A 56,870-nucleotide genomic window follows, 5' to 3' on the forward strand; every position below is an offset into this window, starting at 1 on the left:
AGCGGTCGAGTCTCTGCAGCGAGTGCTGAACCAGGATAAAGAGCTGGTTAGCGAAACCTTGCCTATGCTGCATGAATGTTATCAACATTTGGACAATCAGCAGGACTGGGCGGAGTTTCTCAAGCGCTGCGTGGAGGAAAATACGGGCGCCACCGCCGAGCTGATGCTGGCGGAGATCATTGAACAGCACGAAGGGCGCGACGTCGTTCAGGTGTATATCAATCGTCAATTACAACGCCATCCGACCATGCGCGTGTTTTACCGCCTGATGGATTACCACCTGGCGGACGCCGAAGATGGGCGTGCAAAAGAGAGTCTGCTGCTGTTGCGGGACATGGTGGGGGAGCAAATCCGTACCAAGCCGCGCTATCGTTGCCACAAATGCGGTTTTACCGCGCATTCACTGTATTGGCATTGTCCGTCATGCCGGGCCTGGGCATCGGTTAAACCGATTCGAGGGCTGGATGGGCAATAAAAAATGGGGCGATTATCGCCCCGTTTTTTGTAGTATACGGAATTACTTTTTCTTGCCGGCTTTCACGCCGCCTTTCAGCAACTGACGCAGTTTTTTCAATTCTTTCTGATTCAGAGGCTGTTCGATTTCCTCTTCAATCCCCTGATTATCAATTTCGCCGTGGTGCAGTTCATCCGCTTTTTTAGCGGCTTTTTCCGCTTTAACCGGCGCGTCGAAGCTGCTTTCAAGGCGTTGACATACTTCAGCGCTCAGAGAGAGTTGATTCTCAGCGGCGATAGCACGAATTTTCTCTTTGAGTTCCAGAGGGATTTTGATGGTTAGTGTTGATATCTCGCTCATTTTGAAGCCTTTCTGCGGGAAGATACCTTCAAGCTAAGCCAGTAATGAGTAAGAGTCTAGGGTGTAATAAAAATTTAATATTTATGTAACATTGTGGCGCGGGAATAATGAACGAAACGGCGGGGAAATAGGCAAAGCCCGGCGTACCGGGCCTCTGACGAAGAAACTTATTTGTAGATGACAGCGGTACCGCTCAGCAGGTTGTTACCACCGGCGGAGATAATGCGGTAGCTGCTGGCACCCTGGGCTTCTGCTTTGGCTGCCAGTTTGGCTTCCAGGCCGCTTAGCGTTGTCGCGTGGCCTGCGGAGACTACACCGGCAGGAGCCAGGTCATTGGCCTGTTGCAAATTGACCGGTTCAGCGGCGAAGGTCGCAAAAGAGGTCAGGGCGATGGCGGTAGCGGCTGCAAAATATTTGATGGTTTTCATTGGTGACTCCAGTCAGTTTGTTTAGGTTGGAAGCAGTTCGCCTCCGATGTATTGAATAATAAAGCATCCGCGCGGATTTAAAATGTGATAATGCTGAGCATCTTATTCAAAATATCTGATTGATAATTTACGCATCTTTACGGCGCTTTACGCAGCCTGAGCTATCGGTTTTGGGGCTTTATTGACGCTTGATGACGAACGATGGAGTAACATTACTTAACGGCAGGGTGCGCTGTGGCTGGGATTTCTGCCGGCCGGCATGTAGAATGCGGCGGTCAGTTTGGTGGGTTGTTACCTGGTCATGTCCATTTTAAAGAAGGTAGAAGAAATGAAGTCTGAAAATAATATCAATAACAATGACTTAAAATCATCTCCGATCATCGTTGCGCTGGATTATGCAGATATTGGCGCCGCGTTGGCATTTGCCGATCGCATTAATCCGCAGGACTGTCGATTAAAAGTGGGCAAAGAAATGTTCACCCTGTTTGGGCCGCAGCTGGTGCGAGATTTGCACGAGCGTGGCTTCGACGTATTCCTGGATTTAAAATTCCACGATATCCCCAATACCACGGCACATGCGGTCGCGGCAGCGGCCGAACTGGGCGTATGGATGGTCAACGTCCACGCCAGCGGCGGCGCACGCATGATGACCGCAGCGAAAGAGGCGTTGCTGCCTTATGGCACAGAGGCGCCGTTGTTGATCGCCGTTACCGTGCTCACCAGCATGGAGGCGGAGGATCTGCAGGCCATCGGCATTAATATTTCTCCGGCCGAGCAGGCTGAACGGCTGGCACGTCTGACTCGTGATTGCGGGCTGGACGGTGTGGTCTGCTCAGCGCATGAAGCCGAACGCCTGAAAGCAGCCTGCGGGCGCCAGTTCCAGTTGGTCACGCCGGGCATTCGCCCGGCGGGCAGCGCCGCCGGCGATCAACGCCGCATCATGACGCCGGTACAGGCGCAGGCCGCCGGGGTCGATTATATGGTGATTGGGCGTCCGATCACCCAATCCGCCGATCCTGCTGCCACGCTGAGCGCTATTCGCGCCTCACTGGCTTGAGGGGGCTTAAAATGAATGACGACAATAGCCGGCTGGTTTACTCCACCGACAGCGGGCGCATCAAGCAGGAAGAGGTCAAACCGCAGCGAGCCAAAGGTGACGGCATAGTGCGCATCCAGCGCCAGACCAGCGGGCGCAAGGGGAAAGGCGTTTGCCTGATCACCGGCATTGATCTGGACGATACCGCACTTGAAAAGCTGGCGGCAGAGCTGAAGAAGAAATGCGGGTGCGGTGGTTCGGTCAAAGACGCGGTGATCGAAATCCAGGGTGATAAACGCGAGCTCCTCAAGCAGTTGCTGGAAGCCAAAGGGATGAAGGTCAAGCTGGCGGGCGGTTAACGGCTGCAGGCGGAGTGCCATGCCGCGATGCAATGCTGCGGCATGGCTTAGGTCGTGCTGTCGGGCCGGAGCCCATCGATGGCGAAAATGCCATGGATTAAAGGTAATACAGACCTGAAATAATCTTTATTATGCTTAATGCGTCAAAGCGAAAACGCTTTTGCCAGCCTGTCGGCAGAGGTATCTACAGCGGCCCTGCAGGTTATTTTCCTACCTGATGACCAATGATGCCCCCAACGGCGGCCCCACCAAGCGTACCCAATGCGCTACCATCGGTCAGTACTGCACCGCCTACGGCCCCTGCGCCGGCACCAATAGCGGTGTTACGGTCACGTTTGGACATGTTGGAGCAAGCACTGAGTGAAAACGCCAGAGTCAGTGCCAGAGCGGCGGTGGCGAAACGTTTATTGATAATCATCATAATGACTTCTCCTTAGCATTGGCTATATGGAAGTGCCCTTTAAGTATAGGCGTGAACCATAAATTCGGCCTGCTATCGGCTCCCATACAGTATCGAAATAAAAAATGGCATTATTTGTTAAAGGCAGAACATTAAAAAGTTGAAAGCGGTCTCTCTGCCCAAATTCACTATAAGCTACCGTTGATCAATGAACAGGTAAATAGTCCTAAATTCCTGATGCCTCTCTTTCTTTCCGATAAGCGAAACACCGTTTAACCCCGCAGAACTCCGTATCCAGCAGAAGCCTACGCGGTCTTTAGCGATTTATGCCATACCGCCCCGTCGCCGGCCTGCCGACAATATTCGCAGACAGGCTTAACCGGGAAAGACAAATGCTTAACGATCTTAAACAGCAGGTATTGGACGCTAATCTGGCCTTGCCGCGCCATCATCTGGTGACCTTCACCTGGGGCAACGTCAGCGCCATCGATCGCCAGACAGGGCTGATGGTGATCAAACCTTCCGGGGTGGAGTATGCGCTAATGACCTGTGACGATATGGTGGTGGTGGAACTGGAAAGCGGCAACGTGGTGGAGGGCAATAAAAAACCTTCTTCAGACAGCGATACCCACCGGGCATTGTATCTCGAGTTCGAGGCGGTCGGCGGCATTGTGCACACCCATTCGCGGCACGCCACGATCTGGGCGCAGGCCGGCCAGGATATTCCCGCCTGGGGCACCACTCATGCCGATTATTTCTACGGTGACATTCCCTGTACGCGAACCATGCGGGATGAGGAAATTGCCGGGCGTTATGAATGGGAGACCGGCAGGGTGATCGTCGAAACCTTCCACGAAAGGCGATTGGATCCGGCCAGCATGCCGGCGGTGTTGGTGCATTCGCACGGTCCCTTTACCTGGGGCAAAGACGCGGATAACGCGGTGCACAATGCCGTCGTACTGGAGGAAATTGCCTATATGGGAATTTTTTCACGCCAACTGACGCCTGGGCTTGAGAACATGCAGCAAACGTTGCTGGATAAACACTACCTGCGCAAGCACGGCAAAAACGCCTATTACGGGCAGTGAGCAACAGGCGGGCAACCGAAGGGGGCCCGCAACCGTACCGGGTGCCGTTTAATCGCTGACCCTATCCAGTCGTATTCCCTGGCGTTTCAACTGATGCTGATACGCCAGTTCCAGGCGCGAATCGGTGATCACCCGATCAATCTTTCCTTGCTGCGCCAACGGATTGGGTTGGATCTGACCAAACTTGGACGAATCTGTCAGCACGATATTCTCCATACCCTTCGCCAACACGGCGTTGACCACGTCGGCGCGCATCATATCGCGGCCGGTGAAGCCGGTTTCCGCATGGTAACCGTCAATGCCGATAAACGCCTTGCTGAAATGAACCTGCTGGATGCACATACGCGTCAGCGGCCCGACTACGGTCTCACTCTTTTTTTGATACATGCCACCCAGCACTATCACCTCACAATCGCTCTCTTTCAGCAGATTGGCGATATAGTGGCTGACGGTGATCAGCGTGATGCTTTTGCGCTCGGCGAGATAGCGCGCCAACAGCGCATTGGTACTGCCATTTTCTATAAAGATGGTTTCGCCGTCGTTAACCTGCGAAGCGGCAAACCGCGCCAGCTTCTGCTTGAGCGCAAAATTGGACATCATGCGCGCATCGACGTCATCGCTTTCCAGCGCCAGCGCGGAACCGTGCACCCGTTTCAGATAGCTGCGCTTTTCCAGCAGGTTCAAATCCTGACGGATAGTCACCTCTGAAACCCCGGTGGTGCGCGACAGATCGCTGACGCTGATCCTTCGACGTTCGTTCACCAACTGCAGAATTGTTTGTTGTCTTGAATTCATATCGACCTGATGCGCGGCTACCAATGTGCGGCCGCTAAAATTTATTGTTTAAAGAGTATGTTCTGTTCGCGCCATAATATCATCCTGACGTCAGAGGATGATGAGGTAAAGAAAGCGGATTATCCAGCGTCGCGAAGTGAAGATCCTGATCCTCTGCCATTCAATGGCTCTACTTTTACCATTAACGTTGTTTTGAATGAAAATTGATTTGATTGCGATCAAAAATCATGAATTCTTTTGTCCTACTATGATGAGAGTTTGAATTCGCCCACAGAAGATTCAGGAGTCCGTAATGGAGCTTTATCTCGATACCGCAGATGTGAATGCTGTAAAACGCCTGGCGCGCATTCTGCCGCTGCATGGCGTCACCACCAATCCGAGCATTGTTGCCAAAGAGGGGAAACCCATTTGGGAGGTACTGCCGGCGCTGCGTGATGCACTGGGCGGTACCGGCAAGCTGTTTGCCCAGGTAATGGCCAACGACGCAGAGCGTATGGTGGCGGAGGCGGCGCTGCTTCATCAGCGAGTGCCCGGCCTGGTAGTCAAGATCCCGGCGACCGCCGAGGGGCTGGCGGCGATTAAAAAACTGAAATCGATGTCGATACCCACCCTGGGTACGGCGGTTTATGGCGCCGGTCAGGGGCTATTGGCAGCGTTGGCCGGCGCGGAGTATGTCGCCCCTTATGTTAACCGGCTGGACGCACAGGGCGGAGACGGTATCGAAATGGTGCACGAACTGCAGCAATTGCTGACGCTGCATGCGCCGGGCACCCGGGTGCTGGCCGCCAGCTTCAAAACGCCACGGCAGGCACTGGAGTGTCTGTTGGCGGGCTGTCAGGCCATTACCTTGCCGGTCGATGTGGCCGAACAGTTCCTTGTTGCTCCGGCGGTGCAGGCGGCGGTCGAAAAATTCGAGCAGGATTGGCAGAGTGCATTCGGCACCAACTTGCTTAACTAATCCCTTTTTCAGCGACGAGAGGCGGCTATGGCCGCCTTTTTTGTGCGCATGATTTTATTTTGAAACAACAAACCTTAAAAATAGAAACAGTGTTTTAATTTTATGCGATCGATCACTTTTATTCCCTCGGTGAACAGTTAGCTTGAATGACCCAATCATCACGAAGCTTGTCCGTTGGAACGGCGGCTGTCGGCGGTGCATTGCTTTGACAATTCAACAGTAAGGTGGAATGAGTGATGCAGATTAAGCGTGCGATAGACAAGATCCCTGGCGGCATGATGTTGGTGCCGCTGTTCATTGGCGCGGTGTGTCATACCTTTGCGCCAGGCGCCGGGAAATATTTCGGTTCCTTCACCAACGGGCTCATCAGCGGCACGGTGCCGATTCTGGCGGTATGGTTTTTCTGTATGGGAGCCTCAATCAAGCTGAGTGCCACCGGTACGGTATTGCGTAAATCCGGCACGCTGGTGGTGACCAAGGTCGCGGTGGCTTGGCTGGTGGCGGCGGTAGCATCGCGGGTAATGCCCGAAAACGGTGTCGAAGTCGGTTTTTTCGCCGGTCTGTCGACGCTGGCGCTGGTGGCGGCGATGGACATGACCAACGGCGGCCTGTATGCCTCGGTGATGCAACAATACGGCAGTAAGGAAGAGGCGGGCGCTTTTGTGCTGATGTCGCTGGAATCCGGGCCGTTGATGACCATGATTATCCTCGGTACTGCCGGAATAGCCTCGTTCGAACCTCACGTGTTTGTCGGTGCGGTGCTGCCATTCCTGGTCGGGTTTGCGCTGGGTAACCTCGATCCCGAACTGCGCGAATTTTTCGGCAAGGCGGTACAGACGTTAATCCCGTTCTTTGCCTTTGCGCTTGGCAACACCATCGATCTTACAGTGATAGCGCAAACCGGGCTGTTGGGCATCCTGCTGGGCGTAGCGGTAATAGTGATTACCGGGATCCCGCTGATTGTCGCCGATAAGGTGATTGGCGGGGGTGATGGTACGGCGGGCGTGGCCGCGTCCAGTTCTGCCGGGGCTGCGGTGGCGACGCCGGTACTGATTGCTGAAATGGTGCCTCAGTTCAAGGCGGTAGCCCCGGCGGCGACGGCTTTGGTGGCGACGTCGGTGATTGTCACCTCGATTCTGGTGCCGATCGTAACGGCGGTCTGGTCGAAGCGCGCCAAGGCCAGAGCCGCCATGCGAGAACAAATGGCGGTGGTGAAATAAGCAAAAAAGGGCGCCGCAGCGCCCTTGCGAGAGTGTTCTTAACCTTTAAATCTTGCCAGTCTCTTCACGAAGGGTGACTGGCGACTCATTCGCCGTAGGCTGGCTGGCGTTCAGCGCACGGCGGATCACAAAGAATGCGGAAACCAGCATGGTCACCGCCACCAGCATAAAGAACGCGCAAAGCGCGGCGTTAATCTGATTGCTGAACACTATGGTTTCCATATCTTTCAGCGTCTTGGCCGGGGCAATCAGGGTACCTTGCTCAATGCCGGCGGAGAATTTCTTCGCCTGCGCCAGGAAGCCGATACTGGGTTTCTCGTGGAAGATTTTTTGCCAGCCGGCGGTCATCGAGGTAATGAACAACCACACGGTGGGCAGAATGGTCACCCAGGCGTAGCGCTGTTTTTTCATTTTAAACAGCACAACGGTGCCGAGGATCAACGCCATTGAGGCCAGCATCTGGTTGCCGATACCAAACAGCGGCCACAGGGTGTTGATGCCGCCAAGCGGATCGACCACGCCCTGATAAACGAAGAAACCCCAACCGGCTACGGCCACCGTCGTACCGGCCAGATTACCGAACCATGAACGGTTATTGGCCAGCCGGGGGACTGCCACGCCAACCAGATCCTGCACCATAAAGCGGCAGGCGCGGGTGCCGGCATCGACGGCGGTCAGAATGAACAGCGCCTCGAACAGAATGGCGAAGTGATACCAGAATGCCATCATCGCGCGGCTGTTAAACACCTCGGTGATGATGTGCGCCATCCCCACAGCGAAGGTCGGGGCGCCACCGGCGCGCGACAGGATCGAATGCTCGCCCACGTCTTTGGCGATCATCGTCAGGGTTTCCGGCGTGATGATAAAGCCCCAGCCGTTGATGACCTGCGAGGCGTTTTCCACCGTGGTGCCAATCAGCGCCGCCGGAGAGTTCATGGCGAAATAAACGCCGGGATCGATCACCGAAGCGCAAATCAGCGCCATGATGGCCACGAAAGATTCCATCAGCATGGCGCCATAACCGATAAAACGAATATGGCTTTCGCGCTCCACCAGTTTCGGCGTGGTTCCGCTGGACACCAGCGCATGGAAGCCGGAAATCGAACCGCAGGCGATGGTGATAAACAGGAACGGGAACAGTGAACCGGCGAATACCGGGCCGCTGCCATCGATAAAGCGCGACACCGCAGGCATTTTCATTTCCGGCATGGCAAAGACAATGCCTATCGCCAGCCCGATAATGACGCCAATCTTCATAAAGGTGGAAAGATAATCACGCGGTGCCAACAGCAACCATACCGGCAGCACCGACGCGACGAAGCCGTAGATCACCAGCACCCAGGTCAGGGTGGTGCCATGCAGCGTAAAGAAGGGGCCCCAGTACGGGTGTTGCGCCACGTTGCCGCCATAAATGATCGCCAGCAGCATCAGTACGAAGCCGACCACCGAGATTTCGGCGATTTTCCCCGGCCGGATAAAGCGCATGTATATCCCCATAAACAGCGCGATAGGAATGGTGGCGGCGATGGTGAACAGGCCCCATGGGCTGTCGGCCAGCGCTTTTACCACCACCAAAGCCAAGGCCGACAGAATGATGATCATCACGCCCAGTGCGCCAAGCATGGTGATCACCCCGGCGAAGGCACCCAGCTCCTGTTTGGCCATTTCACCCAGCGAACGGCCGTCGCGGCGGGTAGAAATGAACAAGATCAGGAAATCCTGCACCGCTCCGGCCAGCATGACGCCGACCAGGATCCAGATGGTGCCTGGCAAAAAGCCCATCTGCGCGGCCAGAATCGGCCCGACCAGCGGCCCCGCGCCGGCGATGGCGGCAAAGTGGTGACCGAACAGCACCCACTTGTTGGTGGGGACATAGTCCAGACCGTCGTTGCGACGTTCTGCCGGTGTCATGCGGCGATCGTCAAGCTCAAACACTTTTTTGGCGATGAACAGGCTATAGAAACGGTAAGCGATGCTGTAACAGGCAACGGCAGCCACCACCAGCCAGACCGCGTTAACATGCTCCCCGCGGCTGAGCGCCAGCATGGCGAAGGCAAATGCGCCGACTAACGCCACCACCAGCCAGATGATCCCGGACTTGACGTTTTTCATGATCAACAACTCCTTGGTGTGCAGAGATAAAAAAGAGATGTTCTTATAGAGAATGAATACAGATTAAAAATAGGAGTTTTACGCGCGAAAAGTAGCAGGTCGGATGAGAAATGTGATGCTGGTTGAGTAATAGCGTAAAAACAATGTGATGTCGCCGTTACGGCCGCCTGAGAGGGCAGTAAAAAGGCTCTCGCCCGGTTCCTGCCAACTGAGTGGCGGGTAAGGGGGGGTTATCGTCGATATGGGCAACCGGCGAAAAAAAACACCGGAGGTTTCCCTGCCGGTGTTGATATGACGTTGGGCTAATCTCGCAGGATTATGCCGCCGGTCTCGCGATCACGCTGCGGGTTTCCATACGCACTTCGGCGATGTTGACCTCCAGGGTATCGCTCTGGCGATAGACGACTTCGCCTTTCACCTGGACCGTGCCGGTATCCTGGCTGCAGACCATTTCATCACGCACCGCGTGAATAAACGGCGCAGGGATAAAGGCGATGGCACCGTTGTCCAGCAGACGCACGCGCAGGCCACCGCGGGTCACGTCGATGATTTCCGCATTGAAGCGCTCATCGGTGCCGGCTTTGTCTTTCAGGTAACGTGCATACAGCCAGTCACCGACGTCACGCTCCGCCATGCGGTTAAGACGACGACGTTCGGCCAACTGCACCGTCACGTCGTCCTGCGGTTTTTCGGCAGACTGTGCGGCGATGATGGCTTTCAGGAGACGGTGGTTGACCATATCGCCATATTTACGGATCGGTGAGGTCCAGGTCGCGTAGGCTTCCAGTCCCAGGCCGAAATGCGGGCCCGGCGTGGTGCTGATCTCGGCATAGGTCTGGAAACGGCGGATACGGCTGTCGAGGAACTGGGTCGGCTGCGAGTCGAGATGACGGCGCAGTTCGCAGAACCCTTCCAGCGTCAGCAGTTTCTCGGCATCGGCTTCCACGCCGTTGGCTTGCAGTACGGTAACCGCCTGCTCAACCAACGCCGGATCGAAACCGGTATGCACGTTGTAAATCCCGAAGCCCAGACGATCGCGCAGCATGATGGCGGCGCATACGTTGGAGGCAATCATGCACTCTTCAACGATGCGGTTGGCGCTGCGGCGTTGTTCGGTGATGATTTCCAGCACCTCGCCTTTTTCGCCCAGGACAAAACGGTAGTCAGGACGATCCTTGAACACCAGAGCATGCTGGTGGCGCCAGGCGTTACGGGCATCGCAGACGCGTTTCAACAGGGTGATTTGTTGTGCAATCTCGTCGCTCGGCGGCTGCCAGCCGGCGACGCCTTCCAGCCAGTCGGACACTTCGTCATAAACCAGTTTGGCTTTTGACTCGATCTCGGCGGCGAAGAAGTGAATATCGTCAGCCAACGCGCCATCGGCACCGATGGTGACGCGGCAAACCAGTACCGGACGGCGTTCGTTCGGGCGCAGAGAGCACAGGTTATCCGACAGGTCTCGCGGCAACATCGGAATGTTGAAACCCGGCAGGTAGTTGGTGAAGGCACGCTTGCGGGCGATATCATCCAGCGGGCTGCCTTGCGCTACGTAAGCGGTAGGATCGGCAATGGCGACGGTCAGTTGCAGTGAGCCGTCGCCGTTGTCCTGAACGAACAACGCATCGTCCATATCCTCGGTGCTGGCGCTGTCAATGGTGACAAAATTCAGCGCGGTCAGATCTTCACGCTGCAGCGCGGCGTCCGGCTCGCTGAGGGCACCCCTCTCCGGCGCTTCTTTTTCCAGGTTATGGCGGGCCAACGTGACCCACCAAGGGGCGAGGTGGTCTTCGCCGTCGGCGATGAAATGAGTCAGATCGGCGTTGAAACCGCGATCGCCTTTCAACGGATGGCGGCGCATTTCCGCTACCGCCCAGTCACCGGCCTGGAAGTTATGGGTCAGTTCACGCACCGGGCGACACTGAATCGCGTCTTTCAGCAACGGATGATCGGGCACAATGGACAGGCGGTCATCACGCTTCTGCACTCGGCCGACAAAGCGCGACAGGAAGGGCTCGACCAGGGTTTCCGGCTCGGCGATTTCGCGTTCTTTCTCGGTGTGCAGGGTAGCGATCACGCGATCCCCATGCATGACTTTCTTCATGTACGGCGGTGGGATGAAATAGCTCTTTTGACCGTCGACCTCAAGAAAGCCAAAGCCTTTCTCAGTCCCTTTTACTACGCCTTCAACGCGCGGGGTCTGAGAGTGAAGTTGCTGTTTAAGCTGCGCCAGCAGCGGGTTATCTTGAAACATATCGTCCAGTGAATGGGTTGTGAGTGGCAAGATTTGCGGCAGACAGTTTTACGCGAATCACCTGCTGCGGGCAAGCCTAACGTCACGGTTTTCCTGCGTCGGCGCGCGATTTTACTGAATATCAGGCGATCAAAAGGCGGCAAAGAAAACCGCAGCGCACAGGGTGGCCGCAGAGAGTCGTGCGCCCGGCGTAAACCGGGCGCATCAGGTCAGGCGATACGCAACGTGGGTTGCGCCGTGCAGCGGCGGATCGCCACCGGGATGGATTTGGAGGTCGGTGTGCCGGTACCGTCGCCAAAACTGGCCAATGGCACCAGCGGGTTGGTTTCCGGATAGTAGGCCGCCAGGTTGCCGCGCGGAATATCGTAGCTCACCAGTTTGAAACCGCTCACCTTGCGAATGACGCCGTCATTCCACAGGGTTTCGATCTCCACCAACTCACCGTCCTGCATGTCCAACGCCGCCAGATCTTCCGGATGGATGAACAGCACTTCACGCTGGCCATACACGCCGCGATAGCGGTCGTCCAGCCCGTAGATGGTAGTGTTGTACTGATCGTGGGAACGCAGGGTTTGCAGCGTAAAGGGTGCTTTTTTGCCGTCGAACTCCGGGAGCAGGCTCTCAGGCAGCGAGGCTGCGCTGAACTCTGCCTTACCGCTAGGCGTGGCGAAACGCAATTCGGCGGCGGCATTGCCCAAATAGAAACCGCCGGGTTGATCGCAGCGACGGTTGAAATCCTCGAAACCGGGAACGGTGGCGGCGATATGGTCACGGATCAGCGAATAGTCATCCGCCAGCGCCAGCCAGTCCAACGGTTGGTTGCCCAACACCGCATCGGCGATGCCGCAAACAATGGCGGTTTCCGACCGTTGGGTATCCGCCAGCGGTTTACCGACGCCTTCGGAGGCGTGAACCATGCTGAATGAATCCTCCACCGTGATGTACTGCGGGCCACTGGCCTGCATATCCTGCTCGGTACGCCCCAGCGTCGGCAGGATCAGCGCGTCTTTACCGGTGACCAGATGGCTGCGGTTGAGCTTGGTGCTGATATGCACCGTCAGGTCGCAACAGCGCAGGGCGCGGGCGGTGCGTTCGGTATCCGGTGCGGCCGCCGCCAGGTTGCCGCCCAGCGCCAACAGCACCTTTACTTCACCGCGCAGCATCGCTTCGATGGCCTCTACCGTGTTATGGCCCGGCTCGCGTCGTGGGGAGAAGTTGAAATGTTTTTCCAGGCTGTCGAGCAGCGCCTTGGGCGATTTCTCGTCAATGCCCATGGTGCGGTTGCCCTGTACGTTGCTGTGGCCACGCACCGGGCACAGGCCGGCGCCCGGTTTGCCCAATTGACCGAACAGCAGTTGCAGATTGGTTATCTCGCGCACCGTCGGCACCGAATGCTTATGCTGAGTGATGCCCATCGCCCAGGTGCAAATCACCCGCTCGGCGCCTTGATAAATCGCTGCCGCCTGCCGCAACTGCGCTTCGCTGAGGCCAGACTGTTGGATGATGTGATCCCAGGCGGTGGCATCCACCTGCGCCAGGTAGCTTTCCACGCCGACGCTGTGCTGCTCAATGAACGCCAAATCGAACAGGCCGGGCTCACCGGCAGCCAACAGCCGGCGATGGTTTTCCAACAGCGCCTTCACCATACCGCGCACCGCCGCCATATCCCCGCCGAGGTTGGGTTGAAAATAAGCTGAGCTTATTGGCGAAGATGCAGGCGTCAACATCTGAATCGGGTTTTGCGGATCGGCGAAACGCTCCAGACCGCGTTCGCGCAGGGTGTTAAAACTAACGATGCGCGCCCCACGACCGGCGGCTTTTTTCAGGCTGTGCAGCATGCGTGGATGGTTGGTGCCGGGATTTTGGCCGAACACAAAGATGGCGTCGGCTTTTTCAAAGTCATCCATACGAATGGTGCCTTTGCCCACGCCGATGCTTTGTTTCAACCCGACGCCGCTGGCCTCATGGCACATGTTGGAACAGTCGGGGAAATTGCTGGTGCCGAGCATGCGGCCGAACAGCTGGTACAGATAAGACGCCTCGTTGCTGGCGCGGCCGGAAGTATAAAGTTCGATCTGGTTCGGGTTATCCATTTGTCGGATGTGCCTGGCGATCAGCGCCAGTGCCTCCGGCCAACCGATCGGCTGGTAATGGTCAGTTTCGGCGTTATAGCGCATCGGATGGGTAATGCGCCCCTGATACTCGAGGAAATAGTCGCTTTGCTGTTGCAGTGTACTGACGCTGTGGGCGGCGAAAAACGCCGGTTCAACCGCATTGCGCGTGGCTTCCCAACTGACTGCCTTGGCGCCGTTCTCGCAGAAACTGAAGGTGCTGTGATTGTCGTCGCCCCAGGCGCAGCCCGGACAATCGAAGCCGCGAACCTTATTCACGCGCAACAGATTACGCAGGTTTTTCAGCGCCTGTTTGCTGTCGAGTACAAAACGGGTGGTGGCTTCGAGTGAACCCCAGCCGCCAGCCGCGCCGGTATACGGCTTTATTGAGGGTTTGAATTTCATGATGTTCTTCGCATGTGTTGTAGCTAAAAAGTAAATGATTCTTTAAGTGTTTTAAGGATTTATGTCGCAAGTTTAGGTGGGTACGGCATGAGCGTCTAATAGAATTGGGTAATCGCGGCATAGAGCGGATTTATCGCTCAGGGTCCCGGTCCTCGGCCGGACATACAAATGGTTTCACTCTGTTATTCCCTGCAAAAGACTAATGATTCCGTTGAGCCTTCCTTTAGTGCAGTCTATCTCACGGATTATATTAGAATTTTATTTAAGGATGGGTGAGTGAAGCGTTCAGTATTGTCTGTGATGATCGGAAGTTGGCTGCCGTTGGCGGTACAGGCGGCGGATACGCCTCTCAGTTTTCCTCTCGATACACCGCCGGCGATAGACGCGGCTTCTTACGTTTTGATGGATTACACCACCGGCCAGGTACTGGCGGAGAACAATGCGGACGAGCGGCGCAATCCCGCCAGCCTGACCAAACTGATGACCGGATTGGTGATTGATCATGCGCTCGATCAGCACAAAATTGGCCTGGACGACGTGGTGACCGTGGGCAAAGACGCCTGGGCGCAGGGCAATCCGGTGTTCAAGGGGTCCTCGTTGATGTTCCTGAAGCCTGGTGACAGGGTCACGGTGCGTGATCTCAGTCGCGGCATTATTATCGACTCCGGCAACGATGCCTGCGTGGCGATGGCGGACTATGTGGCGGGCAGCCAGGCCGCGTTCGTCAAATTGATGAATGAAAAAAGCACTCAGCTTGGCCTGCAAAATACCCATTTTGAAACCGTCCACGGGCTGGATGCGCCAGGCCAGTTCACTACGGCCGGCGATCTGGCGGTAATTTCACGTGCCATCATCATGAGCGAACCGGCGGAATATCATATGTACAGCGAAAAATCGCTGTCCTGGAACGGGATTACCCAACAGAACCGCAATGGGCTCCTGTGGGATAAAAACCTGCGGGTGGACGGCCTGAAAACGGGCCATACCGCATCGGCCGGTTTTAACATTATTGCCTCCGCTACCGAAGGCGACCGGCGTTTGATTGCTGTCGTGATGGGCGGTAAAAGTGCAAAAGGGCGAGAAGATCAGGCCCGTAAACTGCTGACCTGGGGCCTGCGGGATTTCGCCACCGTGCATCTGTTTAACGCGGGGCAAACTCTGGGCCAGGAAAAAGTGTGGTATGGCGATCGCCATCAGGTGCCGGTGGGCAGTGAACAGGATCAATACCTCAGCCTGCCAAAGCGCGAGGCGGATAAGTTGAAAGCCCAGTATGTGATAAGCCCTTCGCGTCTTGACGCTCCGTTGGCAAAGGGGCAGCCGATTGGGGAGATTCGCATCAGCGATAACGGCACGCTATTGAAGACACTGCCGTTGGTGACGTTACAGTCGGTAAACAACGGCAGTATGTTCTCGCGCCTGATGGACTATGTGAAGTTGAAACTCTGATCCGGCGGGCACAGCGCCCAAAAAGCCCCCGCGATGATATACTCAGGGTAGTCATTATTTTCCGAGCAGCTTTATGGATATCAAACAACTGATTTACCTCTGTAATCTGGAAAGAGAGCGCCATTTTGGCCGTGCGGCGGAGGCCAGCTTCGTTAGCCAGCCGACGTTATCCATGCGGTTGAAAAATCTGGAAAAAGAATTGGGCGTGTCGTTGATCAACCGCGGTAATAATTTTGAAGGTTTTACCGCGGAAGGTGAGCGTGTATTGGCGTGGGCACGCGAGATAGTGTCGGTTTATCAGGGCTTGAAGCTGGAGGTGGAATCGCTCAAGCACGGCTTTAACGGCACCCTGCGTATCGGTGCCGTGCCGCAGTGCAGCATTTCGCTGGCGCAGATGCTGAAGGCGGTCAGCGAGCGTTTTCCGCAGTTGGACTACCGAATTGCGGTGCTGAGCGCCGATCAGTTGCTGGAAGCCTTGACGGCGCATACCGTGGATATCGGTATCGGTTTCTTCGAGTTGGCGACGTTGAAAGAGCTGCACTTCCAGTCGCAACCGTTGGCGGACACGGGTATCGAATTGGTATTCCATCCGCAGCATTTCCCGCAATTGGTGGGGGATAAACCGCTGACGCTGGCGGAGGTGACCGCGCTGCCGTTGTGCCTGGCCGAACCCACACGTTATTTCCGTCGTTACCTCGATCAACACTTCCGTGAAGCCGGTTTGACGCTGCATGCTCGCATGGAAACCACGTCGATATTCCAACTGTTGGAAGGCATTTTTGTTGGCCTGGGGTGCGGTCTGTTTCCGCAAGGTAACCTGCTGCCGGCCATGACGCCGGACCTGCGGCGGCGGCCAATCGCCATTCCTGCCATGTCACGACATGCTGCCGTGGTGATCGCTGAGCCGGGGCGGGCAACGCCGTTGGCTCAGCACTTTTTTGACGCTGCCGGCAATTGGCTGCTGCAGCAGTAATTATGCCGGTTGGCTCTCGCCGATCGCCTGCGTATCGCCGAGGGTCTGACGTAAACGGTTCTCCCAGGCGTAGAGCGCGGCGGTAAGGATCACGTCCAGCGCCTGGGCCTGATTCAGGCCGCTGTTAAACAACGGTTGCACGCTGCGCGGAGTGAATTTTTCCGGCGTACGGGTCAAGTCTGCGGCAACGCGGATCACCGCCTGGGCCACAGGATTATCGCTGCTCTCCAACCCGCGGTTAATGTCGGTGAAAATGGCATCTGCCAATGCGGCGTCCTGAATATCCTGGGCGACGGTCGATGCGCAGTAGCGGCTGCCGTTAATGCGCGCAACCGCCAGTGTCGCCAGCGCTTTCAGCCGCGCCGACAGGCCGTAGCCGTCCGCGTTGATGCTGTTAAAAATGCCGTTGCGTTCACGCAACGCGGGGGCATCGTGGGCCAGCAGCAGAAAATAAGGTTCGCTGCGGGCGTCCGGGTGACTTTGGTCGAGCACATCGAGCTGTTCAGCCCGGGCGTCTTCCAGCGTTATCGGCGGCAATCGGGATTGCCAAGCCAGTTCCTCTTCGGTGAATTCCACCCCTTCGGCATCTTCTATGTTCGGGAAACCGGGCACTACTGCCGTTGGCCGTCCGGCCAGCGCAGCCACGCCGGCGACGACGCGCGCCTGGTAACTGACAAAACCGATAATCTGCGAAAAGGTCACGATATCCGCCGGGCTTAAACCGACATCGGTGAGTTGCTGCAGCGCTTTGCTGCAAATCAGGGTCGGTTGACTGGCTAGCTGGCGGGCGTATTGGGTGATCTGGGCAAGGCGGATGTTGCTTTCACGGGAGGCGTCGGGGCTGTGCAGCGGGGCGAGGCGGGCAGCGTAATGGCTACAAAGAGATTGTACGCCGGTTACCTGCGCTACAGTCAGAGCGGTGCTGAGGCGATCGTAAGGTGACAAGGTCACTAATCTGGTCAATTCTACCTGGTCCGGGAACAGCACATGATAACTGGCATGCGAGGCGTTAAACACCCCGGCGCGGGCGGTCAGTGCGGTGTTCAGCGCTTCGTCGGCAAATGCGCCCAACCCCAGCAGAAATCTGTCGCGGAGGGTGGCCGCCTGCGGCTCAAGCGGCTGGTCTCCGCGAACGCTGCTTTGGGTTTCGTGATACCACTGGGCATTATGTTGTCGACGTAGTAGTTCCATAGGGCGGTAATCCTTAATCATGAGCAACAGCCACCGGTGCGACAGGCAGCGGCAGCGAGACAAAAGAGGTACATGCCCGGATACGGGCACGGAATGACAGGATCAGCGACGATCATCGCAACACAATGCGTGGCCATAAACAGAGAAACCTGCGGCTAAAGCGAGCAGAAACTGCGCGAGTCGGCGATTGCGTGGGCTGTTCATCAGTGCGATATCCTGTCGTTTAATAAGCTCAACGTAGGGGATATCCTCACCGATTCGATTGGCGAGATAAAATAATGTTAAGTGCTAATCAATAACTGAATGGAATAAAATATAATGATATATAACAAATTTGTAATTTGTATTTGAGGATATTGGATAAGCGCAGTGGAGAGTTAGGCAATAAAAAAACCCGCTCGAAAGCGGGTTTCCTGCAAGCGTCAGAATCGGCCGCCGTCGCGCCGCCAGGCGTCTGCGGTAAGCGCTTCGCCGAAGTGGCTGGCAATCAGCCGTTTGGTCAGATCGTGCAACGGCGCAGCCAGCACTTCGGCGGTGCTGCCGCGTTCAACGATTTCCCCTTCGTGCATCACCATGACCTGATCGCTGATGTGCTTCATCATGCCCAGATGCTGAGTGACATAGATGTACGAAATTCCGTGTTTCTCCTGCAGTTCCAGCATCAGGTTGATGATCTGGGAACGCATCGACATGTCCAGCGAAGCCAGTGCCTCATCGGCGACGATGACCTTGGGTTGCAAGATCAGCGCCCGGGCCAGCGCCACCCGCTGTTTCTGGCCGGAGGCCAGCATATGCGGATAGTAATAAGCGTGGTCCGGCAGCATCCCTACCTGGCGCAGCGTCTGATTGATGCGCTGTTCGCGCTGCGGGCCTTCCAGATCGGTATTCAGCCGCAGCGGGGCGTCAAGCAGTTGGCCGATGCGTTGGCGCGGATTAAGCGACGTGCTCGGATCCTGAAATATCATGCGGATGCGCTGGCTGCGGTAGCGGTAATCCCCGTAGTCGAGCCGGTGATCGTCGATCAGCAGTTCGCCGGATGAAGGCTCAACCATGCCGGACAACATCTTGGCCAACGTCGATTTGCCGGAACCGTTTTCACCGATGATCGCCAGCGTCTGCCGCTCACGAAGGGTAAAGCTGACCGATTTCACCGCCTCAACGTGCTGGCGGCGGAACAGCCCGGTGCGGTAACGGTAGGTTTTGGTCAGGTTGCGCACTTCCAACAGCGTTTCCATGTTATTGCTCCTCCATGTTCAACGGGAAGTGGCAGGCGAAGAAGTGGTTTTTCACCGGGCGCAGGCGCGGCGTTTCGATGCACTTTTTCTGCGCGTAAGGGCAGCGTGGCCCCAGACGGCAACCGATCGGCAGATGTTCCAATGACGGAATGGCGCCCGGCAACGTATTGAGCCGGCTTTTATGCGGCAACGAGCGGCCAAAATCCGGCATGGAGCGGATCAGCGCCTGAGTGTACGGATGATGAGGCGCCGCCAGCAGCTCTTCGCACTGAGCGCTTTCTACCGTTTGACCGCAGTACAACACGTTCACCCGGTCGGCCCATTTGCTCATCATCTGTAGATCGTGGCTGATCAATAAAATGGTGGTGTTGTTGTTTTGATTCAGCCGGGCCAGCAGGCGGAAAATCTGCGCCTGGGTGGTGGGCTCCATGGCGTTGGTCGGTTCGTCGGCGATCAGCAGACGTGGCTGGTTGGCCAGAGCGATGGCGATCATCACTTTCTGGCATTCGCCTTCGGTCAGCTCATAAGGGAAACTGCCCATGATGTCGACATGATCTTTGATGCCAACGCGGTGCAGCAACTCAATGGCGCGACGTTTGCGCCAGTTGAAACGCTGCCACCAGCGGCCTTTATAGGTCCAGCCAGGGATCGCCTGCGCCAGTTGGCGGCCGATGCTTTCAGAAGGATCCAGACACGACTGCGGCTCCTGGAAAATCATCGAGACGTTATGCCCGACCAGCTTGCGTCGCTCGCGCGGCGTCAATTGCAGCAGGTCGATATCATCAAAGCGGAAACGGTCGGCGGTGACGCGCCAATTGTCTTTGGTGACGCCGCAAATCGCTTTGGCGATCAGGCTCTTGCCCGAGCCGGATTCACCCACCAGACCGCGTACTTCACCTTCGGTCAGCGTCATGCTGACGCGATCGACCGCCTTGACCGGCCCGTCGGCGGTCATAAATTCAATCGTCAGGTTGCGGATATCAAGTAACGGCATTATTCCACTCCTGCGTTGATTGCGCGGCGCATACCGTCGCCCAACAGGTTAACCAGCAGCACGCTGATCAGGATCGCCGCACCGGGTAACATGACCGTCCAGGGCGCGACGTACACCAGCTCCAGCGAATCGCCGAGCATGGCGCCCCATTCCGGCGACGGCAATTGCGCGCCGAGATCGAGGAAGCCGAGTGCGGCGATATCCAGGATCGCCATCGACAGCGCACGAGTAAACTCGGTCACCAGCACCGCCGCGATATTCGGCATCACCGCGTACCACAAGATTTGCGGCGTGGAGGCGCCGTCGAGACGCACCGCCACCACATATTCTTTTTCCAACTCGTCGTGCACCGCGCTGTAAATGGTGCGCACCATGCGCGGCAACAGCGCCAGCCAGACCGCCAGCATCGCGTGCTCGAGCTTTGGCCCAAGGAACGCCACCACCACAATCGCCAGCAGCAGCGAAGGAATGGAGAGCAGGGTATCGAGAATATGGTTCAGCACCGCCGAGCGCAGGCCGTGGGTAACGCCGGCAAACACGCCGAGGATCACGCCGAAAAAGGCGGCGGCCAGGGTCACCAATAACGCCGACCCAAAGGTCGCGGCAGTACCGGTCAGCAGGCGGCTAAGAATATCGCGACCGAGATCGTCAGTGCCGAGAAAGAAGGAAACGTTGCCGTAGCGCGACCAGGAAGGCGGCAGCAACTGATAGCCCAGGAACTGTTGATCGAGCGCATAGGGCGCCAGCAGGCTGCCGAATACGCAAAGCAGCAGCAGTGCGATCACGCCGTAGAAGCCGATCATCGCCAGGGCATCGCCGTAAAAAATCCGCCAGGTGTAAAGCAGCGGGCTGGGCATCTTCTTTTCACGGTATACGTTATCTAAGGGCATACCATTCCTTATGTTTCAATGGGTTGGTTGCTGCACCCAAAATGTCGGCCAATACGTTAATGGTGATCACCAGCGTGCCGACCACCATTATGCCGGCGGAGATCGCCGCATAATCCTGCTGGCGGATGGCGTTAATCATCCAGCGGCCGAGGCCAGGCCAACTGAAGACCATTTCGGTGATCATCGCCAGCGTCAGCATGGTGGAGAATTGCAGCCCCAGCTTGGGCACGATAGGCGGCAGTGCGTTATGCAGCACGTGGCGACGGATAATGGTAAAGCGGGATAACCCCCGGGTGGCGGCGGCTTTGATGTAGTTTTGGTTGAGCACGTCGTCGGTGCTGATCCGCATCAGGCGCACCACTTCGGTGGTGGGCGCTACCGCCAGTGCGGCAATAGGCAAAATCATATGGCGCAACGCGCTGCCGATCATCTCGGAACGGTACGGCGAATCCGACAGCCAGGCATCAATCAGCGCAAACCCGGTGATGGGTTTGACCTGATACAGCAGATCGAAACGGCCGGAAACCGGTAACCAGCCAAGGTGCAGCGAGAAAAACAGCATCAGCAGCAACGCCAACCAGAAAACCGGCATCGAAAACCCGAGCAGAGCAAAAGTGCTGATGGCGGTGTCCTGCCATTTGCCGCGCATTACGCCGGCGATAATCCCCAACGGAATGCCGATAAATAACGCCAGAGTAAAAGCAAGAATGCACAGTTCCATGGTGGCGGGGAACACTTCGCGCAGTTGCTCGCTGATCGCCTGGCCGTTAATGCTGGAAACGCCAAAATCCCAGTGCAGCAGGCTGACAAAGTAAAAGTGGTAGGCATCGAGCAGGGCGGCGCCGTTCAGCGGCGCGCGCGGCGTGAAATAGCTCAGGCTAAAGCTGACCAGAGTCAGGAGGAACAACGTGATCAGCAGCAACAAGATGCGGCGCAAGGTAAAGATAATCACTTTTTCGGCCCCTCCGCGGATTCACGGTACACCCCGGCAAATGACGCATTGCCGAATGGGCTCAATACCAGCCCTTTGATGTCGTAGCGGTATGCCTGCAGGCGCAACGAGGACGCCAGCGGCAACACCGGCAGTTGCTGCTCAAGAATTTTTTGCGCCTTCTGGTAGTTGTCGATGCGTTGCGACAACTGCTGTGACAGCAACGCATTTTGCAGCACCTCGTCAAACTCCGGCTCACACCAGTGAGCATAGTTGGTTTGCGAGCGGATTGCCGCGCAGCTCAACAGCGGCCGGAAGAAACTGTCCGGGTCGTTGCTGTCGGTGGCCCAGCCGGTGAGGGTCAGATCGTGATTCATCTCCATCAGCCGCGCTTCCTGGAAGCGGCCTTCGACCGGCACGATAGTGACGTTAATGCCAACCTGGCCCAAATCGGCCTGAATCAGTTCGGCAGTCTTCAGTGGGCTGGGGTTATAGGACTGTGATGCGGTAGGTACCCACAGCTTCAGATTCAAGGATTCAATACCCGCTTGCTTGAGCATTTCGCGCGATTTTGCCGGATCAAACTCGGTGACGTGAGCTTCATTGTCGTAGGCCCACGAGGCGCGCGGCAGAATGGAGGCAGCGGTTTCCGCCGTGCCGTAATAAATCGACTGCATCAGGCGTTGGTTGTTGATAGCCAGTGAAATGGCCTGACGCACTTTTAAATCGTTCAACGGCGGTTTGCGGGTATTGAAAGCCAGATAGGCGATGTTCATACCTGGCCGAAGCGTAAGGCGCAGGCGCGGATCGTCGCGCAAAATCGAGAGCTGGCTGGCAGCGGGATAGGCGAGCACGTCGCACTCGCCGGTCAACAACTTCGACAATCGGCCGGTGCCGCCGGCGCCCAGATCGATCACCACCTGCGGCATGCGCGGCCGGCCTTTCCAGTAGACGTCATTGCGCGCCAGACGGATATATTGCCCCGAACGATATTCATTCAACAGGAAGGGCCCGGTGCCGACCGGCTCACGATCGATCATTTCCTGATGGCCTTCGCGCGTCAGGCCTTGCGCATATTCTGCCGACATCACCGGGGCATAGTGGGTCGCGATATGCCACAAAAACGAGGCGTCCGGCGCCTGCAGGCGGATCTCGACGGTATAGTCGTCGAGCTTCTTCACGCTTTGCACCGAGTCGCCAAACTGCAGGCTGTCGAAGTAAGGGTACTCGCCGCCGTTGACGTCATGATACGGATGCTTTCGATTAAACATGCGTTCAAAGCTGAACACCACGTCATCGGCGTTCAGTTTGCGCGTCGGCGTAAACCAGGCGGTGGTCTGGAATGGCACGTCCTTGCGCAGATGGAAGCGGTAGGTTGCGCCGTTATCCAGCACTTCCCAGCTTTGCGCCAGTTCGGGGATCAGCCGGTAGGTATAAGGGTCGACATCCAGCAGGCGGTCGTACAGCTGCGCGGCCAGGGTATCGACAGTCAGCCCGCTGCTGGCCATCTGCGGATTAAAGGTGTTCAGTATGCCGCTGACGCAATAGACAAAGCCGCTCTGGCGGATATCCGGCAACGGCGTCGCCGCGATGGGCGCGGGGGGGGTTGAGGCCAGGGCGGAACTTGCCAGGCAGCTCAATGACAGAATCCAAAGGGGTAAACCACGCATAGACGCTTCATGGGTTAATAAGCAATAGCGTTAGTGTATCGCACTCTGGCGAACTGCCCAATCCATTGAGCAAAATGGCTGAGTTTTCTGCTACTTGATTGAACACTTTGCCGTCACAGGCAAAAAATAACTAAAATGATATGTTATAACATAACATTATTATGTTACCGTCCCCTGCACGATATCAATAATCGCAAGGGGACGTATGAACAAGATTGCACTTCCACCACCCCAGCCGTTGCCGGATGCTCAGGTCTGGCAGGGTGAGATGAGTGACGTCGGGCTTGATTGGGTCGGGATGCAAGAAATAGCGCTGCCGTTGGAATTGGCAGGCAAGCCGTTGATGACGAAGGTCAACGTTGGTATCAATCTTCTCGCCACCCGTCAAGGTTCGCGTGGAATACACATGTCACGGCTGTATCTGGCGCTGGATGAACTGACGCAGGGCGAGCTGACGTCGCAGTCCATCGGGCAGACGCTGAATGCCATTTTGGCTTCTCAGCCCGAACACAGCGACCGTGCCAGCCTGAGTATCCGCGGCGAGCTGCTGCTGTCGCGGCCGGCACTGCTGTCGCCACACCGCGGCTGGAAAGCCTACCCGTTGCGCATTGACGCCACGTTGACCAAGGCTCTGGCGCTATCGCTGACGGTCGGCGTGCCGTATTCCTCTACCTGTCCCAGCTCGGCGGCGCTCAGCCGTCAACTGGCGCAACAGCAGTTTCAGTTTGATTTTGAACAGGAGTCGGACAGGGTCGATCGGCAGCAGGTGATCGATTGGCTGGGTGAGCAGGGCATGCCCGCCACTCCGCACAGCCAGCGCAGTTGGGCCTGGGTGACGCTGACGCTCACCGGCAGTGAACCGGCGTTACCGGTGATCAATTTAATCGATCGTATTGAGCATGCGCTGGGTACGCCGTCGCAAACATTGGTAAAGCGCCGCGATGAGCAGGCCTTCGCCCTGGCTAATGGCCAAAACCTGATGTTTTGCGAGGACGCCGCGCGCCGTTTGTATCGGATGCTGCGCAGCCAATGCGGCCGGCAAGGGTTCTCGTTGCGGGTGGAGCATCAGGAAAGCCTGCACGCCCACAATGCGGTAGCCGAACTGAGCTGGCGGGAGGAAGGCGATGCTGCGTAAAAATCCCAGCGGCCACCTGCCGCAAGTCTCGCCACAGGCCTATATCGATCCTACCGCCATTATCTGTGGCCGGGTGATTGTCGAAGATTTTGTCTACGTTGGCCCCTACGCAGTGATCCGCGCCGATGAACTGAATGCGGCCGGCGATATGGAGCCGATCGTTATCGGTTCTCACTCGAATATTCAGGACGGCGTGGTGATCCACTCGAAAAGCGGAGCGGCGGTCACCATCGGCAGCTACAGCTCCATCGCGCATCGCGCGATTGTTCACGGCCCGTGCCGCATAGAGGATCGGGTGTTTATCGGGTTCAACAGCGTGCTGTTCAACTGCCATATCCGTTCCGGCTGCGTGGTGCGCTACAACGCGGTGGTGGATGGCGTCACGCTGCCGGAGAACCTGTATATCCCATCGACCGAGCGCGTCGGCGCCGACAGCGATCTGTCGTTGTATCGCCAGGTTGATCGCCGTGCGCTGCAATTTTCTGAAGAAGTGGCCGCCACGAATGTCGAACTGGTTCGCGGCTACCAGGCATTGCGTAATGAGTTTTAAGCGAGGAACCTGATGAATCCGTTACCCGTTACCGTACTTTCCGGTTTTCTCGGCGCCGGTAAAACCACGGTGCTGAACCATATTCTGAATAACCGCCAGGGCATGCGCGTGGCGGTGATCGTTAATGACATGAGCGAAGTGAACATAGATGCCGCGCTGATCGAGAACCAGATCCAGCTCGATCGCCGACAGGAAAAGCTGGTGGAAATGAGCAATGGCTGCATCTGCTGCACGCTGCGCGAAGATCTGTTGATCTCGGTGCGCGAACTGGCGCAGGCCGGCCGCTTCGATTATCTGCTGATTGAATCCAGTGGTATTTCAGAACCGCTGCCGGTGGCGGAAACCTTCACCTTTGAAGATGAACAGGGGGAAAGCCTGTCGCAGTTCGCCCGGCTGGATACGCTGGTCACGGTGGTGGATGGCGTGAATTTCATGCGGCAATACCAAGAGGCTCAGACCTTGCAGGAGGCTGGGCAAAGCCTGGGCGAGGACGATCTGCGCAGCGTGGCGGACCTGCTGATCGAGCAAATCGAATTTTGCGATGTGATGCTGGTGAGTAAAACCGATTTGCTGACGCCAGAACAGCAGGGGGAAGTGATGGCGCTGCTTGCCGGCCTTAACCCGGTCGCCAATATTATTCCTGTTTCCCCCGGTAAATTACCGCTGGAGGCGGTATTAAACACCGGCAGTTTCAGCTTCGAAAAGGCCCAACAGGCACCGGGCTGGTTGAAGGAGTTGCGGGGCGAACATGTTCCGGAGACGGAAAACTATGGCATCAGCAGCTTTGTCTATCAGGCGCGGCGACCCTTTGACCCGGATAAGTTTTATCGGATGATCAACGGCGATTGGGGGGGCGGCAAGCTGTTACGTTCAAAGGGGTTCTTCTGGCTGGCTACTCGCCCGCGGCAAGCGGGGCAGTGGAGCCAGGCCGGTGGTATCGCGCATTATGGGCTGGCGGGCACCTTCTGGCGCGCGCTGCCGCAGGAGAACTGGCCACAAGATGAAGAAACCCGGGCGCAAATCAAGGCAAAATGGGTGGAGCCGTTTGGCGATATGCGTCAGGAACTGGTGTTTATCGGCCAGCACCTGCGGCAGGCGGAAATCGCCCGTTTGCTGGATGCCTGCCTGCTGAGCGATGACCAAATGGCGGCGGGTGTGGACTATTGGCTGGATATGGCCGATCCCTTCCCTGAATGGTAAGTGCACAATATCAGTGTGGTAATGAGAAAAATTCTCAACAAATCGCTTTACAGATGATACTGATAACTATTATCATCATTTTGCAGTTCACGGCAGGCCACAGTGAGTGGCCCGGTTGTGAAAGGCACGACATTGCTCACATTGCTTCCAGTGTTTTTTAAGCCAGCTCGGGTGCTGGCTTTTTTTTGCCCGTTATTCTTCGTCCGCATCCCCGTTTTGCAATAGCGCATGTTTTTTCAGCATGCCCCTCAACTGATGGTAGGTCAGCCCCAGCAGGCCCGCCGCCTTGCGTTGGTTAAATTTCCCTTGTTGCAGCGCCGTTTCGATCAGCGTTTTTTCCTGCTCCAACTGCCAGGCTTTTAAATCGACCGGCAGCATAGGTCGATCATTACGCGTTTCGCGATCCGGCGGTGGAAGAGGGTTCTCCCTTTGGGCAAAGGGATTGATAACGATGTTATCCAGCGCGCTGGCGCTGGTGCCGTGCCGGTACACGGAACGTTCCACCACGTTTTTCAGTTCCCGCACGTTGCCCGGCCAGCTATAGGCGAGAAGCGTATCCCTGGCGCGTTCGGTAAAGCCGGGGAACAGCTGCAGCGACAGCTCGCGGCACATCTGAATCGCAAAGTGTTCGGCCAGCAGCATGATGTCTTGCTGCCGCCGGCGCAGCGGCGGGAGTTGAACGACGTCGAACGCCAACCGGTCCAGCAGATCGGCGCGGAATTTTCCCGCAGCGGCCAGCGCGGGCAAGTCATCGTTGGTGGCGCACACCAACCGCACATCAACCTGCAGCGGTTGGCTGCCGCCTACGCGCTCCAGATGCCCGTATTCAATTACCCGCAACAATTTTTCCTGTACCAGCATGGGGGCAGTGGCCAGTTCGTCGAGAAACAGCGTGCCGCCGTCGGCGCGTTCAAAGCGGCCCAGATGGCGTTTCTGCGCACCGGTAAAGGCACCCGCTTCATGGCCGAACAGCTCGGAATCCAGTAAGTTTTCATTCAAAGCCGCGCAGTTAAGCGAGATAAACGGCCCTTGCCAGCGGTTGGAAAGGTAGTGCAGACGATGGGCGATCAGCTCTTTACCGGTGCCGCGTTCGCCGATCACCAACACCGGCTTGTTCAACTTTGCCAGTTGCGAGACTTGCTCCAATACTTCGACAAAGGCGTTCGCTTCGCCCAGCAGGTTTTCTAACTGTTCGCTCATGATGAAATTCGCCAATGTTTGGTGAAAATAATCACTCTACAGCATGCTGGTGGAGAGTCAAAAATAAATAATCGTTATTATTCAATGGAGTAAAAGTTGGCACGGGTTTTGATTAAGTCTTTAGGCAAGATGTATTACTTAACGCGGCGCTTCAGACGCCATCAGAACCAAGAGGAAGTGAATTATGGGTATTTTTTCTCGTTTTGCCGACATCGTGAACGCCAATATCAATACGCTGCTGGATAAGGCGGAAGATCCGCAAAAACTGGTGCGCCTGATGATCCAGGAGATGGAAGACACGCTGGTTGAAGTGCGCTCCACCTCGGCGCGTGCGCTGGCGGAGAAAAAGCAACTGCTGCGCCGCATTGAGCAGGGTGAAAATCAGCTCAACGATTGGCAGGACAAGGCCGAACTGGCATTGCGCAAAGATAAAGAAGACCTGGCCCGCGCGGCGCTGATCGAAAAACAGAAGGTGGCTGACCTGATCTCAACGCTGACCCACGAAGTGTCTACCGTGGAAGAGACGCTGGCCAGAATGAAAAGCGAAATCGGCGAGCTGGAAAACAAGCTGACCGAAACCCGTGCGCGTCAGCAGGCATTGACGCTGCGTCATCAGGCAGCATCTTCTTCCCGCGACGTGCGCCGCCAGCTCGACAGCGGCAAACTGGATGAGGCGATGGCGCGTTTCGAACAGTTCGAGCGCCGTATCGATCATATGGAAGCCGAAGCGGAAAGCGTCATCATCGGTAAAAAGAAGTCTCTGGACCAGGAGTTTGCCGAACTGAAAGCCGACGATGCCATCAGCGAGCAACTGGCGGCGTTGAAAGCCAAAATGAACCGCACTGAGTAAGTGCTACAGCGGCCACGGTAATGTGGCCGCCTATTAAAGACGCAATAAGAAGGAAAAGAAATGAGTGCTCTACTACTTGCCATTCCGTTGACAATCTTTGTGTTGTTTGTCGCACCGATTTGGCTTTGGCTGCATTACAGCAATCGGCAACAAAACGGCATTCAACTGAGCCATCAGGAAATGCAGCGTCTGGCGCAGTTGGCCGACGATGCCAAGCGTATGCGTGAGCGCATTCAGGCGCTGGAAGAAATTCTCGATGCGGAACACCCGAACTGGAGACAGTCTTGATGAGCAATACTCTGGGCAGTAAAAAGCTTTATCGCGTACCTGAGGAAGGCATGGTGAAGGGCGTCTGCGCCGGTCTGGCTCATTATTTTGACGTGCCGGTACGCCTGATCCGGGTAATAGTGGTGCTGTCGATGATTTTTGGCCTGTTTTTCTTCACGCTGGTGGCCTATTTCGCGCTGGTTTTCGTGCTGGATGAAGCGCCGGCCAGCCGTTTCGAAGGTGAAAATTACAAGACGCCGCGCCAGTTGCTCGATCAATTGGAGTACGAACTGGGCAGTGGCGAACAGCAACTGCGCCAGGTTGAGCGTTATGTCACGTCGGATACCTTCGGCGTACAGAGTCGTTTCCGCAAATTGTAACCCTGCCTCGCGTGCCCTGACCTGCGCGTGGCGCAGGTCAGGCATGGTGCCTGCCAACATCCTTTTTCAAGCAAACCGTGCCGGAGGGCATTGATAATGAATAAAACCTATGCCGCAAAAGCCGTTAAATCCGCTGGAATCAAACAAGGTGCAGGTACAGTGTTGAAGACATTGTCTAAAGTGATCATCATAGCGTTACTGAATTACGGCCCTGCCGGCGCGGCCGGCTGGTTGCTGCGGACCGTTGGCCGCAAACCGATTCGCTTTGTGCTGGCGCTGGTGCTGGAACCTCTGTTCCGCAAAGGCCTGAACAAGGTATTTGGGCGTTACGCCAAGGAGAACAATGAAACGACTGCAAAATGAGTTAACCTCGCTGGTCAACCGCGGAATGGATCGCCATCTGCGCCTGGCGGTGACCGGCCTTAGCCGCAGCGGCAAAACCGCCTTTATCACCGCCTTCGTCAACCAGCTGCTGCACGTTCACAGCGGTGCGCGCATGCCGCTGTTTTCGCCAGTGCGCGAAGAACGCTTGCTGGGTGTGAAACGCATTCCGCAGCGCGATCTTGGCATTCAACGTTTTACCTATGATGAAGGGCTGGCGCAGCTTTATGGCACCCCGCCAGGCTGGCCGACCCCGACGCGCGGCGTCAGCGAAATTCGCCTGGCGCTGCGCTACCGTTCCAATGATTCGTTGCTGCGGCATTTTAAAGATACCTCGACGCTGTATCTGGAGATCGTCGATTATCCCGGCGAGTGGTTGCTGGATTTGCCCATGCTGGAACAGGACTATCTGGCCTGGTCGCGCCAGATGGCCGGTCTGTTGCAGGGCGATCGCGCCGAGTGGGCCAAACCCTGGCTGGCGTTGTGCAAAAGCTGCGATCCGCTCGCGCTGGCCGACGAAAACAAGTTGGCGGCCATTGCCCAGGCTTACACCGATTATCTGCTGCGCTGCAAAAGCGAAGGCTTGCACTTTATCCAGCCGGGCCGCTTCGTGCTGCCGGGCGATCTGGCCGGTGCGCCGGCACTGCAGTTCTTCCCGTGGCCCAATGTCGACAGTCTCGGCGAATCGAAACTGGCGCAGGCTGACAAGCACACCAACATCGGCATGCTGCGGGCGCGTTTCAATTACTACTGCCAGTCCATCGTCAAAAACTTCTATAAAGAACATTTCGTCCGTTTCGATCGCCAGATTGTGCTGGTTGACTGCCTGCAACCGCTCAACAGCGGTCCACAGGCGTTCAACGACATGCGCCTGGCGCTGACCCAACTGATGCAAAGCTTCCACTACGGCAAGCGCACGTTGTTCCGCCGGTTGTTCTCGCCGACCATCGACAAGCTGATGTTTGCCGCCACCAAGGCGGATCACATTACCGCCGACCAGCACGCCAATCTGGTGTCGTTGTTGCAGCAGTTGGTGCAGGAAGCGTGGCAGAACGCGGCATTTGAGGGCATCAGTATGGACTGTGTGGGGTTGGCCTCCGTGCAGGCGACCGAAAGTGGCATCGTCGATCACCAGGGGCAGCGGATCCCGGCCTTGAAGGGCAATCGCCTCGCCGATGGCGCGCCGTTGACGGTGTTCCCCGGCGAAGTACCGGCGCGTTTGCCGGGGCCGGCTTTCTGGCAAAACCAGGGGTTCCACTTTGATGAATTCCGGCCCAGGGCCATGAGCGTGGACAGCCCGTTGCCGCATATCCGCCTGGATGCGGTGATGGAGTTTTTATTGGGAGATAAATTGCGATGAGCGAACCTATAAAACCGCGTATCGATTTTGAAGAGCCGTTGCAGCCGCCGCAAGAACCGATATTGCGCGCCAACGTCGCCTTTGATGAACAGCAGGCGGAGCGTTTTTTCCCGGCCGCGCCTGAGTTGGAACAAGAAGAGGAAGAAGGGCGCGCTGAAGGCATTATCAATGCCGCCTTGAAACCCAAACGCAGCCTGTGGCGCAAAATGGTGACCGCCGGGTTGGCGCTGTTCGGCGTCAGCGTGGTGGCGCAGGGTGTACAGTGGGTGCATACCGCCTGGGTACAGCAGGATTGGATTGCCATGGGCGGCGGCGTGGCAGGTGGCTTGATCGTGTTTGCCGGGGTGGGGTCGGTCGTGACCGAATGGCGCCGGTTGTATCGTCTGCGCCAGCGTGCGGAAGAGCGCGACGTAGCACGGGAACTGTTGCACAGCCACGGGTTGGGCAAGGGTCGAGAATTCTGCGAGAAGCTGGCGCGGCAGGCCGGCCTCGATCAGGGGCATCCGGCGTTACAGCGCTGGCAGGCTTCACTGCATGAAACCCAAAACGATCGCGAAGTGGTAGCGCTTTATGCCAAGCTGGTGCAACCGGTATTGGATAATCAGGCGCGCCGTGAAATCAGCCGTTCGGCGGCCGAATCCACGTTAATGATCGCCGTCAGTCCGCTGGCGCTGGTGGATATGGCGTTTATCGCCTGGCGTAACATTCGGCTGATCAACCGTATTGCGGCGTTGTACGGCATCGAGCTGGGCTATTTCAGCCGTCTGCGGCTGTTCCGCCTGGTGCTGTTGAATATCGCCTTTGCCGGTGCGTCGGAACTGGTACGTGAGGTGGGAATGGATTGGATGTCACAGGATCTCGCCGCACGACTGTCAGCCCGTGCAGCACAGGGGATTGGCGCAGGCTTGCTGACCGCCAGACTGGGCATCAAGGCCATGGAACTGTGCCGCCCGCTTCCCTGGCTGGAGGGTGAGAAACCCAAACTTGGTGATTTCCGCAGCCAGTTGGTCGGTCAACTGAAAGACGCCATGAAAAAAAGCGATAACAAAGCCAAATAAGTTGCCTGCTGCGCCCATTCGGGCGCAGTCGTTTATTTCTGCATCAATGAGTGCCGCACGGCGCAATACGTAACACCCGGTTGACGAAAGACGATCTCCCTGCATTTACATTATATTTATCTAAAAAATTATTGCCGATTATCATAACTCTCTACAAATGAACTAAAATGACGCCGATGGTGTTATTTACTTGCGTTTAAAATCATCAACGACAGCGATAAATCAGAGTTCTGTCAACTTTTGCTGACAGATTGCTTCTACCGCTCGGGGTGAGAGAGTATCATCATCGTCAGTCATCCCCGCACTTGCAGAGATAAGGCCAATACTGATGCGTTTGGAAGTATTTTGCGAAGACCGGCTCGGTCTGACTCGAGAATTACTCGATCTTTTGGTATCGCGCAACATTGATTTACGGGGTATCGAAATCGATCCCATCGGCCGCATTTACCTCAATTTTTCCCAGCTGGATTTTGACACCTTCCGCGCGCTGATGGCGGAAATCCGCCGCATTGCCGGTGTGACCGACGTGCGCACCGTTAACTTCATGCCATCCGAGCGCGAACACCGTGCGTTGCGGGCATTGCTGGAGTCGATGCCGGAGCCGGTATTTTCGATTGATATGCGGGGCAAGGTCGAGTTGGCCAACCCGGCGGCACAGGTGCTGTTCAGCCTCAGCGAAGATAAAATCCGCAATCAAACGGCTACGGCGCTGATTGGCGGCTATAACTTCAGCCGCTGGCTGGAGAGCGAACAAACGGCGCCGCACTCAGAACGGGTCGTGATCCGCAGCCAGGATTTCCTGATGGATATCACGCCCATCTACCTGGAAGACGAAAACCAGCAGAACGCCACCGTTGGCGCGGTGGTGATGCTCAAGTCGACCGCACGCATGGGGCGTCAGCTACAGAACCTGTCGGTGAACGACGATACCGAGTTCGATCATATCGTGGCCGTCAGCCCGAAAATGCGCCAGGTGCTGGAGCAGGCCCGTAAGCTGGCGATGCTGGATGCGCCATTGCTGCTGGTCGGCGACACCGGCACCGGCAAAGACATTCTGGCTCGCGCCTGCCACCTGCGCAGCCCGCGCGGCAAACAGCCGTTTCTGGCGTTAAATTGCGCCGCACTGCCGGATGACGTGGCGGAAAGCGAATTGTTCGGCCATGCGCCCGGCGCTTACCCCAATGCGCTGGAAGGCAAGAAGGGCTTCTTCGAGCAGGCGCACGGCGGCTCGGTGCTGTTGGATGAGATCGGCGAAATGTCGCCGCGCATGCAAACCAAACTGCTGCGTTTCATCAACGACGGCACTTTCCGCCGCGTAGGGGAAGAGCATGAAGTACATGTGGATGTCCGGGTCATCTGCGCCACCCAGAAAAATTTGACGGAGCTGGTGCAGCGCGGTGAATTCCGCGAGGATCTCTATTATCGCCTTAACGTACTGACTATCACTATTCCGCCGCTGCGCGAGCGTCCGCAGGACATCATGCCGTTGACCGAGCTGTTTGTGGCGCGCTTTGCCGACGAACAGGGGGTGGCGCGGCCGAAGTTGGCGAACGATCTGGGCAGTTTCCTCAGCAAGTACGGTTGGCCGGGTAACGTGCGGCAACTGAAAAACGCCATTTACCGCGCTCTGACGCAAACGGAAGGCTTTGAACTGCGCCCGCAGGATATCGTATTGCCGGAGTTTGAGGTCGAGATGTCGCTGGGCGACGAAGTGCTGGACGGTTCGCTGGACGATATCAGCAAGCGTTTCGAACGTTCGGTGCTGACGCGGTTGTACCGCACTTACCCGAGTACGCGAAAACTGGCGAAACGACTGGGGGTTTCACATACCGCGATCGCCAACAAGCTGCGTGAGTATGGATTGAGCAGCCGCAAGGCGACAGGGGAAAGCGAAGAATAAAAACGGGCGCCGTGGCGCCCGTTTCGCTGATCAGAGCCCGCGAAAGCCGGCCCTGTTTACATCACTTCAGTGCAGCCAGCGCAGCATCGTAGTCCGGCTCGTTGGTGATCTCATTCACCAACTCGCTGTACAGCACATTGTCCTGGCCATCCAGCACCACGACCGCACGCGCAGTCAGACCCGCCAACGGGCCTTCAGCGATGTCGACGCCGTAAGCCTGTTTGAATTCTGCGCCACGCAGGGTGGACAGCGTCACTACGTTGCTCAGGCCTTCCGCGCCGCAGAAGCGTGACTGGGCGAACGGCAGATCGGAGGAGATGCACAGTACCACGGTGTTATCCAGACCGCTCGCCAGTTGGTTGAATTTACGTACCGAGGCAGCGCAAACGCCGGTATCAATACTTGGGAAGATGTTCAGGACTTTGCGTTTACCCGCGAAGCTGCTTAGCGCTACGTCTGACAGGTCTTTGGCAACCAGCGAGAAGGCTTTGGCTTGTTCGCCCGATTGTGGCAGGTGGCCTGCAACGCTGACCGGGTTACCTTGGAAATGTACTGTCTGAGTCATTGGCTTGGTTCCTTTTACAGGTGTTTATACAAAGGGTATGAGCCTAATAAAACAGTCCCAATAGCTGGGTTTACCATTAGGTTCACGCCCTGGCGTCAGTTTAAGTCAACAATTGTGGGTTGGATATATAAAGTTTGCTAAATAGTTGTATATATTAGGTTGTGTCCAAAAAAGCATCCGCCTGTTCGCCCGATTTTATGCGCTATTTTTGCTCAGGAGCCGTTATGAGAAGCATGCGTTTTTACCCAGAAGCCTGGCCATTGCATACCGCTTTTGTTATTGCCCGCGGCAGCCGCACCGAAGCGAAAGTCGTGGTGGTCGAGATTGAACTGCAGGGTGTGCGCGGTATCGGCGAATGTACGCCATATGCACGTTATGGCGAAAGCGAAGCCTCGGTGCTGGCGCAACTGGCCGAGGTGGCGCCGGCTATCGAGCGGGGAGTCACGCGTGAGCAGTTGCAGTCTCTGATGCCGGCGGGCGCGGCGCGTAATGCGGTGGATTCGGCGCTATGGGATCTGGAGTGTCGTCTCAGTGGCCAAAGCCGCTGGCAGCGCAGCGGTGTCATGGAGCCGGAACGCATCCTGATGGCACAAACCGTCAGCATCGGCTCGCCGGAGGCAATGGCGTTCGCTGCGCGCGAGCTCGACCAGCAGGGCGCACGTCTGTTGAAAATCAAGCTGGATAATCACCTGATCAGCGAACGACTGGTGGCTATCCGCGCAGCGGTGCCGAATGCGACGCTGATCGTCGATGCCAACGAATCCTGGCAGGCGGAGGGGTTGGCGGCGCGTTGTCAACTGTTGGCGGATCTGGACGTGGCGATGTTGGAACAGCCTCTGCCTGCCGCCGAAGACGGCGCGCTGGAGAACTTTATCCACCCGCTACCGATTTGTGCCGATGAAAGCTGCCACACCCGCAGCGATCTGCCGGCGCTTATCGGCCGCTATCAGATGGTCAATATCAAACTGGATAAAACCGGCGGCCTGACGGAAGCGCTCGCGTTGGCAGCGCAGGCGCGGGAGCAGGGGTTTGCCATTATGCTCGGCTGCATGTTGTGTACTTCACGGGCAATCAACGCGGCGTTACCGCTGGCTCCGGGAGCGCGCTTTGTGGATTTGGATGGCCCAACCTGGCTGGCACGGGACGTTGATGCGGGGCTGGATTTCGACTATGGGGCGATCAATCTCGCCCCGCGGCAGAATTAATCCTGGTAGGTCAGCAATTCTACCATCGCATCGAGGTAGCTCTCGCTGGCGGCATCGGCGGAAATTGGCGGGAACTCGGCGGTAATGCAAGGCAGCGACAAATCGGCGCACCAACTGCCGAACGAACCCGGCGTTTCGTAACCCACGCTGGTGACCAGCGGCAAGGCAAACTTATGTGAAAGCCAGACACCGAGCTGGGAACTGGCGGGATCTTCAATGCAGGCCAAGGGTTCATGAAACGACACCACCCAGCGCGGTTTCAGTCGATGAATCAGGTGACACAGCGCCTGGGTTTCCGGTTCCGAACCGGGGCGGCCGCCGGTTGACAGCTTGACGTCCCGCGCTTCCGCCGCGCTGTTCCAACGATAGACCGTATCGCCGGAGCGCCAGTTGGCGGCGGGGAAGTTACGGTTCAGGTCAACGCCGTTGGCATTGGCGCGCAACCCCAGTTGGCACCCGTCGGGATTGACCGCCAACACCACGTGATGGCGCAGCCGGTTTGGCGCAATGCTGCGTAACGCGCAAGAAAGGGTGACGATAGCGGCCCCCTCGTCACCGTGGGTACCGGCGATGATCAGCCCGGTTTCCGGGCCGCTGATGGCTGCGGGGAAATAGAGCAGCGGCGCGCCTAACAGCGAACTGCCGTAATTCTCTCCTGCAACGGCCAATTGGCCACGTTCACTGCGCGGTCGATGCTGGATCATGGTGTTGTCCCTGGGTTAAACGTCGAGAGTCATTATCATTTTATTCAGTGTATTACGCTTTGGTTCATCTTTCCCAGAGCAATCGTTTCACCGTTGCCTGATATGTGAGCTGTGCGTTGGCGCAGGCAACAATAAAACCGCGCCGGTCATTTCGCTGTTGTTATACTATCGGCAAAGCTAACCCAATAACCAAGCAGGGGATTTAACATGCCAGTAGCCAGAATAGTTGCCAGCTATAGCGAAAATGAAAAGGATACCATCACGCTGCTGTGCGGCGTGGATGAGGAAAACCAGATCCGTCAGGGGGAATGGTTCGGCGTGGTGAAGAATGACGATGGGCGCGGCGATGAGTCCAACTATCCCTTTACCCTGCACGTTGACTACCAGAAAAACACCTTCTATCTCGACTATGGTTATGACGATGCCGAGTCGCGCCAGATGCAGAAGACCGATATTTATTCTAAACCGCTCGCCGAACAAAGCTTTTTCACCATTTTCGACGAGGAAGAGGGTGAAGAGTTCAGTTACCGCATCAACAGCATTCACCTTTACGACTAATCACATCTGAGACAAAAATGCCCGTGTCGACGCTGTCGCACGGGCATTTTTTATTGCCGGCCCCTCAGTTTTTGCATCTTGTCCGCCCTGGACTATAGGTGAGAGGGATCTTGTGCTATATGATAAAAAATTCAGATGGTTAACGGGGATGAATCAGAATGACGGGAAGAAAAATTCAGCAAGGTTTTCGTTTTGCGTTGTGTGCAGTGGCTATTGGCGCAGGATTAAGCAGCGCGATGGCGGCGCAGGTTCCCCCAGGCACCACTCTGGCGGAAAGGCAGGAAATTGTTCGCCATATTAAAGATGAGCCGGCTTCGCTGGATCCGATCAAGGCAGTGGGCTTGCCGGAGGCGCAACTGGCACGCGATCTGTTCGAGGGGCTGGTGAACCAGGATGCCAAGGGTAAGGTGATCCCTGGCGTCGCCACCCGTTGGCAGACGTCCGATAACCAAACCTATATCTTCACGTTGCGCAAAGATGCGCGCTGGTCAAACGGTGACCCTGTAACGGCAAAAGACTTCGTTTATAGCTGGCAACGCCTGGTCGAGCCGAAAAACCTGTCGCCTTTCGCCTGGTTCGCCCAACTGGCCGGCATTCAGAACGCCGACGAGATCATCGCCGGCAAGCTGCCTGCCGACAAGCTGGGCGTAACGGCGTTGGACGATTACACTTTTAAAGTGCAGCTGAACAAACCGGTACCCTATTTTGTCAGCCTGACCGCCAACTTCAGCCTGTTCCCGGTGAACCGGTCGGTAGTGGAGAAATTCGGCAATGACTGGACCAAAGTCGGCAACCTGGTGGGCAATGGTGCGTTCAAACTGCAGGAGCGAGTGGTCAACGAGAAACTGGTGCTGACGCCAAATGAACATTACTGGGATCACGCTCATACCGTGCTGACCAAAGTGACCTTTGTGCCGATCAACCAGGAGTCCAATGCCACCAAGCGCTATCTGGCCGGCGACATTGATATCACTGAGTCCTTCCCGAAAAACATGTACCAGAAGTTGCTGAAAGATATCCCGGACCAGGTTTATACCCCGGATCAGCTCGGTACCTATTATTACGCCTTCAATACCCAACGTGCGCCGACCAACGATGTGCGCGTGCGCAAAGCACTGTCGTATGCAATCGACCGTAAAATTATCGCCGAAAAAGTGCTGGGTACCGGCGAGAAGCCGGCCTATCACTTTACGCCGGACGTCACCGCCGGGTTCAAACCGGAAGTGAGCCTGATGCAGCAGCAATCGCAGGCGGAACTGAATGCGCAAGCCAAGGCGCTGATGCAGGCTGCCGGCTACGGTCCAAATAACCCGTTGAAGCTGACATTGTTGTACAACACCTCTGAAAGCCATCAGAAAATTGCGATTGCCGTGGCATCGATGTGGAAGAAAACGCTCGGTATTGACGTCAAGCTGCAAAACCAGGAATGGAAAACCTACATCGACAGCCGTAACACCGGCAACTTCGACGTAGTGCGCGCCTCCTGGGTGGGCGATTACAACGAGGCATCGACCTTCCTGTCGTTGTTGAGTTCCTCTCACAGCGGCAACATCGCCAAATTCAAGAGCGCCAGGTATGACAATCTGCTGGCGCAGGCCAGCCGGGAAACCAACGCAAAGGCTCTGACGGCGGATTACAATAAAGCGGAACAGATCATCGCGGAACAGGCGCCGATCGCGCCAATTTACCAGTACACCAACGGTCGCCTGATCAAGCCTTGGGTAAAAGGCTACCCGATCACCAATCCGGAAGACGTGGCTTACAGCCAGACGATGTATATTTTGCAGCACTAAACGACAGTACTTAGCAGACAATACAAAAAGCCCCAATTTCATGAAGTTGGGGCTTTTTCATAGAGAGAGTCAGCGCGAAAAACGAAATGAATGATGCCTGCCTAATGACAAGGGAGGGATATCATCCTCGGGCAGTTTTTTAACGGTTTACTTAATCAAACCAATACGTGGGCCATTTTTTACGCAGGGAGCATATCGAGTCCATCGTGCATGCTGCAGGAAACATACGCGCCAACGGCAATGAAAGGCGAAGATTTCACGTAAAGAATTAGATGAAAAATCACATAAAAAAGGGGCATTTTTCTGCAACACATCTATTTATTTTGTGAAGAATAGCCGACGAATGTCGGCCAAAAGTAAGTTATAGACCCTTTTCAAATCGAAGCGTTTCTACGCCTTGAATAGTAAGTTCATCAGACAGTTTTTCAGATAAAATGTACATGTTTCGGCCTGATTGTGCGATCTGTCGTTTCATATTCTCTCTGGAAAAATCATAGGTATAAGTATTTGGGGCTCCAAAGGTGAAGAAGAAACTTCGTTTAGGTTTACCATTTTTCAACCCGCAATAAATATCTCTCACGCGCCGGCCCACTTTTGACTTTCCATTCTGATCGCCGAGCATGCGACCGACTTTGAGCAGCCCCCTTTCCACGACATCATATTCTTTACCAGCATGGGTGATTCTGACATCGAAAATTACGACATCACCGGGCTTGGTAGCCAAAGATACCGACTCGCCATCGGTAAGATTATCAATCATATGGGACCCAACACGAACAGAAAGCCCGCTGCCATCCGTCGAATGGTCATTCATATAAACGCCCATTTTATAGACGCGACACTCTGGCGTGAAATATGGCGTTGTAAAATAGGCCCCTTTACCATCGTCTTTATGCCAGCCAAACCCCATATTGTGATGAATATCTGCATGTGAAGTAAAAACAAAATCTTCTTGTCCGAATACCGCTCTATAGGCATCCAAAACCTTAGGGTGCGAGAAAACCCAGGAAAACTCTTCTTCTTCTACAGCGATGTTAGGTTGAGTTAATCCATAGCGATACGTAACCCCTTTTTGTTCGAAAAAGGCATCAATTGATGATTGCATACGTTTCATCTCTTCGGGAGAGAATAGGTCACGGATGACAACAAAGCCATTACGCTCTATTTGTTCCTTTAGGCTGCTCATTATTTACCTTGATATGTAAGTTTTTGAGAATTTTTGTCTGCTAGTGTATTACAGTGTTGCACAGTAATTTTTTTTGTAAAATTCTTCAGCTTAATTTACATGGGTAAAAAAATTCCTAAAGGGGTTTTCGTTGTCTTTTCCTTTAAGTTCAATGTGTTGATTTTTTGTTTTCAGACTTATTCGGGGCTTGGCGGGAAGGGGGTGGTTAATTTATTTCAATCTCTTTATGTTTACATTCCTGTAGGTAGTGAGCGTAAATTTATCGCTTGCAAGATATTTATTAGCTAATTAATTATTTTTTAATAAAGCCATCCAATTAATGACATGCTTTTCGCTCGGATTGTTATTTTCCTGTCTGGATATCAAACAGCGCGCTGCGCGCAACAGAGGAAGGAAATATGCAAGACACGTCGTGCGCGCAGCCGGGGACGATCAGTAACCGACGCTTGGCTCGCGGGGCGATAAAACGCCGATCGTAAGCCGCATAGGCGATACCGCGTTGCAGACGGTAGGGGCCCTGAGCCTGCGCAGCGCAGGATTTATCGAGTATCTTGTAGAAGGTGCCGGGCGCGCGCCCGGTATCTTTTTCGCCCTCAATATAGGCGATGTTCGCCGCGGCATAGCGTTGGCGCACTGTTTCGCGGGTTAGACCATGAAACCCGGGGATATTTTCAATACCGTATTTCCAGCGATTTAGGGTTGGGCATGAGTCATCGGTCACTTCCGTCCAGGTAAAGTCGCAGCCTTTTTCCTGACTACAGCTGCGCCAGTCGACAACCGGCCGTGGACGAAAGCGATCAAAGTAAAGCCAACTGCCGGGGTCGGAAACGACATAACGCACGCTCATGCCGGTGGGCGATTCCGCAAACCCGACATAATGCTGCACGAACTGCGCGCCGGCGGAAAACCCAGCGACAGTGACCTGCCGTAACTGCGGCCATTTGATTTTCAGTTCGGCGATCAATTGGTCAAGCGCGGCAAATGAGCTGACTTTTGACTGTAAATCCAACCCACCTTCGATCCAGGAACTGCAACTCCACAATGCATCTCCCGTCTGCGCCGCAGGAACACCGGGCGAATGGCAGCGCCTGGCCTGCGCGGTGGGAACCGGATAGAGCGGTGCAACCAGTAAAGTGTCGTCGGTTTTATCTGCCCGTTGGGCCGCCTTCAGGGCCGCTGCCAGCGTTTTTCCTGCGTCTCTGGGGTGACCGTGCAACACGATTAAAGCGGCGTGCGGCGTGCGCCCGTGGGATTTTACGACGTAGTAAGGCAAATTACCTGCCGAGTCGTCGAGCTTGAGCCGATAGGCATCGGCGATGCCCTCGAGTGAATTATCTGCGGCAAGCAGTGGGTAAAATGGCACCGGAGCAAGTGTCAAAACAGAAGCCAGCAGTAACGGCGATGTGCATTTCATGGAGGACCGGGCTGAAAGTTGGGCATTATTCACCCATGTTAGCGCATAAGGTGCGGGACAGGGGTAACCATCGAGTGGCTTTATCTTTGAGTCGCAAAGCATTAACGCTAGACTCTGATGTAACTGAAAAGCGAAGGGGATAAGGAATGGATGTCATTGAGGGGCGCGAGTTACAGGTTCCTGATGCGGTGTATGCTTACCAGCTCGATGGCAAGGGTGGCGTAACATCGATTGACTACGATGATAAAATCACCTGCGATGAGCCTTGCTGGCTGCATCTGGATTATGCGCACCCGGCCAGCGCTGAATGGCTGAATACTACCCCGTTGTTACCGGATGCGGTAAGAGAAGCGTTATCAGGGGAAAGCTCACGTCCACGGGTCAGCCGCCTGGGCGACGGCACCATGATCACGTTGCGCAGTATTAATTTCAACGCCAACTCGCGGCCGGATCAACTGGTGACCATTCGCGTTTATATGACCGATAAACTGATCGTCTCTACCCGACATCGTAAGGTGTACTCCATCGACCAGGTGGTGAGCGATCTGCAAAGCGGTACTGGGCCAACCAACAGCGGAAACTGGTTGGTGGAAGTTGCCGATGCCTTGAACGATCACACCAGTGATTTTATAGAGGATCTGCACGATAAGATCATCGATTTGGAAGATGCGCTTTTGGAGCAGCAAATTCCGGAGCGCGGGCAATTGGCACTGATCCGCAAACAGCTGATTGTGTTGCGCCGCTACATGGCGCCGCAGCGCGACGTTTTTTCCCGGCTGGCGAGCGAGAGATTACCCTGGATGAACGATGACGACCGACGCCGCATGCAAGATGTTGCCGACCGTCTGGGGCGCGGTCTGGACGATCTGGATGGCAGCATTGCGCGCACCGCGATTCTTTCCGATGAAATTACCACCGTGATGGCCGATGCCATGAACCGCCGCACTTACACCATGTCGCTACTGGCAATGGTGTTCTTGCCCACCACGTTTTTGACCGGATTGTTCGGCGTTAACCTGGGCGGTATTCCCGGTGGAGGCAATCCTTTTGGCTTCGCCACCTTTTGCCTGATGCTGACGGGACTGGTGCTCGGTGTGGCCTGGTGGCTGAAACGCAGCCGTTGGCTGTAGCCAAAAAAGCGTGAAAACCCGGTTAACATTGAGCGATATCAACTTTTGCCTCGGGGAAATGGGGCATGATCTCTCTCGCAGGTGAATGCAACGTCAAGCGATGGGCGTTGCGCTCCATAATTGTCTTACTTTCTTATTATTTAGAATTACTGCATAGCACATTGATTCATACAATGCCGGTCTAACCACCGGCATTTTTTTGTCTGCAGTTTACCGCCCTCAGGCCGCGCTTTCGTCCCAGAAACTGGCCTCGATTTTATGCCCATCCAGATCGCGCACAAAGCACCCGTAATAGGCTTCACCATAGTGTGGTCGTGATCCTGGGGCTCCTTCATCTTTCGCGCCGGCCTGCAGCGCCAGCCGGTAAAAATCATCGACCTGCTGTTTGCTGGTAGCGAAAAAACCTACGTGCATACCGTTACCGGTAGCTGCGGGTTGGTTGTCGATCGGTACCTGCAACCAGAATTCCGGGTAATCACGGCCATAGCCAATTGCGCCAGGGTGCTCCAGCACTCGTCGACAACCTAATGCGGATAGCGTGCTATCGTAAAATTCGGCGGCGGCATCGAAATGATTGGTGCCCAGGGATACGTGGGATACGCAGGGGGTAATGTTCATCGGCAATCTCCTTGTGACTGTATAAATACACAGTATAGGGTAAAGACGGCACTGTCCGATAAATTATGCTGGAATTGTGAGCAGGATCGAAAACTGTCGGCGGGCAGAAATGCCGCCCGCAGAAAACGGGCGGCACAGCGGTTTATTTGATTTCGAGAACGTTTAAACGCTCCAGCGCGGGAGCGGCTTCATCCGCATCTTCTGGCTGCCAGCCGACCGGTTGCATCGGAATATCTTCACGATCGAAAGCCAGATCGCCACCGTCAACCACTTCGCTGCCGTGGTGAATCTCTTTGAAATCAAAAAGATTGTAATCGCTTAGATGTGACGGCACCACATTTTGCATTGCGCTGAACATGGTTTCCAGTCGGCCCGGATAGCGTTTATCCCAGTCGCGCAGCATGTCGCCAATTACCTGACGCTGCAGGTTTGGCTGTGAACCGCACAGGTTACACGGAATAATGGGGAATGCTTTAGCTACCGAGAAACGCTCGATGTCTTTTTCGCGGCAATAGGCCAGCGGACGGATCACCACGTGCTTGCCATCGTCGCTCATCAGCTTGGGTGGCATGCCTTTCAGCTTGCCGCCGTAGAACATATTGAGGAACAGCGTTTGCAGAATGTCGTCGCGATGGTGGCCGAGGGCAATCTTGGTCGCGCCCAGTTCGGTGGCGGTGCGGTAAAGAATGCCGCGGCGCAGGCGAGAACACAGTGAGCAGGTGGTTTTGCCTTCAGGGATCTTGTCTTTGACGATGCTGTAGGTGTTTTCCTCGACAATCTTGTATTCCACCCCCAGGTTTTCCAGATAAGCCGGCAGAATATGCTCGGGGAAGCCCGGTTGTTTCTGGTCGAGGTTGACTGCAACCAGCGAGAAGTTCACTGGCGCGCTTTGCTGCAGGTTGCGCAGGATTTCCAGCATGGTGTAGCTGTCTTTGCCACCGGACAGGCAGACCATGATGCGGTCGCCTTCTTCAATCATGTTGAAATCGGCGATCGCCTGGCCCACGTTGCGACGCAGGCGCTTTTGCAATTTGTTGAGGTTGTATTGCTCTTTTTGACTAACGGTTTGTTTTTCTGACATTTAAATCGTGCTCGTTTTCAATGGGGGGCACTATGGGGGCATGACATGTAGACCGAGAGTTTAGCATTCAACAGGCTATTTGGGTCAGTATTCATTTCTCCCCGCTTCGCACCTTAGGCCTTGAAGGCCCTTTGTGCATATCATGCCCCATCTGGTTTGCAATAGGTTCGCGCCCGCTGAAGCAACCCGCAGGCAAAAGTATGTCGCGTATGGTACGGATTACGACGACGAATGCCAGCGAGTTTTACAGCAGCATTCCAGCGAGCCCCGATCGACGACAGAGAATAGGAGGATTTTTGCTCACCTTTGGCCGCGCGCGGCATAAAAATGAAATGTAAACGCTATGACAGAACCCGGTGAATACTTCCAGAATGTGACCAGTAACGCTGCGCTGGTGCTGAATTCCCCTGAGGCAGTGGCCGGCGCGCTGAAGGTGTATCGAACTGGAGTTGATGTTGGTGCTTGCCGCCAGGTGTCTATGCCGTACAACTCGTTGGTTGAATACCGGCGGTATGGGTTCGGTGATCCGTTAGTGTTCTCTGCATGCAAGGTATGCTGAGGAAATGCCGGGGAGGCTCCCGGCATTGTTAATCGTAAAGCCAGCGTCCGGCCTTGGCTGATTCAGCGAACATTCTGACAGTGAACGGTGGGCGGTTAGACGCTATTGCTTCCCTGATTTCTGACCCTTTTATTAATCGCTTTAGTAGAGGGTTTTTTATTATGGGGCAGTAATGGGTCATGTCCATTTTTGAAACATCAACGCCAAATTTTTTTCCGAAATCTTCGATAGCATAAGGTAGTTCATCTGGAGCCGAATAATCCTGCAAATGTGTGTCTAACTCGAGCGGGACAGCCTTAAACGTCCGGTTAAGTGGGGTTGATAGAAAGCGTCTTTTTTACTTTGTTTGATGCTCTTCAGCCAGATCGAAACCAATCAGTGTCTGCTCGGTTTTTACCCCCGGCATCATCTGATGCAACCCATTGATCAATTCCTCACCGGCATCATACAGCGCCTGTAACGGCATGGCCGGCAGGCTTTCCAGAATAAACCACATCTTGCCGGCGTCCGCACTCAGCCGGGTTCTTACCCCCTGTCGCCAGTTCCAACGACGGCAGGTCACCCCCAGATCGTCACGCCAGACGACTTCCCCCGGTTCCGGCGATTCATGCGTAACCTCACCGTCTTTCATCGTATCAAACAGCTCGCTTCCATCGGCAACCATCAATCTGGGTTGCCCGATATAGGCTTCAATATTTTCCCCGCCAACGGGAATGGCATACCGAATGCTGATGGCATTATAAAGATCAACAACGGGATCAATACTGGGTAATGAACCGTCTCGCATGACCCGTTTGCGCAAAGCTTCTGCGGAACAAGGGGTGCGTTTGGGTTTGGCGCCGAATCCTTTAAATACCTCTCCCCAGGCGGCAAGATGAGCCTCGGCCCAAGGCGCGTCACCCGCAGAAATCGAATGACAAGCCTGTTCCAAAGCCTGGCCGGCAATCCTCGGATTGGTAATGGGGGCTGCTTCAACGGCAATGCTTAAGGCTCTGAAGCCGGGTGCCACGGAGGAAACTTTGGGATCGATTGACGGAATAACTGAAAACATCTGATAATCCTATAATGACTAATTTATTTCATGGTAATGACTAATGACCAATAAAGTCAATATATCGACCGAGCACGGCGCGGACATTCAAACCGTCAATGAAGCGGTTTCAAGCACTATCAAACAGCATCGTAAAAACAAGAAATTGACGCTTGATGAGTTATCACGCAGGGCCGGCGTCAGCAAAGGGATGCTGGTAGAAATCGAGAAGGGTGCAGCTAACCCGAGCATAGCCATATTGTGCAAAATAGCGGCGGCGCTGGGCCTTTCTGTCGCTGATATCGTTAATGTCACCGATGCGCCCTCCGCTTACCTTATCGATAAAAAAGATATACCTACATTATGGACAGGGGATTCAGGCGGAACGGCCCGTTTGCTGGCAGGGACGCGTGGGCCGAATATGATTGAGCTGTGGCGCTGGGAGATGTTTCCTGATGAGCTGTTTGCTTCGACGGGCCATCCTCAAGGCACCTTCGAGCTGCTGCATGTTGAGCAGGGCGTTCTCAATCTGAAGGTGGGGAGTACCGAGATGACTATTCCTGAAGGTTCTTCTGCCGTCGCCAGCACCGATGCGCCGCATCATTATTCAAATCGGGGTGAGGGGAAATTGGTCTTCACCATGACCGTGGCCGAACTTCACGCCTGACATATTGCCGGTTTGCCGGGCGTTATCCCAAGGGCGAGTCTGTATACGAGGTCATATGGCCGGGGGGTTATGCGTAAATTCTTGCAGGCTGGCTTATTGCTTTGTTTTGCATCGTTCGCGGCTAATGCCGCAGAGTGCTGCATTTTCTTGCAGCAATCCCGGTTGTTACAGATAAAAGCGCATCTTAGCGGCGACGTTGACTATCGGCGCCTGCTGCATGATGCCGACAAGGCGCTGCAAAAGCCGCTGCTTAGCGTCACCGACAAAGGTTTGACTCCCCCCAGCGGCGACAAGCACGATTACCTGAGTCTCGGTGCCTACTGGTGGCCGGATGCCGGCAAAGCGAACGGGTTGCCCTGGGTGCGCCGCGATGGGCTTGTGAACCCGGCCAGTAAAAATGAACAGAGTGATGGCGTGCGGTTGGCGGAGTTCACCCAGCGGGTACAGATTTTGACGTTGGCGGGCTATTTCTCTGGGCAACAACGCTATAGCGACAGGGCGATCGCGTTGATCCGCGCCTGGTTTATCAACCCGCAAACGCGGATGAACCCGAACCTTAACTACGCTCAGGGCATTCCGGGGCGCAATAATGGCCGCGGTAACGGCATTCTGGACGGGCGTTATTTCGCCACCCGCATTGTCGACAGCCTGCTGTTGTTGCGCCAGACGCCAGGCTGGACACTGGACGATGAAAGTCGGACGCGGCAATGGTTTGGCCGCTACCTCGATTGGCTGCTGCACAGCCCCGCCGGTAAACAGGAAGCCGCCGCGAAGAATAACCACGGCAGTTGGTACGCCATTCAGGTGGCGGGGATTGCCGCCTGGCTCGGGCGTGATGACGTGGTGCGGGAGATGGCGAAGCTGACGCAGAGTAAGCTTGATTTCCAACTCGCCGTTAACGGTTCGCAACCGCAAGAGTTATTGCGCACCCGTTCGTTCCATTACAGCTATTTCAATCTGCAGGCGTTGGTGCTGATGGCTGGGGTGGCACAACGGCAGGGCATGGATTTGTGGCATTACCGCTCTGCGCAAGGCAGTTCGTTGCTGGCGGCGTTGGACTTTATGGCACCTTACGCTGATGCAGGGCGGAAATGGCCCTATCCAAGCCTGGATCGGGTTGGGGTACGCATCGTACCGCTATTGATTCAAGCGGATAGGCAAATGAAAACAGATCGTTACCTCCCAGTGATTGAGAAGGCGCAGTTCGATGTTGCGCAATGGCAGGGAAAAGAAAGCTACGTACGCGGCGCGGTAAAAGAGGCACAGCGGCAAAGCTGGTTGGAAGCAGGGCGCGAACCGGTCGCGCCCTGAAGGGTTATTTACTCGGCGGACGATTTTTCCGTCTTGCCGGCCAACAGACTGAGGAAATCGTACTTCTCTTTCAGTTCTTTCTCTGCGGCCTGGTACAACGCGCTGGCGACCTCCGGTTGCTGCGAGTTCAGGCGGCGGAAGCGCTGCTCTTTGAGCAGGGTTTCGGTCAGTTCGCTGTTTGGCGGCCGCGAATCCAGCGCCAGCGCGGGTTTACCCTGGTCGGCGCGGCGTGGATCGAAACGGTACAGCGGCCAGAAACCGGCGGCGGTCAACTGTTTCATCTGATCGTGGCTAAGCGCCAAATCATAACCGTGCTCCTCGCACGGGCTGTAGGCGATAATCAGTGACGGGCCCGGATAGGCCTCCGCCTCCTGAATGGCCTTCACCGTCTGGTTGAGCTGTGCCCCCAGCGAAATCTGCGCCACATAGACATGGCCGTACATCATCATACTGACGCCCAAATCCTTGCGTGCCTTGCGTTTGCCGTGCTCGCCGAACTTGGTCACCGCACCGAGCGGCGTGGCTTTCGACTGTTGCCCGCCGGTGTTGGAGTAACACTGGGTATCCAGCACCAACACGTTGACGTTCTCGGTCAGGCTGAGGACGTGATCCAAACCGCCGAAACCGATATCGTAGGCCCAGCCGTCGCCGCCAATCAGCCAGATGGATTTATCCACCAGATAATCGGCGTCGGTCGCCAGTTGGCGAGCGTCGTTACCCTCGATCTGCGCCAGCAGGCCACGCAGTTCAGCGATCTGTTTGCGGCGCGGTTCCGGCGCGATGTCTTGCATTTGCAAAGCGTTGACCAACGGTTCCGGCAGTTGCGGCGAGAGCGTATTCAGCAACCGCAGTACACGATTCCGATGCTGATCGACCGTCAACCTGAAACCCAGACCAAATTCGGCGTTATCTTCGAACAGCGAGTTGGCCCACGCCGGGCCGCGGCCTTCGGCGTTGGTGGTATAAGGTGTGGTCGGCAGATTGCCGCCGTAAATAGATGAACATCCGGTGGCATTGGCAATCAGCAGTCGATCGCCGTAGAGCTGGGTCAGCAGCTTGATGTACGGCGTCTCGCCGCAGCCCGAACAGGCGCCGGAATATTCGAACAGCGGCGAGATCAGCTGCGAAGTGCGGATATCGATGCGCTCAATCTGCGCCGGGTCGATCTCCGGCAATTGCAGGAAGAAATCGTAATGCTGCTTTTCCACCTCGAGATTATCGAGCCGCGAAGCCATGTTGATCGCCTTGATGTCCGGGTTCTGGCGATCTTTGGCCGGACATACCTCTACGCACAGGTTACAGCCGGTACAATCTTCCGGCGCGACCTGCAGCACATACTTCTGGCCGCGCATATCGCGCGCTTTGACATCCAGCGACTGCAAGCTGGCGGGGGCGTGCTCCATCGCCTGCGGTTGCACCACTTTGGCACGAATGGCGGAGTGCGGGCAAGCGGCGACGCAGTGGTTACACTGGGTGCAGAGATCCGGCTGCCAGAGCGGGATCGCCTCGGCGATATTGCGTTTTTCCCATTGGGTAGTGCCGACCGGCCAGGTTCCGTCAGGTGGGAAGGCCGAGACCGGCAGTGCATCGCCCAGCCCGGCCAGCATCGCGGCGGTAACGGTTTTGACAAAATCGGGGGCGGCATCCGAGACTACCGGCGGGCGCAGCGGGCTGCCGGCGTCGACCGGTTGAAGCGGGATCTCAATCAGTGCATCAAGCGTGGCATCCAGCGCCTGCCAGTTGCGTTCGACGATCTCCTGGCCTTTGCTGCTGTAGCTGCGGGCGATAGCGTCCCGCAGCTGCTGCAATGCCACGTCACCCGGCAGAATTTGCGTGAGTTGGAAAAACGCCATCTGCATCACGGTATTGATGCGCGCGCCGAGCCGGCACTCGCGCGCCAGTTTTGCCGCGTTGATAATATAGAAGCGGGCCTGGCGCTGTAGCAGCACCGCCTGAACGTCCTGCGGTAGCCGTGACCACGCCTCTTCGGCACCGTATGGCGTATTAAGCAGGAAGATGCCGCCGGGTTTTAGGCGTTCCGCCATCTGGTAGGTATCGATAAACTGCAGTTGATGGCAACCGACGAAATCGGCGCGGCTGACCAGATAGGCCGAATTGATCGGCTGTTCGCTGACGCGCAGGTGGGAAACCGTCAGGCCGCCGGCCTTTTTGGAGTCGTAGACAAAATACCCTTGTGCGTACATCGGTGTGCTGTTGCCGATGATTTTGATGTTGTTCTTGGTGGCTGAGACGGAGCCGTCGCTGCCCAGGCCATAGAATAACGCCTCCAGCGAAGCGCGCTGCGGCAGGATTTCTTCGCTGAGCGGCAGGGAAAGGCCGGTCACATCGTCGAAAATACCGACGGTGAAGCGCGGACGTGGCCTGGCAAGTTGCAGTTCGTTGAACACCGCCAACGCACAGTCCGGCCCGAACTCCTTCGAAGACAAACCGTAACGGCCGCCGATCACCATCGGCATGTCCGCGCGTTCACCGCGGCTGAAAGCCTCTGCCAGCGCGGTCATTACATCCAGATACAGCGGCTCCGCCAGTGCGCCAGGCTCTTTGGTGCGGTCCAGTACGGCAATTTTCCTGACGCTTTCCGGCAGCACGCTGAGCAGGTGCCGAGCGGAGAAGGGCCTGAACAACCGCACTTTCAATACGCCGACCTTTTCGCCACGCGTCAACAGGGCGTCAATCGCCTCTTCGCAGGTGCCGATCGCGGAACCCATCAGGATCACTACACGCTCGGCCTGCGGGTGGCCGTAATATTCAAAGGGTTGATATGCTCGCCCGGTGATCTGCGCAAATTTATCCATTGCATCAATCACATGCTGGCAGGCACTGTCGTACCAGGGGTTAGTGGCTTCACGCGACTGGAAATAGGTATCCGGGTTAGCGGAAGTGCCGCGCACCACCGGGTGATCCGGCGACAGCGCACGGCTGCGGTGGGCGTCAATCGCCTCCTGTGGCAGCATCTTGCGCAGGGCGTCGTCGTCCAGCGGCACGATTTTATTGATTTCGTGCGAGGTGCGGAAACCATCAAAAAAATGAATAAACGGCAGGCGACTGTTGAGGGACGCGGTTTGGGAAATCAGCGCAAAGTCTTGCGCTTCCTGGACGCTACTGGCGCACAGCATGGCGCAACCGGTCTGACGTACGGCCATTACGTCGGAATGGTCGCCAAAGATCGACAGCGCATGGGTCGCCACGGTGCGCGCGGCGACATGCAATACAAACGGCGTCAATTCACCGGCCAGTTTGTACAGCGTCGGGATCATCAGCAGCAGGCCCTGCGATGAGGTGAATGAGGTGGACAGCGCGCCGGTTTGCAATGCACCGTGCACCGTGGCGATGGCTCCGCCTTCAGATTGCATTTCCATCACGCGCGGCACGTCTCCCCAGATGTTTGGGCGGCCGTCGCCGGACCAGGCATCTGCCTGTTCCGCCATGGTCGAACTGGGGGTGATCGGGTAGATGGCAATCACTTCGCTGGTGCGATAGGCGACGGAAGCGACTGCATTATTACCATCTGTAGTAATCATCGACTTTACCTTTCATTGCTCAAAAAGCTGCAAAAGTTACCTCTCGCAGTAATTAACAAAGTCTAGCAGAGGGATATATTGGCTCTTTATCGCGTTTGTGTGGCGGGTGAAAAATCAGCAGTAAGCGCACGCAGGGAATATTTTCGATAAAAATCGTTTTAAAACGGAGAATTAATCGGGTGGTTTAACGACAATTTATTCACGACGCGCCATACTGGTGAACATGTTCACTTACAGAAGAAAAGACGATGAGCGGATTTATCTATTTGACCATGGCGATTGTTGCTGAAGTGATCGCCACCACCATGTTGAAAGCCTCTGAAGGTTTTACCCGATTGTGGCCATCGCTGGCGGTTGTCGTGGGCTATGCCGTGGCTTTCTGGGGGCTGTCGATGGTGGTGAAAACCATGCCGCTGGGGATTGTCTATGCTATCTGGTCGGGTATGGGCATTGTTCTGGTGTCGATAGCTGCCGTATTTGTCTATCAGCAAAAGCTGGATCTACCGGCGGTGATCGGCATGGGGTTAATTATTGCCGGCGTACTGGTGATTAATTTATTGTCGAAAACGGCGGCGCATTGATTGTTATTTTAATGTGAAAATAGCCGGCGTGACATTCAGTGACGCTGGCTGAATGATTTAGACGTAAATAACGGAAAATAAGGGATTACACCATCCTGATAATTTCAGTTCAGGCCAATGAAACTGCAACCTGAATGTCATGAAGGCATTAACCCGTAACCGCAAAGTTCGCCATAGCGCCCACACCGATAGCCAAGGGTTGCGTAGCCGACCAAGGCTACCGACACGACTTCACTCGCCGGCAAAATTCGAATGCGGCGATCGCTGCCCCTCGCGATTGAAACACCTTTGTCTGCAAGCCGTGTTACGCCGCCGACCTTTGACGCCTGATTGGCATCAGAGGGAAAGAAATCCTGTAACGAAAATAATGTCGACTCTGTTCAAATAAACGCCAAATAATTGCAGGAATATATTTCCATAATTAATTTATCAGGCTAAATTAAACGGGTTTGCATCAAAGATAACTGAACGTGTCCGCATTAAGTGACGCGAGTTATCAGCAATGGCGATTTTACACAGCGCAGTTCCGGGTTCAGGAGTGAAAATAATGCAAAAATCAACGTGGTTGCTTGCCGGCGCCGTACTGCTTTTGGCCGCATGCAGCAGCAAGAATGAAGAACCAGTTCAGCAGGGTAACAGCGCAAGAATCAATACGTTACAGACCAGCGCCAACTGCGCCAGCGTGGGTGGTGTCACTACCGTGGCTCATAATTTAAACGGCGAAGCGGTAAGAATGTGCCAGATGCCGAACGGTAAACAGTGTGAAGAGTGGACCTTGGGTAAAGGGGCTTGCTCAACCGCAGGCTAAGAAGTAAAGAACACCAGGCCGCTTAAGCGACCTGGTCAACAGGGTTCACTGCACCCAATCTCGCAGGGTGTATACCAAGGTATGGTCGCCGTCGCTCAGCGTTAACTGCTGAGCGTTGAGGCTGACTTTTGCGCCTTTTCCCAGCACTGCGCCGATCGTCTGATCCCACTGATTGCGTTGCGCATCGGTGCACAGCTTGCGCGTTGAGGCCAGGTTTTTCACCGTCAGCACACCGTTTTGCAACTGGCCGCTGCCGAAGAAACGGTTACACATCGCGCCGGAAACATGCATTTTTTCACCGAACTCAATACTTGGGGCGATACCGGGCTGTGGCTTCACCGCAACGCCGTCCACGCTTTGCAGCACGAAATTGTGATGTAACAGGTCGCTTTCCGTAACGGTTTTACTGTTCTGACTCATTCCACATCCCGCTAATAACAGCGCCGCTAACGCCGCCGACAGACACTTTTTCATGCGTTTCCTCACTGCCAATTCAGGCATTAAGCTGATTAGGGCAATTTTCCCCGCGTTCCAACTGGTTGACGTTTTTCAGCGTGGTTTCCGAAATGCTGGTCAGCGCCTCCTCCGTCAGGAAAGCCTGGTGACCGGTGAACAACACGTTATGACAGGCTGACAGACGGCGGAATACGTCATCTTGAATCACGTCATTGGATTTGTCTTCGAAGAACAGATCGCGTTCATTCTCATATACGTCCATCCCCAGTGCGCCGATTTTTTGTTGCTTCAACGCGTCAATCGCCGCCGAGGAGTCGATCAGGCCGCCGCGGCTGGTGTTGATGATCATGACGCCGTCCCTCATCATGGCGAAGGCGTCGGTGTTCAGCAGGTGATGGTTTTCCGGCGTCAGCGGGCAGTGCAGGGTGATCACGTCTGATTGCGCGTACAGCGTTTTCAGATCAACATATTCTGCGCCCAACTCCAGCGCCTGCGCACTAGGGTAAGGATCGTAAGCCAACAGTTTCATGCCGAACCCTTTCAGGATGCGCATGGTTGCGACACCAATTTTACCGGTGCCAATCACCCCGGCGGTGCGATTATGCATGTTGAAGCCGATCAACCCCTCAAGCGAGAAGTTGGCGTCGCGGGTGCGTTGGTAGGCGCGGTGGATGCGGCGGTTAAGGCACATCATCATCCCTACGGCGTGTTCCGCCACGGCCTCCGGCGAATAAGCCGGTACGCGTACCACGTTGATGCCCAATTCTTTGGCGGCATCCAGGTCCACATTGTTGAAACCGGCGCAGCGCAGGGCCAGGATTTCAACCCCCAACGCCGCCAGCTCTTCAAGCACTTCACGGCTGCCGTCGTCATTGACGAAAATGCATACCGCTTTGCAACCGGCGGCAGTTTTAGCGGTTTTCTTGCTGAGCAGGAAGTCGAAGAACTCCAGCTCATAGCCAAACTGTTGATTCACCAGTTCGAGATATTTACGGTCATACTGTTTGGTGCTGTATATCGCCAATTTCATCGTGGTTTCTCCACCGTGATTTTGTGATAAATTTAACAGATTTTAGTAAATTCTACAATTGGTTAGCTATCCTGAGCCCAGGAGGAATACCCCTCAGAACGCTTCATGTTTTGCGTTCAGGACCGCGTTCTCTCGTTTGAGTTGCTTGGGGAAAATGAGGATAGAATAAAAAAACCCCACATGGGGGTGGGGGTAATGGCTTCTCAGTATACTTCAAATGTTTATTATTAGTATGGTTGCATATTAATTAATGAGCAGGCTTTTCAGCAATAACAAAAGTCCGATTTTTTGATTAAACATTGTCCCGCGAAATGTTTTTTTTGGGCGTCAGAACGGGCTTATGGGTAATATTCTTAACCTGTTAGGTGAGTTTTACTTATGTATTCCCTTGGTTTGTCTGCGATTGCACGACATGATATTATCTATGCTGAAATGGAGTTTTATCGGAAAATCTATGTTTAAATATTTACTTATTTTTCTCGGCGGCATTTTTTCGCCTCTGAATGCTTCGGCGCAGCCTCAAGGACAATGGCTGGCGCGTTGTGACGCAGAGAGACAACAATGTGAAATGTTTTCAGGCGAGTTACGTATTGTACGTAATGTTCACGGCTATCGTATCATTATAGGGCAAGACCATCAGCCGTCGTTATCAACCAGCATTGCGGTGGATCAGGGCAAACCGGTAACGGGTAATCGCAGGGATGGCTTTGACGGAGCCGCGGCAGAGCTGATGCTCGCCGTAATGCGGGGGGCGAGCAATGTTACGATAGCTTATGATAGCCGTTTCAAAACCAAGACTCAGCGAATTAAGATCGATTTGACAGGTTTCGAACAAAATTTGAACGTTATACAATCCATGTTATAAACAAATACCCGCAGACTTTAAGTCATCTTATTCCAATATGTGAATGGTGTTTTCAGAGAAGGTCAATTTTGTTCGTCAGGATTGATAATACTTCATGGTCAGCTTTTTAAGTTTCACTTATTATCGTTTCGCTATTACGAATAGGTATACGTTGACTGTTTACTCGAGAATTTCCAGGTTATTTGTAACAGTCTGTCGCTCCCCCTCAGTCCACATGGCCGCTTTTTATGCAAGTGGTGAATCAAGGACCACTACACTCAGGGACGTCAGAGGGACTTAAATTGTTTTCTGCTATGCATCTATTTTCGCTCGTACGTTCAAAACAGTCCCGGCAGTGTTCAGCGATGAAATTAACAGGCAAGAATCGTCTACTGATACTCAGCTCAGCTTCACCCTATGTCAAATTCGTGCCATCATTATTGCCAATTCAAGCATAGACTTGCCCTACACGGCGTTCGGTTTGGGGGATTAATGCCTAACTCAGGAATGAAGCAATCATTTAATGACTAAGCGATTGAAAGTATTCATAGGGATTGTGGCGGCGATTGTGATCCTGCTGTCGGCGCTGTGGCAAACCCTGCCGCGCTGGCTGCCGCGCGTGCTGACCCATTGGCTGCCACAGGGCAGCCAGCTGGTTTTGCAGGGCAAACTGCGTTGGCAGCAGGGTGCCTTGCAACTGGATGGCGCCCGATTTACCGCGCAGGATTGTTTGCTGGCCGCCATGGGGCCGACCCGGTTGGCTTATCGGCAGGGGCGCTGGCAACTGATCGGCGACAAACTCAGCATTGATAGCGCCTGTCTATCAAAATTGCCCGCCGGCGATACGGACAGCGCGCCTTTGGCGCTCGACAGGCTGCAAAAACAATTGCCGCTGCTGGATATCACCATCAATGATTTCACGGTGATCCCGTGGCAACACTACGCCGGCAAACTGCAATTGCACGCTTCTGCCGGGGGTCAACGCCTGCAGTATCAGGGGAAAAACCTCAGCGCCGAAGCCGTGTTGGATGATCATCAACAACTGACGCTGAACAGCCTGACGCTGACTCCGCCCAACAGCCCGCAACCGCTGCATTTGACCGGCAAGATTGCCATTCCACTGGATTTGGACAGCATGCCTGCGCAGGGTGCGTTGCAGGGCGAGATGCAAACCGGCTATCTGGAAAAACCGTTACTGCTCGATATGCGCTGGCAACAGCAACAAGGCGTGTTGACGCTAACGGAAAAGGGCGACGATAAACCGCTGGTGACGTTACCCTGGGAAATCACCCCTCAGCAGGTCAGCATCAATCAAGGAGAGTGGCGTTGGCCCTACAGCCAGCAGCCGCTTACGGGTGGGCTGAGCGTGGCACTGCACGACTGGAGCAAGGGGCTGGATGAAACCCAAATCAGCGCTCGTTTGAATGTCATCACTGCAGGTCACAATGGTAAAGGCAATGCAGTGTTGACGCTGGGGCCGGGCAAGGTCGGATTGATTGACAGCGATCTGCGCTTCCAACTAACCGGTCAGGCGAACCTGGCCGATTTTTCCATGACCGCCTCTATTCCCGGCATTCTCAGTGGCACTATCCTGAATCCGACGCTGGTCTTGCAGCCAGGGTCGTTGCTGCGTCTGTGGGGCAACGCCTCGCCGGAAATGAAACTGGAAGAAGCGCGCCTGCCGTTGGCAGGCGTCAAGGTGACCGCCGCCGGCATTACCGGCCGCCTGCAGGCCATCATCAACGCCAGCGACAGCTACTGGGGTCGCTTTAAACTGCATCTGGACGGTAAAGCACAGGATTTTTGGCCGGATCACGGCAACTGGCAATGGCGCTATTGGGGAAAGGGTCAGCTGCCGCCGTTGCAGGCGGCCTGGGACGTTGCCGGCAGCGGCAGCTGGCAGGATACGACGATTGTTCTCGACCGTCTTTCCACCGGTTTCGACAAGCTGAAGTACGGCCTGGTGACGGTGGATGCGCCGCGTCTCAGCCTTGGTCAGCCATTGCGCTGGCAGCGGGGTGAGCAGAACCCGGCGTTCAATGCCGATGTTCAATTGGTGGCCGGCAAGGTCAGTTTTACGGACGGTGGCCATTTACCCGCGCCGGTGCTGGCGCTACAGCTTAAAGGCACAACGCCGGATAACTTCCAGTGGCGGGGCAAATTGCAGGCGGAGCAGATTGGGCCAATAGCGCTGCATGGT

At 55.5% G+C, this 56,870-nt stretch carries 53 protein-coding genes and 1 pseudogene (2 of these 54 cut by a window edge); 28 read left to right on the forward strand and 26 right to left on the reverse strand.

The window, feature by feature from the left end; all coding sequences use genetic code 11:
- On the forward strand, window positions 1-475 hold the 3' end of the coding sequence (lapB, locus tag V2S86_RS06160) for a lipopolysaccharide assembly protein LapB (RefSeq protein WP_330761667.1). It extends 695 nt beyond the left edge of the window; 475 of the gene's 1,170 nt are visible here — the last part of the coding sequence; its start codon lies beyond the left edge, outside the window; it ends in the stop codon at window positions 473-475.
- Window positions 476-517: 42 nt separating this feature from the next.
- Here lapB and V2S86_RS06165 read toward each other — a convergent pair whose 3' ends face one another.
- Together V2S86_RS06165 and bhsA are read right to left on the reverse strand one after the other, a co-directional pair.
- Window positions 518-814: an Arc family DNA-binding protein gene (locus V2S86_RS06165; RefSeq protein ID WP_330761668.1), complete on the reverse strand. Its 297-nt coding sequence runs from the start codon at window positions 812-814 to the stop codon at window positions 518-520.
- A 167-nt stretch (window positions 815-981) separates the two neighbouring features.
- Complete coding sequence (bhsA, locus tag V2S86_RS06170; protein ID WP_006317154.1) at window positions 982-1,242, reverse strand: multiple stress resistance protein BhsA; 261 nt, start codon at window positions 1,240-1,242, stop codon at window positions 982-984.
- Between the two features lie 328 nt (window positions 1,243-1,570).
- On the opposite strand from bhsA, the gene pyrF reads away from it, so the two are divergent.
- Window positions 1,571-2,299 carry an orotidine-5'-phosphate decarboxylase gene (gene pyrF, locus V2S86_RS06175; RefSeq protein WP_330761669.1) on the forward strand — a complete coding sequence of 243 codons (729 nt, stop codon included), beginning with the start codon at window positions 1,571-1,573 and terminating at the stop codon, window positions 2,297-2,299.
- Between the two features lie 11 nt (window positions 2,300-2,310).
- Complete coding sequence (yciH, locus tag V2S86_RS06180) at window positions 2,311-2,637, forward strand: stress response translation initiation inhibitor YciH (RefSeq protein ID WP_330761670.1); 327 nt, start codon at window positions 2,311-2,313, stop codon at window positions 2,635-2,637.
- A 202-nt stretch (window positions 2,638-2,839) separates the two neighbouring features.
- On the opposite strand, the gene osmB is transcribed toward yciH, so the two are convergent.
- Window positions 2,840-3,058 carry an osmotically-inducible lipoprotein OsmB gene (gene osmB / locus V2S86_RS06185; RefSeq protein ID WP_004945176.1) on the reverse strand — a complete coding sequence of 73 codons (219 nt, stop codon included), beginning with the start codon at window positions 3,056-3,058 and terminating at the stop codon, window positions 2,840-2,842.
- Between the two features lie 371 nt (window positions 3,059-3,429).
- On the opposite strand from osmB, the gene araD reads away from it, so the two are divergent.
- Window positions 3,430-4,125, forward strand: coding sequence for an L-ribulose-5-phosphate 4-epimerase (gene araD / locus V2S86_RS06190; protein WP_330761671.1), 696 nt, complete (start codon window positions 3,430-3,432; stop codon window positions 4,123-4,125).
- Window positions 4,126-4,173: 48 nt separating this feature from the next.
- Here araD and V2S86_RS06195 read toward each other — a convergent pair whose 3' ends face one another.
- Window positions 4,174-4,920, reverse strand: a complete 747-nt coding sequence (locus V2S86_RS06195; RefSeq protein ID WP_330761672.1) for a DeoR family transcriptional regulator — start codon at window positions 4,918-4,920, stop codon at window positions 4,174-4,176.
- A gap of 292 nt (window positions 4,921-5,212) precedes the next feature.
- On the opposite strand from V2S86_RS06195, the gene fsa reads away from it, so the two are divergent.
- Window positions 5,213-5,878 (forward strand): fructose-6-phosphate aldolase, encoded by a 666-nt coding sequence (fsa, locus tag V2S86_RS06200; protein WP_330761673.1) that lies wholly within the window; start codon window positions 5,213-5,215, stop codon window positions 5,876-5,878.
- 236 nt (window positions 5,879-6,114) lie between these two features.
- Window positions 6,115-7,098 carry a 2-keto-3-deoxygluconate transporter gene (gene kdgT / locus V2S86_RS06205; protein ID WP_330761674.1) on the forward strand — a complete coding sequence of 328 codons (984 nt, stop codon included), beginning with the start codon at window positions 6,115-6,117 and terminating at the stop codon, window positions 7,096-7,098.
- A 45-nt stretch (window positions 7,099-7,143) separates the two neighbouring features.
- Here kdgT and V2S86_RS06210 read toward each other — a convergent pair whose 3' ends face one another.
- The 3 genes from V2S86_RS06210 to V2S86_RS06220 form a co-directional block, all read right to left on the reverse strand.
- Window positions 7,144-9,210, reverse strand: a complete 2,067-nt coding sequence (locus V2S86_RS06210) for a carbon starvation CstA family protein (protein WP_330761675.1) — start codon at window positions 9,208-9,210, stop codon at window positions 7,144-7,146.
- Between the two features lie 316 nt (window positions 9,211-9,526).
- On the reverse strand, window positions 9,527-11,461 hold the full coding sequence (locus V2S86_RS06215) for an exoribonuclease II (protein WP_330761676.1): 1,935 nt from the start codon (window positions 11,459-11,461) through the stop codon (window positions 9,527-9,529).
- 209 nt (window positions 11,462-11,670) lie between these two features.
- Window positions 11,671-13,977: an FdhF/YdeP family oxidoreductase gene (locus V2S86_RS06220; protein WP_330761677.1), complete on the reverse strand. Its 2,307-nt coding sequence runs from the start codon at window positions 13,975-13,977 to the stop codon at window positions 11,671-11,673.
- Window positions 13,978-14,253: 276 nt separating this feature from the next.
- Here V2S86_RS06220 and dacD point away from each other — a divergent pair, with 276 nt between their 5' ends.
- A complete protein-coding gene (gene dacD, locus V2S86_RS06225; protein ID WP_330761678.1) occupies window positions 14,254-15,423 on the forward strand; it encodes a serine-type D-Ala-D-Ala carboxypeptidase DacD in 1,170 nt (389 codons plus the stop codon).
- 73 nt (window positions 15,424-15,496) lie between these two features.
- A complete protein-coding gene (locus tag V2S86_RS06230; RefSeq protein WP_330761679.1) occupies window positions 15,497-16,396 on the forward strand; it encodes a LysR family transcriptional regulator in 900 nt (299 codons plus the stop codon).
- Here V2S86_RS06230 and V2S86_RS06235 read toward each other — a convergent pair whose 3' ends face one another.
- From V2S86_RS06235 to sapA, 6 genes are all read right to left on the reverse strand, one after another.
- Complete coding sequence (locus V2S86_RS06235; protein WP_330761680.1) at window positions 16,397-17,587, reverse strand: CMD domain-containing protein; 1,191 nt, start codon at window positions 17,585-17,587, stop codon at window positions 16,397-16,399.
- A gap of 422 nt (window positions 17,588-18,009) precedes the next feature.
- Window positions 18,010-18,822: a putrescine export ABC transporter ATP-binding protein SapF gene (sapF, locus tag V2S86_RS06240; protein ID WP_311992438.1), complete on the reverse strand. Its 813-nt coding sequence runs from the start codon at window positions 18,820-18,822 to the stop codon at window positions 18,010-18,012.
- 1 nt (window position 18,823) lies between these two features.
- A complete protein-coding gene (gene sapD / locus V2S86_RS06245) occupies window positions 18,824-19,816 on the reverse strand; it encodes a putrescine export ABC transporter ATP-binding protein SapD (protein WP_330761681.1) in 993 nt (330 codons plus the stop codon).
- Entirely contained in the window at window positions 19,816-20,706 is an 891-nt protein-coding gene (gene sapC / locus V2S86_RS06250; protein WP_006319527.1) for a putrescine export ABC transporter permease SapC, read from the reverse strand. Before sapC ends, sapD begins: the two co-directional genes overlap by 1 nt.
- Window positions 20,693-21,658: a putrescine export ABC transporter permease SapB gene (sapB, locus tag V2S86_RS06255; RefSeq protein ID WP_330761682.1), complete on the reverse strand. Its 966-nt coding sequence runs from the start codon at window positions 21,656-21,658 to the stop codon at window positions 20,693-20,695. Before sapB ends, sapC begins: the two co-directional genes overlap by 14 nt.
- On the reverse strand, window positions 21,655-23,307 hold the full coding sequence (gene sapA / locus V2S86_RS06260; protein ID WP_330761683.1) for an ABC transporter substrate-binding protein SapA: 1,653 nt from the start codon (window positions 23,305-23,307) through the stop codon (window positions 21,655-21,657). Before sapA ends, sapB begins: the two co-directional genes overlap by 4 nt.
- 205 nt (window positions 23,308-23,512) lie before the next feature.
- Here sapA and folE2 point away from each other — a divergent pair, with 205 nt between their 5' ends.
- Genes folE2 through zigA form a run of 3 tightly spaced genes read left to right on the forward strand, consistent with a single transcriptional unit; the run spans window position 23,513 to window position 26,192 of the window.
- Complete coding sequence (gene folE2, locus V2S86_RS06265) at window positions 23,513-24,442, forward strand: GTP cyclohydrolase FolE2 (RefSeq protein ID WP_330761684.1); 930 nt, start codon at window positions 23,513-23,515, stop codon at window positions 24,440-24,442.
- On the forward strand, window positions 24,432-24,992 hold the full coding sequence (locus V2S86_RS06270; protein ID WP_330761685.1) for a carbonate dehydratase: 561 nt from the start codon (window positions 24,432-24,434) through the stop codon (window positions 24,990-24,992). Before folE2 ends, V2S86_RS06270 begins: the two co-directional genes overlap by 11 nt.
- A 12-nt stretch (window positions 24,993-25,004) precedes the next feature.
- Window positions 25,005-26,192, forward strand: coding sequence for a zinc metallochaperone GTPase ZigA (gene zigA / locus V2S86_RS06275; protein WP_330761686.1), 1,188 nt, complete (start codon window positions 25,005-25,007; stop codon window positions 26,190-26,192).
- A gap of 192 nt (window positions 26,193-26,384) precedes the next feature.
- Here zigA and pspF read toward each other — a convergent pair whose 3' ends face one another.
- Entirely contained in the window at window positions 26,385-27,392 is a 1,008-nt protein-coding gene (pspF, locus tag V2S86_RS06280; RefSeq protein ID WP_330761687.1) for a phage shock protein operon transcriptional activator, read from the reverse strand.
- A gap of 184 nt (window positions 27,393-27,576) precedes the next feature.
- Here pspF and pspA point away from each other — a divergent pair, with 184 nt between their 5' ends.
- The 7 genes from pspA (at window position 27,577) to tyrR (ending at window position 33,588) form a co-directional block, all read left to right on the forward strand.
- Window positions 27,577-28,242: a phage shock protein PspA gene (gene pspA / locus V2S86_RS06285; protein WP_004945117.1), complete on the forward strand. Its 666-nt coding sequence runs from the start codon at window positions 27,577-27,579 to the stop codon at window positions 28,240-28,242.
- A 60-nt stretch (window positions 28,243-28,302) separates the two neighbouring features.
- Window positions 28,303-28,530 carry an envelope stress response membrane protein PspB gene (gene pspB / locus V2S86_RS06290; protein WP_006319541.1) on the forward strand — a complete coding sequence of 76 codons (228 nt, stop codon included), beginning with the start codon at window positions 28,303-28,305 and terminating at the stop codon, window positions 28,528-28,530.
- Window positions 28,530-28,889 carry an envelope stress response membrane protein PspC gene (gene pspC / locus V2S86_RS06295; RefSeq protein WP_004945110.1) on the forward strand — a complete coding sequence of 120 codons (360 nt, stop codon included), beginning with the start codon at window positions 28,530-28,532 and terminating at the stop codon, window positions 28,887-28,889. Before pspB ends, pspC begins: the two co-directional genes overlap by 1 nt.
- A gap of 96 nt (window positions 28,890-28,985) precedes the next feature.
- Window positions 28,986-29,252, forward strand: coding sequence for a phage shock protein PspD (gene pspD, locus V2S86_RS06300; RefSeq protein WP_006319543.1), 267 nt, complete (start codon window positions 28,986-28,988; stop codon window positions 29,250-29,252).
- On the forward strand, window positions 29,233-30,630 hold the full coding sequence (locus V2S86_RS06305) for a YcjX family protein (RefSeq protein ID WP_330761688.1): 1,398 nt from the start codon (window positions 29,233-29,235) through the stop codon (window positions 30,628-30,630). The genes pspD and V2S86_RS06305 overlap by 20 nt, the downstream gene beginning before the upstream one ends.
- Entirely contained in the window at window positions 30,627-31,688 is a 1,062-nt protein-coding gene (locus V2S86_RS06310) for a YcjF family protein (RefSeq protein ID WP_062870999.1), read from the forward strand. Before V2S86_RS06305 ends, V2S86_RS06310 begins: the two co-directional genes overlap by 4 nt.
- A 328-nt stretch (window positions 31,689-32,016) precedes the next feature.
- A complete protein-coding gene (gene tyrR, locus V2S86_RS06315; RefSeq protein ID WP_330761689.1) occupies window positions 32,017-33,588 on the forward strand; it encodes a transcriptional regulator TyrR in 1,572 nt (523 codons plus the stop codon).
- Between the two features lie 61 nt (window positions 33,589-33,649).
- On the opposite strand, the gene tpx is transcribed toward tyrR, so the two are convergent.
- Complete coding sequence (gene tpx, locus V2S86_RS06320) at window positions 33,650-34,153, reverse strand: thiol peroxidase (protein WP_330761690.1); 504 nt, start codon at window positions 34,151-34,153, stop codon at window positions 33,650-33,652.
- A 224-nt stretch (window positions 34,154-34,377) separates the two neighbouring features.
- Between tpx and ycjG the strand changes: the two genes are divergently transcribed.
- Window positions 34,378-35,358 carry an L-Ala-D/L-Glu epimerase gene (ycjG, locus tag V2S86_RS06325; RefSeq protein ID WP_330761691.1) on the forward strand — a complete coding sequence of 327 codons (981 nt, stop codon included), beginning with the start codon at window positions 34,378-34,380 and terminating at the stop codon, window positions 35,356-35,358.
- On the opposite strand, the gene mpaA is transcribed toward ycjG, so the two are convergent.
- Window positions 35,355-36,062 carry a murein tripeptide amidase MpaA gene (gene mpaA, locus V2S86_RS06330; RefSeq protein ID WP_311992452.1) on the reverse strand — a complete coding sequence of 236 codons (708 nt, stop codon included), beginning with the start codon at window positions 36,060-36,062 and terminating at the stop codon, window positions 35,355-35,357. The genes ycjG and mpaA overlap by 4 nt on opposite strands.
- A gap of 207 nt (window positions 36,063-36,269) precedes the next feature.
- Here mpaA and V2S86_RS06335 point away from each other — a divergent pair, with 207 nt between their 5' ends.
- Both V2S86_RS06335 and V2S86_RS06340 read left to right on the forward strand, forming a co-directional pair.
- Complete coding sequence (locus V2S86_RS06335) at window positions 36,270-36,620, forward strand: hypothetical protein (protein WP_004945080.1); 351 nt, start codon at window positions 36,270-36,272, stop codon at window positions 36,618-36,620.
- 158 nt (window positions 36,621-36,778) lie between these two features.
- On the forward strand, window positions 36,779-38,413 hold the full coding sequence (locus V2S86_RS06340) for a peptide ABC transporter substrate-binding protein (protein WP_330761692.1): 1,635 nt from the start codon (window positions 36,779-36,781) through the stop codon (window positions 38,411-38,413).
- Window positions 38,414-38,774: 361 nt separating this feature from the next.
- Here the strand turns inward: V2S86_RS06340 and V2S86_RS06345 are convergent, their stop codons facing one another.
- Together V2S86_RS06345 and V2S86_RS06350 are read right to left on the reverse strand one after the other, a co-directional pair.
- Window positions 38,775-39,599: a phytanoyl-CoA dioxygenase family protein gene (locus tag V2S86_RS06345; RefSeq protein WP_330761693.1), complete on the reverse strand. Its 825-nt coding sequence runs from the start codon at window positions 39,597-39,599 to the stop codon at window positions 38,775-38,777.
- A gap of 343 nt (window positions 39,600-39,942) precedes the next feature.
- Window positions 39,943-41,013 carry a hypothetical protein gene (locus V2S86_RS06350; protein ID WP_330761694.1) on the reverse strand — a complete coding sequence of 357 codons (1,071 nt, stop codon included), beginning with the start codon at window positions 41,011-41,013 and terminating at the stop codon, window positions 39,943-39,945.
- 146 nt (window positions 41,014-41,159) lie between these two features.
- Here V2S86_RS06350 and zntB point away from each other — a divergent pair, with 146 nt between their 5' ends.
- The gene (gene zntB, locus V2S86_RS06355; RefSeq protein ID WP_330761695.1) at window positions 41,160-42,143 is read left to right on the forward strand and encodes a zinc transporter ZntB; all 984 of its coding nucleotides are present in this window, start codon (window positions 41,160-41,162) and stop codon (window positions 42,141-42,143) included.
- Between the two features lie 219 nt (window positions 42,144-42,362).
- Here the strand turns inward: zntB and V2S86_RS06360 are convergent, their stop codons facing one another.
- The 5 genes and pseudogenes from V2S86_RS06360 to V2S86_RS06375 all read right to left on the reverse strand — a co-directional run bounded on the left by V2S86_RS06360 (window position 42,363) and on the right by V2S86_RS06375 (window position 45,452).
- Window positions 42,363-42,761, reverse strand: a complete 399-nt coding sequence (locus V2S86_RS06360; RefSeq protein WP_006319557.1) for a VOC family protein — start codon at window positions 42,759-42,761, stop codon at window positions 42,363-42,365.
- A gap of 142 nt (window positions 42,762-42,903) precedes the next feature.
- Window positions 42,904-43,842 (reverse strand): tRNA 2-thiocytidine(32) synthetase TtcA, encoded by a 939-nt coding sequence (ttcA, locus tag V2S86_RS06365; protein WP_330761696.1) that lies wholly within the window; start codon window positions 43,840-43,842, stop codon window positions 42,904-42,906.
- Window positions 43,843-43,859: 17 nt separating this feature from the next.
- Window positions 43,860-44,183, reverse strand: a pseudogene (locus V2S86_RS25455) (site-specific integrase); the annotation flags it as partial.
- 246 nt (window positions 44,184-44,429) lie between these two features.
- Complete coding sequence (locus V2S86_RS06370; protein ID WP_442996150.1) at window positions 44,430-44,669, reverse strand: DUF1493 family protein; 240 nt, start codon at window positions 44,667-44,669, stop codon at window positions 44,430-44,432.
- 69 nt (window positions 44,670-44,738) lie between these two features.
- A complete protein-coding gene (locus tag V2S86_RS06375; RefSeq protein WP_330761697.1) occupies window positions 44,739-45,452 on the reverse strand; it encodes a B3/B4 domain-containing protein in 714 nt (237 codons plus the stop codon).
- A gap of 43 nt (window positions 45,453-45,495) precedes the next feature.
- Between V2S86_RS06375 and V2S86_RS06380 the strand changes: the two genes are divergently transcribed.
- Both V2S86_RS06380 and V2S86_RS06385 read left to right on the forward strand, forming a co-directional pair.
- Window positions 45,496-46,098, forward strand: coding sequence for a helix-turn-helix domain-containing protein (locus V2S86_RS06380; RefSeq protein WP_330761698.1), 603 nt, complete (start codon window positions 45,496-45,498; stop codon window positions 46,096-46,098).
- 69 nt (window positions 46,099-46,167) lie between these two features.
- Window positions 46,168-47,409, forward strand: a complete 1,242-nt coding sequence (locus V2S86_RS06385) for an alginate lyase family protein (protein WP_330761699.1) — start codon at window positions 46,168-46,170, stop codon at window positions 47,407-47,409.
- Between the two features lie 8 nt (window positions 47,410-47,417).
- Here V2S86_RS06385 and nifJ read toward each other — a convergent pair whose 3' ends face one another.
- Window positions 47,418-50,951 (reverse strand): pyruvate:ferredoxin (flavodoxin) oxidoreductase, encoded by a 3,534-nt coding sequence (gene nifJ, locus V2S86_RS06390; protein ID WP_330761700.1) that lies wholly within the window; start codon window positions 50,949-50,951, stop codon window positions 47,418-47,420.
- Between the two features lie 248 nt (window positions 50,952-51,199).
- Between nifJ and V2S86_RS06395 the strand changes: the two genes are divergently transcribed.
- Together V2S86_RS06395 and V2S86_RS06400 are read left to right on the forward strand one after the other, a co-directional pair.
- Window positions 51,200-51,532, forward strand: coding sequence for an SMR family transporter (locus V2S86_RS06395; RefSeq protein ID WP_330761701.1), 333 nt, complete (start codon window positions 51,200-51,202; stop codon window positions 51,530-51,532).
- A 547-nt stretch (window positions 51,533-52,079) separates the two neighbouring features.
- Window positions 52,080-52,340: a DUF333 domain-containing protein gene (locus tag V2S86_RS06400; RefSeq protein ID WP_311992462.1), complete on the forward strand. Its 261-nt coding sequence runs from the start codon at window positions 52,080-52,082 to the stop codon at window positions 52,338-52,340.
- A 45-nt stretch (window positions 52,341-52,385) separates the two neighbouring features.
- On the opposite strand, the gene hslJ is transcribed toward V2S86_RS06400, so the two are convergent.
- Complete coding sequence (gene hslJ, locus V2S86_RS06405; RefSeq protein ID WP_330761702.1) at window positions 52,386-52,814, reverse strand: heat shock protein HslJ; 429 nt, start codon at window positions 52,812-52,814, stop codon at window positions 52,386-52,388.
- A gap of 19 nt (window positions 52,815-52,833) precedes the next feature.
- Window positions 52,834-53,826: a 2-hydroxyacid dehydrogenase gene (locus V2S86_RS06410; RefSeq protein WP_330761703.1), complete on the reverse strand. Its 993-nt coding sequence runs from the start codon at window positions 53,824-53,826 to the stop codon at window positions 52,834-52,836.
- A 424-nt stretch (window positions 53,827-54,250) separates the two neighbouring features.
- Between V2S86_RS06410 and V2S86_RS06415 the strand changes: the two genes are divergently transcribed.
- Window positions 54,251-54,691, forward strand: a complete 441-nt coding sequence (locus tag V2S86_RS06415; protein ID WP_330761704.1) for a hypothetical protein — start codon at window positions 54,251-54,253, stop codon at window positions 54,689-54,691.
- 502 nt (window positions 54,692-55,193) lie between these two features.
- On the forward strand, window positions 55,194-56,870 hold the 5' portion of the coding sequence (locus tag V2S86_RS06420) for a YdbH family protein (protein WP_330761705.1). The gene runs 936 nt beyond the window's last position; only the first 1,677 of its 2,613 coding nucleotides appear in the window; its start codon is at window positions 55,194-55,196; the stop codon falls past the right edge of the window.

Source organism: Serratia sp. C2(1) (genome assembly GCF_036352655.1).
Classification (GTDB): domain Bacteria; phylum Pseudomonadota; class Gammaproteobacteria; order Enterobacterales; family Enterobacteriaceae; genus Serratia; species Serratia inhibens.

What these genes read in the sequence shown, in the direction of transcription:
- V2S86_RS06165 (WP_330761668.1), bottom strand. Translation starts at nt 814, where the DNA reads ATGAGCGAGATATCAACACTAACCATCAAAATCCCTCTGGAACTCAAA.
- bhsA (WP_006317154.1), bottom strand. Translation starts at nt 1,242, where the DNA reads ATGAAAACCATCAAATATTTTGCAGCCGCTACCGCCATCGCCCTGACC.
- pyrF (WP_330761669.1), top strand. Translation starts at nt 1,571, where the DNA reads ATGAAGTCTGAAAATAATATCAATAACAATGACTTAAAATCATCTCCG.
- yciH (WP_330761670.1), top strand. Translation starts at nt 2,311, where the DNA reads ATGAATGACGACAATAGCCGGCTGGTTTACTCCACCGACAGCGGGCGC.
- osmB (WP_004945176.1), bottom strand. Translation starts at nt 3,058, where the DNA reads ATGATGATTATCAATAAACGTTTCGCCACCGCCGCTCTGGCACTGACT.
- araD (WP_330761671.1), top strand. Translation starts at nt 3,430, where the DNA reads ATGCTTAACGATCTTAAACAGCAGGTATTGGACGCTAATCTGGCCTTG.
- V2S86_RS06195 (WP_330761672.1), bottom strand. Translation starts at nt 4,920, where the DNA reads ATGAATTCAAGACAACAAACAATTCTGCAGTTGGTGAACGAACGTCGA.
- fsa (WP_330761673.1), top strand. Translation starts at nt 5,213, where the DNA reads ATGGAGCTTTATCTCGATACCGCAGATGTGAATGCTGTAAAACGCCTG.
- kdgT (WP_330761674.1), top strand. Translation starts at nt 6,115, where the DNA reads ATGCAGATTAAGCGTGCGATAGACAAGATCCCTGGCGGCATGATGTTG.
- V2S86_RS06210 (WP_330761675.1), bottom strand. Translation starts at nt 9,210, where the DNA reads ATGAAAAACGTCAAGTCCGGGATCATCTGGCTGGTGGTGGCGTTAGTC.
- V2S86_RS06215 (WP_330761676.1), bottom strand. Translation starts at nt 11,461, where the DNA reads ATGTTTCAAGATAACCCGCTGCTGGCGCAGCTTAAACAGCAACTTCAC.
- V2S86_RS06220 (WP_330761677.1), bottom strand. Translation starts at nt 13,977, where the DNA reads ATGAAATTCAAACCCTCAATAAAGCCGTATACCGGCGCGGCTGGCGGC.
- V2S86_RS06230 (WP_330761679.1), top strand. Translation starts at nt 15,497, where the DNA reads ATGGATATCAAACAACTGATTTACCTCTGTAATCTGGAAAGAGAGCGC.
- V2S86_RS06235 (WP_330761680.1), bottom strand. Translation starts at nt 17,587, where the DNA reads ATGGAACTACTACGTCGACAACATAATGCCCAGTGGTATCACGAAACC.
- sapF (WP_311992438.1), bottom strand. Translation starts at nt 18,822, where the DNA reads ATGGAAACGCTGTTGGAAGTGCGCAACCTGACCAAAACCTACCGTTAC.
- sapD (WP_330761681.1), bottom strand. Translation starts at nt 19,816, where the DNA reads ATGCCGTTACTTGATATCCGCAACCTGACGATTGAATTTATGACCGCC.
- sapC (WP_006319527.1), bottom strand. Translation starts at nt 20,706, where the DNA reads ATGCCCTTAGATAACGTATACCGTGAAAAGAAGATGCCCAGCCCGCTG.
- sapA (WP_330761683.1), bottom strand. Translation starts at nt 23,307, where the DNA reads ATGCGTGGTTTACCCCTTTGGATTCTGTCATTGAGCTGCCTGGCAAGT.
- folE2 (WP_330761684.1), top strand. Translation starts at nt 23,513, where the DNA reads ATGAACAAGATTGCACTTCCACCACCCCAGCCGTTGCCGGATGCTCAG.
- V2S86_RS06270 (WP_330761685.1), top strand. Translation starts at nt 24,432, where the DNA reads ATGCTGCGTAAAAATCCCAGCGGCCACCTGCCGCAAGTCTCGCCACAG.
- zigA (WP_330761686.1), top strand. Translation starts at nt 25,005, where the DNA reads ATGAATCCGTTACCCGTTACCGTACTTTCCGGTTTTCTCGGCGCCGGT.
- pspF (WP_330761687.1), bottom strand. Translation starts at nt 27,392, where the DNA reads ATGAGCGAACAGTTAGAAAACCTGCTGGGCGAAGCGAACGCCTTTGTC.
- pspA (WP_004945117.1), top strand. Translation starts at nt 27,577, where the DNA reads ATGGGTATTTTTTCTCGTTTTGCCGACATCGTGAACGCCAATATCAAT.
- pspB (WP_006319541.1), top strand. Translation starts at nt 28,303, where the DNA reads ATGAGTGCTCTACTACTTGCCATTCCGTTGACAATCTTTGTGTTGTTT.
- pspC (WP_004945110.1), top strand. Translation starts at nt 28,530, where the DNA reads ATGAGCAATACTCTGGGCAGTAAAAAGCTTTATCGCGTACCTGAGGAA.
- pspD (WP_006319543.1), top strand. Translation starts at nt 28,986, where the DNA reads ATGAATAAAACCTATGCCGCAAAAGCCGTTAAATCCGCTGGAATCAAA.
- V2S86_RS06305 (WP_330761688.1), top strand. Translation starts at nt 29,233, where the DNA reads ATGAAACGACTGCAAAATGAGTTAACCTCGCTGGTCAACCGCGGAATG.
- V2S86_RS06310 (WP_062870999.1), top strand. Translation starts at nt 30,627, where the DNA reads ATGAGCGAACCTATAAAACCGCGTATCGATTTTGAAGAGCCGTTGCAG.
- tyrR (WP_330761689.1), top strand. Translation starts at nt 32,017, where the DNA reads ATGCGTTTGGAAGTATTTTGCGAAGACCGGCTCGGTCTGACTCGAGAA.
- tpx (WP_330761690.1), bottom strand. Translation starts at nt 34,153, where the DNA reads ATGACTCAGACAGTACATTTCCAAGGTAACCCGGTCAGCGTTGCAGGC.
- ycjG (WP_330761691.1), top strand. Translation starts at nt 34,378, where the DNA reads ATGAGAAGCATGCGTTTTTACCCAGAAGCCTGGCCATTGCATACCGCT.
- mpaA (WP_311992452.1), bottom strand. Translation starts at nt 36,062, where the DNA reads ATGATCCAGCATCGACCGCGCAGTGAACGTGGCCAATTGGCCGTTGCA.
- V2S86_RS06335 (WP_004945080.1), top strand. Translation starts at nt 36,270, where the DNA reads ATGCCAGTAGCCAGAATAGTTGCCAGCTATAGCGAAAATGAAAAGGAT.
- V2S86_RS06340 (WP_330761692.1), top strand. Translation starts at nt 36,779, where the DNA reads ATGACGGGAAGAAAAATTCAGCAAGGTTTTCGTTTTGCGTTGTGTGCA.
- V2S86_RS06345 (WP_330761693.1), bottom strand. Translation starts at nt 39,599, where the DNA reads ATGAGCAGCCTAAAGGAACAAATAGAGCGTAATGGCTTTGTTGTCATC.
- V2S86_RS06350 (WP_330761694.1), bottom strand. Translation starts at nt 41,013, where the DNA reads ATGAAATGCACATCGCCGTTACTGCTGGCTTCTGTTTTGACACTTGCT.
- zntB (WP_330761695.1), top strand. Translation starts at nt 41,160, where the DNA reads ATGGATGTCATTGAGGGGCGCGAGTTACAGGTTCCTGATGCGGTGTAT.
- V2S86_RS06360 (WP_006319557.1), bottom strand. Translation starts at nt 42,761, where the DNA reads ATGAACATTACCCCCTGCGTATCCCACGTATCCCTGGGCACCAATCAT.
- ttcA (WP_330761696.1), bottom strand. Translation starts at nt 43,842, where the DNA reads ATGTCAGAAAAACAAACCGTTAGTCAAAAAGAGCAATACAACCTCAAC.
- V2S86_RS06375 (WP_330761697.1), bottom strand. Translation starts at nt 45,452, where the DNA reads ATGTTTTCAGTTATTCCGTCAATCGATCCCAAAGTTTCCTCCGTGGCA.
- V2S86_RS06380 (WP_330761698.1), top strand. Translation starts at nt 45,496, where the DNA reads ATGACCAATAAAGTCAATATATCGACCGAGCACGGCGCGGACATTCAA.
- V2S86_RS06385 (WP_330761699.1), top strand. Translation starts at nt 46,168, where the DNA reads ATGCGTAAATTCTTGCAGGCTGGCTTATTGCTTTGTTTTGCATCGTTC.
- nifJ (WP_330761700.1), bottom strand. Translation starts at nt 50,951, where the DNA reads ATGATTACTACAGATGGTAATAATGCAGTCGCTTCCGTCGCCTATCGC.
- V2S86_RS06395 (WP_330761701.1), top strand. Translation starts at nt 51,200, where the DNA reads ATGAGCGGATTTATCTATTTGACCATGGCGATTGTTGCTGAAGTGATC.
- V2S86_RS06400 (WP_311992462.1), top strand. Translation starts at nt 52,080, where the DNA reads ATGCAAAAATCAACGTGGTTGCTTGCCGGCGCCGTACTGCTTTTGGCC.
- hslJ (WP_330761702.1), bottom strand. Translation starts at nt 52,814, where the DNA reads ATGAAAAAGTGTCTGTCGGCGGCGTTAGCGGCGCTGTTATTAGCGGGA.
- V2S86_RS06410 (WP_330761703.1), bottom strand. Translation starts at nt 53,826, where the DNA reads ATGAAATTGGCGATATACAGCACCAAACAGTATGACCGTAAATATCTC.
- V2S86_RS06415 (WP_330761704.1), top strand. Translation starts at nt 54,251, where the DNA reads ATGCTGAAATGGAGTTTTATCGGAAAATCTATGTTTAAATATTTACTT.